The following is a 48057-nucleotide window of genomic DNA, read 5'->3' as shown; positions in this document are numbered from 1 at the left end:
GCTGAACGTGCGCCAGACCGAGGCCCTGGCCCGGCGCTCGGCCGAGGGTCCGAAGACGGCCAAGGCGAAACCGGCCGCGCCCGGCGCCGCCAACGCCGACCTGGCCGCCCTGGAGCAGGATTTGTCCGACGCCCTGGGCCTGAAGGTCAGCCTGACCTACCGCGGCGGCAAGGGCGATCTGACCATCCGCTATGACGCGCTGGAGCAGTTGGACGATCTGTTCCGCCGCCTGATGCGGCCCTAGCGTCGATGATCCTCCCCCATGTCAATGGGGGAGGGGGACCGCGAAGCGGTGGAGGGGGCGACCCCAGCACTGGCGCTTGATCCCGCCCCCTCCACCATGCTGCGCATGGTTCCCCTCCCCCGCTAAGGGCGGGGGAGGATCTCCGATATGGCGTCTGCCCCATTCTCGCCCTTGCATCAGGGGGCGTCTGGCCTTTTAAGCGCGCGAAACCGCCTCCCCGCGTTCGCCCAAGGATACCGCCATGTCGAAAGCCTCGCCCAAGAAGGTCGTCCTCGCCTATTCCGGCGGGCTGGACACCTCGATCATCCTGAAATGGCTGCAGACCGAATACGGCGCCGAGGTCATCACCTTCACCGCCGACCTGGGTCAGGGCGAGGAGCTGGGACCGGCGCGCGAGAAGGCGCTGAAACTGGGCATCAAGCCCGAGAACATCTTCATCGACGACCTGCGCGAAGAGTTCGTGCGGGACTATGTCTTCCCGATGTTCCGCGCCAATGCGGTCTATGAGGGCCAGTATCTGCTGGGCACCTCGATCGCCCGGCCGCTGATCGCCAAGCGCCAGATCGAGATCGCGCGCGCCATGGGCGCCGACGCCGTCTGTCACGGGGCCACCGGCAAGGGCAATGACCAGGTGCGGTTCGAACTGGGCTATTACGCGCTGGAGCCGGACATCCGGGTGATCGCGCCGTGGCGGGAATGGGAGTTCCGTTCACGTGAAGCCCTGCTGGACTTCGCCGAAAAGCACCAGATCCCGATCTCCAAGGACAAGCGCGGCGAGGCGCCGTTCAGCGTCGACGCCAACCTTCTGCACTCCTCGTCCGAGGGCAAGGTGCTGGAGGACCCGGCCGTCGAGGCGCCCGAGTTCGTGCATCAGCGGACGATTTCGCCCGAGGACGCGCCGGATCAGGCCACGGTCATCGAGATCGGCTTTGAAAAGGGCGACCCCGTCTCCATCGACGGCCAGCGCCTGTCGCCCGCCGCCCTGCTGGCCGAACTGAACCGCCTGGGTCACGACAACGGCGTCGGCCGCCTGGACCTGGTCGAGAACCGCTTCGTCGGCATGAAATCGCGCGGCGTCTATGAAACGCCCGGCGGGACCATCCTGTTGGCGGCGCACCGGGGCATGGAGTCCATCACCCTGGATGGCGGCGCCATGCATCTGAAGGATGAGCTGGCGGTCAAATACGCCCATCTGATCTACAACGGCTTCTGGTTCAGCCCTGAGCGCGAGATGCTGCAAGCGGCCATCGACCACAGCCAGCAGCGGGTCAACGGGACCGTGCGGGTCAAGCTGTACAAGGGCAATGCGACCGTGATCGGCCGCGAAAGCCCCGACAGCCTGTACGACCAGGACCTGGTGACCTTCGAGGAGGGCGTCCAGGCCTATGACCATCGCGACGCCGAGGGCTTCATCAAGCTGAACGCCCTGCGCCTGCGTGTGCTGGCGCGGCGCGACGCGCGCTCGGCAAGCTGATAGTCTGTCGGTTCGTTCAAGGAGTTCTCATGCGTCGTTTGATCCTGACCGCCGCCCTCGCCGTCCTGGCCGCGCCCGCCCTGGCGCAGGAGACGCCGGCTCCGGCTGCGCCCGCCGCGCCAGAAGCCGCCGCACCCGAGGCCAAGTCGGCCGAAGAGTTGGCCATCGAGACCGAGGCCGCCGCGTTCAGCGCCGCCATGAGGACCATGCAGGACGAACTGGTGAAGACCACGACGCCGCAAGAGGCCGACGCCGTCGTCGCCAAATACCAGCCCCAGGCCGACGCTTTGGCCGACCGGATGAGCGTCTTCCTGCTGGCGCACGCCGACCGGCCGGAAAACGCCGCCAAACGAGAAGAGCTGCTGACCGAGGCGGCGCGCGGCGTGCGGTTCGTGCGCGAACTACCCGCCTTCATTCGCAGCGCCGTCGATCAGGCCGTGGCGCGCGGCAACGCCATCGCCGCCGCCGAGGCGGCGAGCCAGGCCGCCCCCGCCGAACCGGCCCCCGCGCCCGAACCTGCGCCCGAACCGGCTCCCGCCGCCCCCTCGGCCTGAGCCGCCTTACCGCGATTTCACTTGTCGGAACGACGGGTTCGACGGACGGTGCTTGCGTGTTCGCAGAACCGGAGGCTGTTCGATGATCCGCGCCCTGTCCCTGGCCGCCGCCCTGGCCGTGCTGCCGGTCTCGTCCGCCGTGGCCGCCGAGGCCAAGACCCCGGCCGAAACCGCCGTCGAGAGCGCGGCCAAGACCTTTGAGACGCGGATGAAGGCCTTCGGCGAACGGGCCGAGACCATCGCCGAGGACGTGAGCCTGACCGAGGCCCAGCGCGAGGCCCGGATCAAGACCCTTTGGGCCGAATACGCGCCCGACGTGGCCGCCTTCACCGCCACGATCAGCGAACAGGCGGGCGCCGTCGCCGCCTCGGCCCTGGCCGCGATCGACATCGAGGCCCTGGTCGACGAGGCGATGCAGGACATCGACATCGATGACGAGATCGTCGACGCCCTGGCGGATGTGGATAGCGACGTCGACGCCGCCTCGGCCCTGGCCGAAACGGGCGCGGCCATGGCCGCCAACGGCGCCTGGGCGCAGAACGACCCGGAGCAGATGGTGACCTACGGCCTGGTCGCCCAATACGCCCTGGACCAGGCCGCGCGCGCGCCGGACGCGGACGCCGCCGACGCCGAGGACTGATCCCGGCCGCCGAGGTCATGCGACGAACGACGTGGACGGCCCGCGCCCCTGCGCCTAGGCTGTGGTCGGCCGGATCGGTTCACGGGGACGTGTTTCCGCTCGGCTGGTGCTGATTGCGCCGCGATTATAAAGACTTGTCGTCAAATGGAACCGAGACCCCCGGTCGCCGTTCCACATGAAACGTCCGTTTCTGGCCCTGGCCGTACAGGAGACCTCCATGTCGCCCTTCGTCCGCCCCGCGCTCGTCCTGGCCCTGGCCGCCACGGCCCTGGGCGCCTGCGTCACCGCCACCCCCTATCAGCCCGCCGGGCAGGGCGGCCGCTACGGCTATTCCGAACAGCGGATGGAGCGGGACCGTTATCGCGTGAATTTCGCCGGCAATTCGGTGACCTCGCGCGAGCAGGTCGAGATGTCGCTGTTGCTGCGCGCCGCCGAACTGACGACCCAGGGCGGCTATGACTGGTTCTCGACCACCAACCGCGCGACCGAACGCGACACCCGCTACACCCTGAGCCACGATCCCATCTCGGGCCGCTATGGCCGGGGCTGGAGTCCCTATTGGCGTTTCTATCGCGGCGGGGTTTGGACGGCGGCCAATCCGTTCTGGGATCGTGACGTCGATATCCAGCGCATCGACCGCTACGAGGCCTCGGCCGAGATCGTCATGGGGCGCGGCGCCAAACCCGCGGGCGACCCGGACGCCTTCGATGCGCGCGAAGTGATCGAAAACCTGGCTGGCCGCGTCCCCCGCGCCACGAGCTGAGACCTGCAAATCCTCCCCCATGACAATGGGGGAGGGGGACCGCGAAGCGGTGGAGGGGGCGACCCCAGACACCAGCCATGGCCCTCGCCCCCTCCACCATCCTTCGGATGGTCCCCCTCCCCCGCTTCGCTGGGGAGGATTGTTGGTCAGCCGAGGCGAGGCGTCTTCATGCGGCGTTTGTTGACGTGGCTGTCGGGGGCGTTGCCCATGTCTTCGGGCAGTTCGCCCTTGAAATAAAAACGTTGCCACGCCTCTTTCGCCGCATCGGGATCGCCCCCGGCCAGGCGTTTGTTGAAATCGGTGCGCTGGCGGTTCCAGGCCTCGAACTGGCCGTGCATGACCGGGTTCGATTCCAGCGACCGTATGACGGGCTGCATCTGCTCGACCTTCTTGTGCTCGACCGGCAGGATGAAACAAAAAGGTTCGCCCTTTTCGAAACGAATTCGTCCCGGCCGGGTGAAGATCCAGTTCATGGTGAAGGGGAAGGGCAGCCAGTCGGTCTCGACCAGGCCGACCAGGGGCTGGATGCCGTCCTTCACGTGGTTGGGCGAGCCGGAGACCATCAGGTCCCAGCCCGGCGGCGTGCGGAACAGATACTGCGGGTGCATGGTCAGCACCCCGCGCGAGAAATGCGAGACCACGAAGGCCTTCAGGTCCGGCACCGGCCGGTCGGGCTTGATGGTGATGTCCTCCTGGCGCTCGCCGCCGGTCCATTCGGCGGTGAAGGCGTAGGGACACAGGATCTCCCAGCCGGTGGTGTTGGCCATGTTCAGCGGCAGGCAGCGATAGGGGTGCCGGCTGGCGAAGGCGTCCATCCAGTTGCGCGACTGTCGCCCCGGCGCCAGGTCCGGCGGCTGGGACGTCATCGGATAGCATTCCATTTCCAACGGGGCGCTCCGGGCGGTATCGACGGTCATCTTTCCTAGCGTCCGCCGCCCGCACCCGTCAAAGACCGCGATGACCGACTTCGCCCCGCCCTATGACCGTGACCGCCTTCTGGCCTGGATGGCCGAGCGCGGCATCGCCCAGACGACCCGCGACCATCCGGCCGTGTTCCGGGTCGAGGAGGGGTTGGAGCTGAAGGCCGCCATGCCCGGCGCCCACACCAAGAACCTGTTCCTGAAGGACAAGAAGGGCCGGTTGTGGCTGATCTCGGCCCGTCAGGACACGGTGATCGACCTGAAGGCGGCGCCGGGGGTCATCGGCTCGGATCGGCTGTCGTTCGGCAACGAGACCCTGATGTGGGAGACCCTGGGCGTGCGGCCCGGCTCGGTGACGGCCCTGGGCCTGATCAACGATACGGAACGGCGCGTCGGCTTCGTGCTGGACCGGCGGCTGTGGGCGGCGGACATCGTCAACTTCCATCCCCTGACCAACACCGCGACCACGGCGCTGGACCAGGCGGCCCTGCGCGCCTTTCTGGCCGCGATCGGGCGCGAGCCGCGGGTGATCGACTTCGCCGCCGATCCGGCTTGAGAAGCGAGGCGGACGCGACCATTTAGGCTTTGCCGCGTTAACGCCCGACAGGAGCCTTCATGACCTTCGCCGACCCGACCCGCCCGCACGAAGACCTGATCAAGGAAGGCTCGGACGCCGGCTTCATGGCCGATGTGGTCGAGGCCTCCAAGACCCAGCCGGTCATCGTCGACTTCTGGGCCACCTGGTGCGGACCCTGCCGCCAACTGACCCCGGCGCTGGAAAAGGCCGTGCGCGCGGCGCAAGGGGCGGTCAAACTGGTCAAGATCGACATCGACAAGAACCCCGCCTACGCCCAGCAACTGCGGGTCCAGTCGATCCCGACGGTCTACGCCTTCGTCGACGGCAAGCCGGTGGACGGCTTTCAGGGCGCGGTGCCGGACAGCCAGCTCAAGGCCTTCATCGACAAGCTGACGGGCGGGGCGGGCGTCAATTCCGACGTCGAGCAACTGTTGTCGCTGGGCGAGGAATCGCTGGCGCTCAACGACTTCGGCGGCGCGGCCCAGGCCTTCGCCCACGTCCTGTCGATCGAGCCGGACAATGAAAAGGCCGTCGCCGGCATGGCGCGGGTCTATCTGGCGGGCGGCGACGTCGATCAGGCGCGCCAGACCATCGCCATGGCGCCGGAAGACTCCAAGGAGCCGATGGTCCAGAGCGTGCGCGCCCAACTGGCCCTGTCGTCCTCGGCGCCCGCCGACGGCTCGGCCGCGCTGGAGGCCAGGGTCAAGGCCGATCCCAACGACCACCAGGCCCGGTTCGACCTGGCCCAGGCCCAGGCCGCCTCGGGCGATCTGAAGGCGGCGGCGGACGGTCTGCTGACGATCATCGCCGCCGACCGCGACTGGAACGACCAGGCCGCGCGCAAGCAACTGCTGACCGTGTTCGAGGCCGCCGGGCCGATGAGCGACCTGGCCAGGGACGGCCGCCGCCGTCTGTCCTCCATCCTGTTCGCATAAGGAAAGGCGCTTGCCCCAGGGCTATGTGAAGGCGTCGGATCTGCCGCAGGTCATACCGGTCTTTCCGCTGGCCGGGGCCATCGTGCTGCCTCGGGGGCAGTTGCCGCTGAACATCTTCGAGCCGCGCTATCTGAACATGGTCGACGACGCCATGGCGGGCGACCGGATCATCGGCATGATCCAGCCGATGGGCGCGTCTCGGACCACGCCCGCCCTGTCGCCGGTGGGCTGCGCCGGGCGGATCACCAGTTTCGCCGAGACCTCCGACGGGCGCTATCTGATCACCCTGACCGGGATCAGCCGGTTCCGCGTCGCGTCCGAACTGCCCAGCGCGGCGCCCTATCGCCAGGTGCGCGCCCTGTTCCAGACGTTCGAGGCGGACCTGGCGGCGGCGGCCGACGATGGGACCTTCGAGCGACGCCCCTTCCTGGACGCCCTGAAGGCCTATCTGGAGCACCGCGCGCTGGAGATCGACTGGGAGACGGCGGAAGGCGCGCCCAGCGAGGCGTTGATCAACAGCCTGTCCATGGCCCTGCCGTTCGAGGCGGCCGAGAAACAGGCCCTGCTGGAGGCCGCCGTCGTCGAGGACCGCGCCCAGGTCCTGACCACCCTGTTGCGCATCGACGCGGCGGGATCGGACGAGGACGCCCGGCTGCAATGACCGGGACCGAGCGGCGCGTCCTGAGTGGCGCGCCGGGCGCCGGGCCGCTATGACAGGCGCATGAGCGACGCCTTCAACACCCCGGCCACCGTCGATCCGCGCCTTTTGGAGATGCTGGTCTGTCCGGTCACGCGCGGGCGGCTGACCTGGGACCGGACGACGAACGAGCTGATCTCCAAGGGGGCCAAACTGGCCTATCCGATCCGCGAAGGCGTGCCGATCATGCTGCCCGAAGAGGCGCGGACGCTGGACTGACATCCCTGATCCTCCCTCGCGCAGCGGGGGAGGATCTGATCCGTCAAACAGCCTCGCCCTTCAGCAGTTTCGGCAGGTCCCCCGTGGCGCCGCCGGCCTCGTGCATGAAGGCGCGGCGCAGGGGGGCGATGCGGTTGACCGCCGCCATGCCCAGGTCGCGCGCCAGCCGCACCGGCGCCAGGTCGTTGGAGAACAGCCGCACGAAGGCGTCGAATCCCGCCGCCAGGGTCACATTGTCGAACCGGCGCCAGCGGGCGTAGCGGTCCAGCACCGTCTCTGACCCGATGTCCTCGCCGTTGCGGGCGGCCTGGATCAGCACCTCGGCCAGCGCGGCCGCGTCCTTCAGCCCCAGGTTCAGCCCCTGGCCCGCGACCGGATGCACCCCATGGGCGGCGTCGCCGATCAGGGCGGTGCGGTGCGCGGTCAGCCGCTCGGCCAGCGACAGCGACAGCGGATAGACGAAGCGCGGCCCCTCGACCGTCACCGCGCCCAGGAATTCGCCGAACCGGCGCATCAGATGGGCGTGGAAGGCCTCGTCCGACGCCGCCTTCAGGGCCTCGGCCCGGCGCGTGGTCTCGGTCCAGACCAGGCTGGCGCGCTGATCGGTCAGCGGCAGGATGGCGAAGGGACCCGAGGGCAGGAAATATTCGTGGGCGACATTGCCGTGGTCATGCTCCAGCCGGACGGTGGCGACCACGCCCGACTGGCCATAGCCCCAACCCAGGGCCTCGATCCCGGCCGAGGCCCGCACGCGCGACCCGCGTCCCTCGGCCCCCACGACCAGGGCGCCGCGCAGCCGGGTTCCGTCGCCCAGGATGACGGTGGCCTGGCCCGGATCGGTCTCGACGGCGGCGACGGCGGCGGGCGCGCGCACCTCCAGCCCCGCGCGCGCCACGGCCTCGGCCAGGGCGGTGCGGATGCGGCGGTTCTCGACCATATAGCCCAGGGGTTCGCCGCCGACGCCGTCGGCGATCTCATCGGCGTCGAAGCGCAGGAAGGCCGGGGACGGGGCGGGGGTCGCGGCGCCGGGGCGGCGGCCGTCGGTGACCAGGATGCGGTCCATGCGGCAGGCGTGGGACCGCATGGCCGCGCCCACGCCGATGGCGTCCAGCATGCGGAAGGTGGCGAAGGCGATGGCGGTGGAGCGGCCGTCGAAACTGGGCGCCAGTTGGGCGTCGAACGGCTGGGGGTCGACCATCACCACCTTCAGCCCGCCCTGGGCGGCGGCCAGGCCGAAACTGGCCCCCGCCAGTCCGGCGCCGGCGATGATGATGTCGTATCGGTCGGTGGCGCTCATGGCCCTTCTTCGCGCTGTCGGGGACGTGCGTAAAGCGGCCATTGGTCGCGGGCTTAGGGCTTAGGGCTTAAGTCTTAGTCGGATGACAGGACCGGGACCGTCATTTTCCCTAAGCCCTAAGCCCTAAGCCCTCCTCGTTTCCGTGGTGAACAACCCCTTAACCCTGTGCGGGTGAGGATGGCGGCGAGTTTCGTCCGTTTCGGAGACGCCGCCTCCATGTCCGCCGCCCTCGTCCTCGGCCGTCAGGCCTGGCTCAGCGCCCGCATCCTGTGGGGCGCGCCGATCGTGGTGCGGTTCCGGGGCATGCTTCAGGTCCTGCTGGCGGCCCTGTTGCTGGCGGCCATGGCCTCGTGGAATCCGGCCGATCCCAGCCTGAACGCCGCCTCGACCCAGGCGCCGACCAACTGGCTGGGCGGCTCGGGCGCCGTCTTCGCCGACATCGCCATGCAGTCGCTGGGCCTGACCGCCTGGATCGCCGCGGTGCTGGCGGGGGCCTTCGGCCTGGCCTCGGCCCTGGGCGACGCGCTTCAGCAACGGTTGAAGCCGACGCCGCTGAAGGCGTTGACGGCCGCGCTCGGCGTGCTGATCCTGGCCGCCGCCCTGTCGTCGCCGACGGCGCCCGCCGCCTGGCCCCTGGCCACGGGCCTAGGCGGAATCTGGGGCGATGCGGTGATCGGCCTGACCGGCGGCGGCGTCGAGCGCCTGGGCCTGCCCGGCGGGCGCTGGATCGTCGGCGCCCTGTTCGGCCTGCTCGGCCTGTGGGCCATCGGCTGGGTGGTGGGCCTGCGGGTCTCGGACCTGTCGGACGCCGCCGGTTGGACCCGCTCGCTGCGCGCCCCGCCCGCCGAGCCGCCCGCGCCGCGCCCCCAGAAGGCCGCCGCCGTCGCCCGCCGTCCCCGGCCCGAGCCGGAACCCGAGACCTTCGACGCCGCTGACGACAGCGACGACGCCCCGCCGTGGGAGCCGACGCCGGTCGCGCCGCCGTCCGCCTCGGCCCGGCGCGGACCCGCCGAGGTCGAACCCAGGGTGGCCGCCGCCAAGGCGCCCAAGCCGCGCAAGATCGACGATCGCCAGGTCACCTTCGACTTCGGCGGCCAGGGCGGCTTCGACCTGCCGTCGCTGGGCATTCTGGCCAAGCCCCAGGCCCGCGCCGCCGCCGTCGACGAAACGGCCCTGAAACAGAACGCCAAGATGCTGGAGGGCGTGCTTCAGGAGTTCGGCGTGCGCGGCGTGATCGACCAGATCCGCCCCGGCCCGGTGGTGACCCTGTACGAACTGGTGCCCGCGCCGGGCGTGAAGCACGGCCGGGTCGTGGCCCTGGCCGACGACATCGCCCGCTCGATGAGCGCCCGCGCCTGCCGCATCAGCGTGGTCCAGGGCCGCAACGCCATCGGCATCGAGCTGCCGAACTCCAAGCGCGAGACCGTCTATCTGCGCGACCTTCTGGCCTCGGGCGAATACGACAAGCCGGCGCACCTGTTGCCGCTGGCCCTGGGCGAGACCATCGGCGGCGAACCCTATGTCGCCGACCTGGCGCGGATGCCGCACCTGCTGATCGCGGGCACCACCGGCTCGGGCAAGTCGGTGGGGGTCAACGCCATGATCCTGTCGATCCTGTACAAGCTGACGCCGGAACAGTGCCGCTTCATCATGATCGACCCCAAGATGCTGGAGCTGTCGGTCTATGACGGCATTCCGCACCTGCTCAGCCCCGTCGTCACCGACCCGAAAAAGGCGGTCGTGGCCCTGAAATGGACGGTGCGCGAGATGGAGGACCGCTATCGCCGGATGTCCAAGCTGGGGGTGCGCAACATCGCCAGCTACAACGAGCGCGCGCGCGAGGCGCAGGCGAAGGGCGAGCATTTCGAACGCACGGTCCAGACCGGGTTCGACGAGTCGGGGCGTCCGGTCTACGAGTCCGAGAAGATCCGGCCCGAACCCATGCCCTATCTGGTCGTGGTGATGGACGAGATGGCCGATCTTATGCTGGTCGCCGGCAAGGACGTCGAGGGCGCGGTCCAGCGCCTGGCCCAGATGGCGCGGGCGGCGGGCATCCACCTGATCATGGCCACCCAGCGACCCTCGGTCGACGTCATCACCGGCACCATCAAGGCCAATTTCCCGACCCGGATCAGCTTCCAGGTCACCTCCAAGATCGACAGCCGCACCATCCTGGGCGAACAGGGCGGCGAGCAGCTTCTGGGCCAGGGCGACATGCTCTACATGGCCGGCGGCGGCCGCATCACCCGCCTGCACGGGCCGTTCGTGACCGACCAGGAGGTCGAACAGGTCTGCGCCCATCTGCGCGCCCAAGGTTCGCCCGACTATCTGGACGCCATCACCGACAGCGACGACGAAGACGACGGCGGCGAAGGCGATTTCAGCGGCGAGGGCGGGTCAGGCGACGACCTCTACGACCGCGCCGTGGCCGTGGTCACCCGCGACCGCAAGGCCTCGACCAGCTATATCCAACGCCGCCTTCAGATCGGCTACAACCGCGCCGCCAGCCTGATCGAACGGATGGAGAAGGAAGGCCTGGTCACCCCCGCCAACCACGCGGGCAAGCGCGAAATTTTGGCGGGACCGCCGCCGGTGGTGTGAGTCAGACCCCTCTCCCATCGGGAGAGGGAGGGTGTGTTTCAGCACCGCCCCACGGTTCGCGGCGCTCTTCCCATGACGCGATAGATGGGGGCGATGCGGTCGTCGGCGACGGGGACCAGGCCGACGTGGACCTGGCTGCCGACCGAGTCCGGCTCCAGCGAGGCGGCGATCACCGAGGACAGGGGCTGGTTCATCGGAACCCAGATCCAGCCTTCGCCGACGGCCACGTCGCGCGCCTCCAGCCGCACCTCCAGGGCGCCGGTCAGGGTCGAGGCCTCGCGGGTGGCGCGGGTGATCGGCTGGGTGCGGGTGACGTCGAAGGCCTGGACGGCCGCCGTCTGGGACGCGGCCGGGCACAGTCTCGCCCCCTTCAGGCGCAGGGCGTCGACGGCCGACCGGGCCTGGGGCGCCAGCAGATAGCCGCGCGGGCGCGGGCGGGTCTCGGTGACCCGCAACTGGCGGGAATCCAGCAGGTCGATGGTCTCGTGGCTGGGTTCGCCGGTCTCGGGGTCCATCAGGTCCAGCACGCCGGGCAGGACCGGCGGCTCATAGGCGACGGGGATCGGGCCGCGCGCGCGGGCCAGATCGCGCCGCGCCTGGGCCGCCGCGCGACGCAGGGCGCGGCCGTTCTGGGCGGCGGTCTCGACCACGGCGGCGGCGGCCAGATAGTGGCTGGCGACCCGGCGTCGCCAGGCGTCACGCTCTCCGGCCGAGCGCGATTCCAGCAGGAAGGACACCGCCCCGGTCAGGCCGTAGTAGTTGCGCGAAATGCCCGGCGCCGTGCCGCCGGTGGGGATGGGACCGGTCTGGGGCATGCCGCTGAGATAGACGGCCGAACTCAGACCCGCCGCCGCCAGCCGCGCCTCCATGGCCGGCAGATAGGTCTGGCGCGCCAGGGCCGTGTCGCGGGCCGGAACGCCCGGATGGGTGGCGTCCAATATGGTCTGGTCGGCGGCGGCCAGCCGGTTGAAGCGGCGCAAGGGACCGGCGGCGCCGTATTCATGGGCGTCGACCACGGCGTCCGGCGCCAGGATCGCCATGGCCCGCTGCAGACCCTGGGTCTCGGGCTGGGCGGCCAGCAGATGGTCGCGGTTCAGGTCGTAGTCCAGGCCGTTGCGACGCTGGAAGGCGGCGGCGCCGTCGGGGTTCACGCGCGGCACGACCACCACGGTGACGCGGTCCAACAGGGGCGCCAGCTCGCCGTCGGCCAGGGCCGAGGCCAGGGCCAGCATGGCCTCGCCCCCGGCCGGTTCATTGCCGTGCTGCTGGCCCACCAGCCAGACGACGGGGCGGTTCAGCCGGGCGACGGCGGCGGGGTCTTGCAGCCCCTCCTTGGTGAAGATCAGCCAGGGGATGTCGCGGTCCTGGGCCGTGCGCCCCAGGGACCCCAGGAAGACGCCGGGAACGCGCGCCTTGATGGCGGCCAGATGGGCCAGCATCTCGTCCTGGCTGGTGAAGGTCGTGCGGCCCGGCGCCAGGCCCGGCGCGTCCATGACCATGGGCACGTCGGGTAGTCGGGCCAGCACGGCGGGGGGCTGGCGATAGGCCTGGGGCCGTTCGGCGGACGGCGGGGCGACGTCCGGCGTCTGGGCCGGCGAGGGGGCGGGCAGACCCGCCGTCATCAGGCCGACGGCCGTCCAGATCCACAGTCCGCGCATGGTCGCTCCCCAGAAAACACCTGTATCCACGTTGGTAGGGCGCCGTTCCGTCGCGCGCCACCGGGGCGGCGGCGGGAAATTCGCGGTCCCTGATGATGAACGACGCTTCATCGCGCCGCCGGAATATGGTCAGGCTGGCGTCACGCCCTCGCCCAGCCTAGGGACCACAAGATCCGCTCCGATCCGTCGTTCCCACGGGAGACCCTGATGACCCTGACCCGCCGCGCCCTCGCCTTCGGCCTGCCTGTGATCGCGGGACTGGCGGCCGCGCCCGCCCTGGCTCAGTCCGGTCCCTCGTCCGGCCTGTCGGCCGAGGATCAGGCCGTGCTGGCGCGCGCCCAGGCCTATCTGCAGGGCCTGACCTCGGCCCAGGGCGACTTCGTCGAGACGGGACCGGGCGGTCAGACGCGGCGCGGCCGGTTCTGGCTGCAACGCCCCGGCAAGATGCGGTTCGAATACACCGACCCGGCGGGTCTGCTGGTGGTGTCGGACGGCTCGAACGTCAAACGCTACGACCCGCGCCTGAACGTGTTCCGCCAGGTGCCGCTGTCGGCCACGCCGCTGTCGACCTTCCTGGCCCGCACGGTGCGGCTGGACCAGGGGGTGCGCATCGACCGGGTCACGCGGATGCAGTCCGGCGCCTTCGCCATCACCGCGCGCGACGCCCGCAATCCCAACGAAGGCTCGGTCATCCTGGCCTTCGCGGGCAGCCCGCTGCGGCTTCAGGAATGGACCATCACCGACGCGCAAGGCGCGCGCACGCGGACCCAATTGACCTCGCTGAACCCCGCCCCGGGCCTGGCCGCCAGCCTGTTCCAACTGCGCGATCCGACGCGTCGCCCCGGCCGGGATTGACCCCTAGGTCCGTGTTCCGTCGAGCACAGGCCAGAATCCGACTCGCGACGGTTGACGTTTTTCGTCAGACGTGACACTTTGAACACAGGACGGCGGCGGCCGTCCGACCGCTACGGATTCATCCCCCTCCCGGCGGCGAGAAAGAACACCTTGAGCGCCCGGCCTCACCGCCGGGCGCTTTTTTCATGCCCGTTTTTTGGGCCGTGCTAGAGGCGGGGCATGACCCTCAGAATAGCCACCTGGAACATCAACTCCGTGCGCCTGCGCATCGATCAGGTCGCCCGCTTCGTCGCCGAGCGGAAGCCCGACGTGCTGATGCTGCAGGAGATCAAATGCACGACGGACCAGTTCCCGCGCCAGGCCTTCATCGACATGGGCCTGCCCCATCTGAACGTGCGGGGGCAGAAGGGCTGGCACGGGGTGGCCACCGCCTCGCGCCTGCCGATCGAGGACATGCCGACGCTGGACGTCTGCCGCGAGGGCCACGCCCGCTGCGCCTCGGTCGTGGTGGCGGGGGTGGAGATGCAGAATTTCTACATCCCGGCGGGCGGCGACGTGGCCGACCGGGCGCTGAACCCCAAATTCGATCACAAGATGGACTTTTATGAACGGCTGACCGCCGAGATGGCGCGTCGCGACAAACAGCGGCCGCTGGTTCTGGCGGGCGATTTCAACATCGCGCCGGGCGAGAACGACGTCTGGAACCACCGCTACATGTCCAAGATCGTCAGCCACACGCCGATCGAGGTCGAGACCCTGAACCGGCTTCAGGACACGGGCGGTTTCGCCGACGTGCTGCGCGACCGCTTCCCCGAACCGCACAAGCTGGCCTCGTGGTGGAGCTATCGCGCCCAGGATTTCCGCAAGTCGAACCGGGGCCTGCGGCTGGACCACATCTGGACCTCGCCGGGCCTGACGCCGGCGGTGGTCAGGGACACGGCGCGCATTCACGACGACGTGCGCGAATGGGACCGCCCCAGCGACCACGCCCCGGTGACGGTGGACCTGGATCTCTAGGTCAGCAGGCAATGGCGCGGATGTGTCCGGCCTGGGCGTAGTTCAGGAGCGGCCGGTCTCGGGTGATCAGGGTCCATCCATGGATGCGCGCGGTGGCCGCCAGGATGCGGTCGGCGGGGTCCCTCAGCGCTTCGGCTTGCGGCAGAAAGGAGGCCCCGACCAGGATGTCTGGACCCAGGGGCGCCGCCGTCAGACCCGCCGCCAGCAACTCCTCGAACCAGCGTAAGGGGTCGATCGACAGAGCGTAGCGGCCCCTGGCGACCAATTGCCCCACTTCCCAGGCGGTGATGGGCGACAGGTGAATCGCCTGGCCGTTCGCCTCGGCCTCAAGCACGGCTTTGGCGGCCTGGGACCGCAAGGCGATGTCCGGCGTCGAGGTCCACAGGGCCGCGCAGGTGTCGAGAAGCAGCGGACCGCTCATTGACGTTCCGCGTCCCAGATCTCGCCGGTCGGTTCGGTCACGTCGACGCCCGGAGGAATGGTCACCGTTCCGGCCAGTCGGGCGTGAATCCGTTCGAGGATATTGGGCCGGGCGGGCTGATCCGCCCCGTCTTGCCGTGCCATGCGGCGGACGCGGCGAAAGACCAGGCGCTCGCCGCCGATATCGACGCGTTCCGTCTGGAATCCGGCTTCGAGCCACGCCCTGGTCATGACGTTGTTGGACGGATTGTTGCTCCACCACGCCGGATACTGTTTCGACGCCGGAAGCGGCGCGCCCAGCACCCGCTCGATCTCGGCGAAGGTCATCGGCACCTCGGCCGTCTGGCGATCAGCCAGGTAGCGCGTCAGCGGATCGTATTTGCCCATGGCGTAGCCCTCATGTGTCGAAAGCACATGAACACTACTTAGTGTGTTTTAGTGTGTCAACTACGGCTGCAGCCGATAGCCGCCCGCGTCGGTCAGCAGCAGGCGGGCCTGGCCCGGCTCCGGCTCGATCTTTTGGCGCAGGCGATAGATGTGGGTCTCCAGCGTGTGGGTGGTGACCCCGGCGTTATAGCCCCAGACCTCGGTCAACAGCTCTTCGCGCGACACCGCCTTGGTCCCGGCGCGATAGAGGTATTTCAGGATGTTGGTCTCTTTTTCCGTCAGCCGGATCTTCTTGCCCTTGGAGTCCAACAGCACCTTGGCGGCGGGGCGGAACTCATAGGGACCGATGGCGAAGACCGCGTCTTCCGACTGTTCGTGGCTGCGCAGATGGGCGCGGATGCGGGCCAAGAGCACGGCGAAGCGGAAGGGCTTGGTCACATAGTCGTTGGCGCCCGAATCGAGACCCAGCACGGTGTCGGTCTCGGACCCCTGGGCCGTCAGCATGATGATCGGGACCGACAGGCCGCCCTGGCGCAGCATCTTGCACGCCTCGCGCCCGTCCATGTCGGGCAGGTCGACGTCCAGCAGGATCAGGTCGGCGCGGACCTCGCGCGCCTGGCGCACGCCGTCGCCGGCGGTCGAGGCCTGGACCGTGCGGAACTCTTCGTGCAGGGCCAGTTGCTCGGCCAGGGCTTCGCGCAGGTCGTCGTCGTCGTCGATGATGAGCAGGGTCTTGGGCGTGGGCATGGGGCAGAGAATGGCGACCCGCGCCGCCGACGCAAGGCGGAAGGGCGAGAATTCGGCCTTTATGCCGTCTCGGGCGGCGGGTTTCGTGCGCCGAACAGCGCCGCGCCCAGCCGCACATGGGTCGCGCCCTGGGCCACGGCGGCGGGGTAGTCGCCGCTCATCCCCATCGACAGGACGCCCAGGCCGAGGCGGGCGGCCAGATCGCGCAGCCGGGCGAAATGCGGGACCGGGTCCTCGTCGGCGGGCGGAATGCACATCAGGCCCTCGACCGTCAGGTCGTGAGCGCGGGCCAGGTCCAGCAGGGCCGGGACCGCGTCGGGGGCGGCGCCGGCCTTTTGCGGCTCCAGCCCGGTGTTGACCTGGATCAGACAACGGGGGCGGCGGCCGGCCTGGTCGGCGGCGCGGGCCAGGGCCTGGACCAGGCGCGGCCGGTCCAGGGTCTCGATCACGTCGAACAGCCGGACGGCGTCCAGGGCCTTGTTGGTCTGGAGCGGGCCGATCAGACGCAGCTCCAGGCCCGTCTGGCCGCGGCCGGACCAGCGCGCTTGCGCCTCCTGCACCCGGTTCTCGCCGAAGACGCGCTGACCGGCGGCCAGGGCGGCGTCGACGGCCTGGGGCGGCTGGGTCTTGACGACGGCGGTCAGGGTCACGGTCTCGGGTGCGCGGCTCGCCGCTTCGCAGGCCTGGACGATCGCGGCGCGGGCGGCCGCCAGGCGGTCGGCGACGGACGCGACGGCGGACACGGCGGTGGACGGGGCGGGCGCGGCGGGCGATGAGACGGTCATGACGGCGGATGATCTCGGCGAGAACGCGCGGCGGCTGTGGCGCCAGGCCCAGGCTCTAAACCTGCGCGCGGCGGCTGTCAGCCCGGCGGCGCGGCGGCTGCCGCCCCTGCTGTTCTTCACCGATCCCGAGCGGACGCCCCGACCGTGGGAGACGGCGGCGCGGCTGCCCGCCGGGGCGGGGGTGGTGTTCCGGGGTTTCGGGCGAGCCGACGCGGCCGAGACCGCGCAACGATTGAGGGCCGTGACGCGCGTCGGCGGGATTCGACTGTTGATCGGGGCGGACGCGGACCTGGCCCAGGCGGTCGGCGCCGACGGCGTGCATTTGCCGGAACGACGGGCGAGCGAGGCGGCGCGGTTGCGGGCGGCGCGCCCCGACTGGCTGATCACGGCGGCGATCCATGAGGCGGCGGCGGGTTTTCCGGTCGAGGGGCTGGACGCCCTGGCCGCCTCGCCGGTGTTTCCGACGCTCAGCGCCTCGGCCCGGCCGGTGCTGGGGCTGGAGGGGTTGGCGCGGGTGACGGCCCTGGGCCTGCCGACCTACGCCCTGGGCGGGATCGACGCCGAGACGGCGACGCGGCTGACGGACAGCGGCGTTTGCGGGATCGCAGCGGCGGGGGCGGTGCGGGAGGCTTTCTGATCCTTCCCCACTGCGTGGGGGAAGATCGGACCTCAGAATTTAAAGATCGATTCCAGACGCACGCGCGGCTGGGCGCGGCCATCGGTTTCGGGGGCGCGGGCCGGATCGACGCGCGGCGAGGCCAGGCCCGCCGAGGCGCCCAGGCGCAGGCGCGGGCTGAGACGGTAATAGGCCCCGGCCTCGACATCGCCCCAGTCGGCTTCGCGGCCGACCGGCTGACTGAGGTTGAAGTCCAGGCCCCAGCGGCCGCCGTCGATCCAGCGCAGGCTGCGGCGCTGGCCGGGGGCGGCGGGGACCGGGGCGGACTGGGCGCGCTGGGCGTCGGTCAGGCTGAGGCTCGAGGCGGTCGAGCGCGACTGCGCCGAGGCGGCGTCGGCGAGACCGAAGACCCCCGCCAGAACCAGCGCTGCTGCGATGCCGCCGAAACGCATTTCCAGTCCCTAAGGGCCGTCTTGGAGCGACGGCCGCCTTGTTCATCGGCGATTAGACACCGCGCGCCGAGCCGGTCAATCAGCCAGGGCCGCATGGACGGCGATTCCCGCGACTCTGGGCCGCGCCTGTGGCGCAAGCGTCACGGGAAAAGGCCCATATCGGGACTCGCCCAGGGCGAGAGTCGGGCGGGCGCGGCCAGGATCGGGCGAGAAGGCGGCGGTTCGCCTTGTCATCGCCCCTTTTCACCGTGTTATAGAGCCTCCCTGCGGCGCTTCGGCGGCGCGGCGCCGTCCGTCGGACGGTCCCCGCCCTGGCGCAGTTTCGAACGGAGACGGCTCTGATGGTTCCCTTCAACCGCGCGGCCAGCGGCGCCGCCCTGGTTCTGATCGCCTCCAGCCTGGCCCTGGCCGGCTGCGGCGGCGGCCCTCGCCTGCCCTTCACGGGCGGCGGCGCCAAGCCGACGGCGGCCCAGACGGGCATCGGCGTCAACGCCTATCTGTGGCGCGCGACCCTGGACACCCTCAGCTTCATGCCGCTGCTGACGGCCGATCCGTGGGGCGGCGTGGTCAATTACGACTGGTACGTGAACCCCCAGACCCCGAACGAGCGCTTCAAGGCGACCGTCTTCATCCTGGACACCCGCCTGCGCGCCGACGCCCTGAACGTGTCGGTGACCAAGGAGGTCAAGGACGCCTCGGGCGCCTGGGTTTCGGCTCCGGTCGCGGCCCAGACCGAGACCGATCTGGAGAACGCCATCCTGACCAAGGCGCGCCAGCTCAACCTCGCCAACGCGAACTGACGACCCCTCTCATGCTCCCGCCTCTTCGGGCCTGATCCCTGAGGCTTGCTTCAGGATACAGACCCGTGGCCCGCTACGAGCCTAAGACCGCCGAACCCCGCCAGCAGGCCCGCTGGGCGGCCGCCGACGCCTTCACGACCCCGAGCGGCGAGACCGGGCGGCCGAAATACTATGTGCTGGAGATGTTTCCCTATCCGTCGGGCAACATCCACATGGGCCACGCCCGCAACTATGTGATGGGCGACGTGGTGGCCCGGTTCAAACGGGCGCGCGGCTATGACGTGCTGCATCCGATGGGCTGGGACGCCTTCGGCATGCCGGCCGAGAACGCGGCCATGGAGCGGGGCGTGCACCCCGGCGACTGGACCTGGTCCAACATCGCGGCCATGCGCGAGCAGTTGAAGCTGCTGGGCCTGTCGCTGGACTGGTCCAGGGAGTTCGCGACCTGCGACCCGGCCTATTACGGCAAGCAGCAGGCCTGGTTCCTGGCGCTGTATCGGAGCGGCCTGGTCTATCGCAAGGACGGGGTGGTCAACTGGGACCCGGCCGAAAACACCGTGCTGGCCAATGAGCAGGTGATCGACGGGCGCGGCTGGCGCTCGGGCGCGGTGGTCGAGAAGCGCAAGCTGAACCAGTGGTTCCTGCGCATCACCGACTATGCCGACGAACTGATCGACGGCCTGGCGACCCTGGACCGCTGGCCCGAGAAGGTCCGGCTGATGCAGGAGAATTGGATCGGCCGGTCCAAGGGCCTGCAGATGACCTGGGCCTGGGCCGGAGAGGCGCCCGACGCGGCGCCGAACGGGCTGGAGATCTACACCACCCGGCCCGACACCCTGTTCGGGGCGTCCTTCATGGGCGTCGCGCCCGACCACCCCATCGCCAAGCAATTGGCCGACGCCGACCCGGCCGTGGCCGCCTTCGTCGCCGAGTGCCGCAAGGGCGGGTCCAGCCAGGCCGAGATCGAACAGGCCGAAAAGATCGGCTGGAACACCGGGCTGAAGGTCGTTCATCCGTTCGACGGCCGCGAGGTCGAGGTGTGGATCGCCAACTTCATCCTGTCGGAATACGGCACCGGCGCCATCTTCGCCTGCCCGGCCCACGACCAGCGCGACCTGGACTTCGCCCGCAAATACGGCCTGCCGGTGATCCCGGTGGTGCGGCCCGACGGGGCCGGCGACGATTTCGACGTGGCCGACGAGGCCTATGTGGGACCGGGGACGATCTTCCACTCGGGCTTCCTGGACGGACTGGACATCGAGGCGGCCAAGGCCGCGGCGGTCGCCCGTGTCGAGGCGGCCGGCCAGGGCCGGGGCGCGACCATCTACCGCCTGCGCGACTGGGGCGTGTCGCGCCAACGCTATTGGGGTTGCCCGATCCCGATCATCCATTGTCCGAACTGCGGCCCGGTCGAGGTTCCGGTCGACCAGCTTCCGGTCGAACTGCCCCAGGACGTGACCTTCGACGTGCCCGGCAATCCGCTGGACCGGCATCCGACCTGGAAGCACGTGGCCTGCCCGTCGTGCGGGGGCCAGGCCGTGCGCGAGACCGACACCCTGGACACCTTCGTGGACTCCAGTTGGTATTTCGCCCGCTTCACCGATCCGACGGCGGCCGAGCCGATCAACAAGGCGGCGGCCGACCGCTGGCTGCCGGTGGACCAGTATATCGGCGGGGTCGAGCACGCCGTGCTGCACCTGCTGTACGCCCGTTTCATCAGCCGGGCCTTGTCGGATGCGGGGCTGATGGACGTGCGCGAGCCGTTCGCGGGCCTGTTCACCCAAGGCATGGTGGTGCACGAGACCTATCGCCGGGCCGACGGCGCCTGGGTCGAGCCGACCGACGTCGAGATCACCACGACGGACGGCAAGCGGACGGCCCGTCAACTGTCGACCGGCCAGGCCCTGGTCATCGGCGACATCGAAAAGATGTCCAAATCCAAGAAGAACGTGGTGGCTCCGCAGGAGATCGTCGACAGCCACGGCGTCGACGCGGGCCGTCTGTTCGTGCTGTCCGACAGCCCGCCAGAGCGGGACGTGCAGTGGACCTCGGGCGGGGTCGAGGGCGCCGGGCGGTTCGTCCAGCGCGCCTGGGCCGAGTTCGACGGCTTCGACGCCGCCAGGCCCGGCGATCCCGAACAGAACGCCTCGCTGCGCCGCGAGACGCACAAGACGATCAAGGCCGTGACCGAGGGGGTCGAAACCTTCCGCTTCAACTCGGCCATCGCCAAGCTCTACGCCTTCCTGGGCGTGCTGAAGGCCCATGGCGAGGCGGGCGGCGAGACCAAGGCCGAGGCCCTGTCGGCCTTCGCCCGGCTGATCGCGCCCTTCACCCCGCACCTGGCGGAAGAGGGCTGGACCCGCCTGGGCCTGGCCGGAATGGCGCTGGACGCGCCGTGGCCCGAGTATGATCCGGCCCTGGCGGCCGACGACGAGGTGATCCTGCCGATCCAGGTGGGCGGCAAGCGGCGCGGCGAGATCGCCATGCCGCGCGGCGCCGACACCGCCGCCGTCGAGGCCGCGGCCCTCGCCAATCCGGCGGTTCAGGCCTACCTTGCCGCCAACGGACAGTCGGTTCGCAAGGTGATCGTGGTGCCCGATCGGATCGTCAATCTGGTGGTCGGCTGATGCGCGCGGCGGCCATGCTGCTGACGGCGGCCCTCGGGCTTGCCCCGGTCCTGGCGGGCTGCGGCTTCACGCCCCTGTATGCGCAAGGCGCGGCCGGGACCGAGGCCTCGCGCATCGCCGTCAACACGCCGGACGACCGGCTGGGCTATCGCCTGCGCGAACAGTTGGAGGACGCCCTGGCCGTGAACCGGTCGGCCGCGCCGCTGCGGACTCTGGACGTCCAGGTCGAGAGCGCGCGTCGTCCGCTGGGCCGCCGCATCGACGACACGGCCACCCGCTATGAACTGACCGTGCGCGCGACCTGGACCCTGACCCCCGCGGCCGGAGGCGACGCCGCGACCGGGGTGGAGACGGCCACCGTCACCTATGGCGCCGCCGACCAGCCCTTCGCCGCCATCGCCGCCCAGCAGGACGGCGAGGACCGCGCCGCCGCCGACCTGGCGCGCCTGCTGCGGCTCGACATCCTGAGGGCGCTGTCTCAATGATCCTCCACCTTGATCCTCCCCTGCGCAGCGGGGGAGGGGGACCATGCGCAGCATGGTGGAGGGGGCGAGTTCAAGCGCCGGTGTCTGGGGTCGCCCCCTCCACCGCTTCGCGGTCCCCCTCCCCCGTGAAGGACGGGGGAGGATCTGGGGGGAGGATCAAATGAACCTCTCCAAGCGGCCAGAGATCGATCGCTTCCTGAAGTCGCCCGATCCTTCCGTGCGGGCGGTGCTGATCCACGGCAAGGACCGCTCGGGCGTGGCCGAACGCGCCGAGATCCTGTGCAAGACGGTCACGCCGGACCTGAACGACCCCTTCAACGTCACGCTTCTGACCGACAGCGACGTCGACGGCGACGAGGCGCGGCTGGAAGAGGCGCTGACCGCCCTGTCGATGATCGGCGGGCGGCGGCTGGTTCGGGTGCGGCTGGGCGCCGACAAGGCGTCCATCGACAAGATGCTGGCCGGGGCGCTGAAGACCCATGCCGAGGGCGGCTTCAACCCCGACGCCATGCTGGTGATCGAGGCGGGAGGCCTGGGCCGCGACTCGGCCCTGCGCAAGGCGGCCGAGACGGCGGCGGGGGCGGCCGGGATCGTCTGCTACGAGGACGAGATCGGCGACATGGCGCGAATGACGCGCGAGGCCCTGGCCGCCGACAAGGTGGGGCTGACGTCCGACGCCCTGGAACGGTTCACGGCCCGCCTGCCCAAGGAGCGCGGCCTGATGCGCCAGGAGATCGAGCGGCTGGCGCTGTACATCGGTCCCGGTTCGGGCCGCACCATCGACGCCGACGAACTGGACAAACATCTGGGGGTCGAGCCGGACGCCTCGTTGCAGGACGCGGCGCTGCAGGCCTTCGGCGGCCGTCCGGCCCCGGCCCAGGCCGGTCTGCGCCGGGCGCTGGCCGAGGGCGAATCCCCGGTCATGGCGGTGCGCCAGGCGGCGCTGCACCTGGGCCGGCTGCGGCGGATCAATGTGCTGCAAGCCTCGGGCGCGGGGGCCAAGGAGGCGGCCAAGGCGGCCGGGGTGTTCTGGAAACAGGAGGCCGAGATGCTGCGCCAGGCGCGCAACTGGAGCCTGCCCGCCCTGGACGAGACCCTGGACAGCGTCAACGCCGCCGACGTGGCGACCAAGACCACCGGCTCGCCCGACCATCTGATCGCCGAACGCCTGTTGCTGGAGATCGCCGGACGGGCGCGGCGACTGGGGCTGTGAACGCCCTTCTCCCCTTGGGGGAGAAGGTGTCATGCGGGGCATGACGGATGAGGGGTAAGCCCGCCTCATCCTGACTGTCAGCCGATCAGCGTGCCTGACGCAGCCCCCTCATCCGAGCCGCGCTGCGGCCCACCTTCTCCCCCAAGGGGAGAAGGGTGATAGACCTAGCGCCGCCGCAAACTGCCCAGGACGCCGCGCAGCAGTTCGCGGGTCAGGGTCGATCCGGCGGTGCGCAGGACCGACTTGGTCATGGCCTCCACCGGGGTTTCGCGGGTGCGGCGGCGCGGAGCGGCCTGTTCGCGGTCGTAGCGGGCCTGCTCCCGGGCCTGTTCCCTGACCTGCTCCTTGGCGCGGGTCTCGGCTTCCTTTTCCGCCGCCTTGGCCGCGACGGCGTCGGCCTTGGCGCGGGCCTCGGCCAGTTTGGCGTCGGCGGCGGCGCGATCGGCCTCACCGCGGCGGGCGTTCAGCACCTCCTGGGCCGACTCGCGGTCGATCGGGGTGTCATAGACGCCGCGCACGGGACTGGCGGCCATCACCTGGGCGCGTTCGGCGTCGGTGGCCGGACCCAGGCGCGAATCCGGCGGACGGATGCGGGTGCGGGCGACGACGGTGGGCGCGCCCTTTTCGTCCAGCACCGAGACCACGGCCTCGCCGACGCCCAGGGCCTGGATGGCCTCGGCCGTGTCGAAGGCGGGATTGGCGCGGAAGCTTTCGGACGCCGCCTTCAGGCCGCGCTGTTCGGCCGGGGTGTAGGCGCGCAGGGCGTGCTGGATGCGATTGCCCAACTGGGCCAGGACGGTGTCGGGAATGTCGGCCGGGTTCTGAGTGATGAAAAAGACGCCGACGCCCTTGGACCGGATCAGGCGCACGACCTGTTCGACCTTCTCCAACAGGGCCTTGGGCGCGTCGCGGAACAACAGGTGCGCCTCGTCGAAGAAGAAGACCACGCGCGGCTTCTCCGGGTCGCCGACCTCGGGCAGTTGCTCGAACAGTTCGGACATCAGCCACAGCAGGAAGGCCGCATAGACGCGCGGGCTGGACATCAACCGGTCGGCGGCCAGCACATTGACCTGGCCGCGGCCGTCCAGGCCGGTGCGCATCATGTCCTCCAGCCGCAGGGCCGGTTCGCCGAACAGGGCCGCGCCGCCCTGTTGCTCCATCTGCAACAGGGACCGCTGGATGGCGGCGATGGAGACGGGGGCGACATTGCCCACCTCGCGGCCGATGCGCTCGGCGTTCTCGCCGACATAGGCCAGAAGGCTGCGCAGATCGTCCAGGTCCAGCAGCAGCAGCCCCTCCTGGTCGGCGACGTGGAAGGCGACCGACAGCACGCCCTCCTGCACCTCGTTCAGGTCCAGCATCCGGCCCAGCAGCAGGGGACCGATCTCGCTGACCGTGGTGCGGATCGGGTGGCCCTTGATCCCGTACAGGTCCCAGAAGACGACGGGCGCGGCCTTGGGCGTCAGGGTCAGGCCCATTTCGGCGGCGCGGGCCAACAGCTTCTCATTGGGCGATCCCGGCTGGCTGATGCCCGACAGGTCGCCTTTCACATCGGCGCAGAAGACCGGAACCCCGGCGTCCGAAAAGCCCTGGGCCATGATCTGAAGCGTCACCGTCTTGCCCGTGCCGGTGGCTCCGGCGACCACGCCGTGACGGTTGGCGCGGTCGAACCGCAGGACCTGGGGCTGGGCGCCGTCCTCTTTCAACGATTGACCCAGGAAGAGGCCGGGCAGGGCGTCGGTCATGGAAGTCTCCTTGAAGGAGGCAGGACTAGCGTATTCGCGGCGACGCTGGAACCGGCGGCGTCAGGCCGTGCGGCGCCGCTGGACCATCCAGCCGCCGCCGGCCAGCAACAGGGCGCCGAACAGGATCATGGCCCATTCCGACAGGGTCGGAACCGCAAGGGGCGCGCCGGGCGCGAAGCTCACCGCCCCCGGCCCGTTGAAGCGGTAGGCATAGGTGCTCGGCCCGCCGCCGAGGGTGGTGAGAACCAGGGTGTAGGCGCCCGGGGCCAGCGCCGCCGTGTTGTTGTCGTCGATGCTGAAAATGCAGTTCGTCGCCGGTGCGGCGGGAACGAATGGACCGTCCAGGATCGCCATGGAGGCGTCTCCCGACGTGAACAGATCCGTCACCTGATAGTTGCCGCCGACCGTCACGGTCAGGGTCTGGAGTTCGTAAAGACCCGGAACGGCGTGGGGGGAGCACCCATTGTGATAGTGATCGGACATCGTCGGGTCCGCGCCGTTCAGCACATAGTTGACGTCGGAAATCACCTGCGCCCGCGCTTGGCCGGCGGCGAAGACTGCGAGCGCCGCCATCGCGCCGATGCCGAATGCCTTCATCGCCAACCTCCGAAATTTAAGATCGAATATCATGGGTTTGGTGAAAAGCAACGGTTTAGCCGCCGTGACGCGCGGCGGCCAACGACCCAAGCATATCCTTTGAATTGCGCGACGGATGGGTCCGTCCCGAACCGATGGTCATTGACGCCCGCGCGGACCCGCCCGACAACCAGGGCATGAGACCCGCCATCGCCGTCCCGACCTCGACCGTCGCCCGCAACGCCCTGGTGCTGATCGCCGCCGTCGCCGGCGGCGCGGCCCTGTATTGGCTCAGGGACATCCTGACCCCCCTGGCCATGGCCATCTTCCTGATGATCATGATCGACGGGGTGAAGCGATCGATCGAGAAACGCACCCGGCTGAGCACGCGCTGGGCCGGAGCTGCGGCCCTTTTGGTGGTGCTGGCCGGTTTCATCGGTTCGATCTGGATCATCGTCGACGGGGCGGCGAGCTTCTTCACCGACGCTTCAGGGGTCAGCGCCAACATCGGGCCGCGGCTGGACCAGATCATCGCCGACGTCTCGCGCTTCTTCGGCCTGACCACGGTCCCCACGGCGCGCGACCTGGTCGCCGGTCTGGACCTGAGGGACTATCTGACCCAGTTGGCGGTTCAGGCCCAGGGCACGGCCTCGGGCGCCTTCTTCGTCATGGTCTATCTGGGCTTCCTCCTGGCCTCGCAACTCGGCTTCCGGCGCAAGCTGGTCGGCATGTTCCCCCAGCGCGAGGTGCGCTCGGAGGCCATGGAGGTGTTCGAGCGGGTGCGCGGCGGGGTCGAGGGCTATCTGTGGGTCCAGACCGTGACCGGGGCCATGATCTGTCTGGCCGCCTGGATCCTGATGCGGGCGGTGGGGCTTCAGAACGCCGAGTTCTGGACCTTCGTCATCTTCATCGTCGGCTTCATTCCGGTGCTGGGCGGCGCCGTGGCGGGCTGTGCGCCGCCGCTGTTCGCCCTGGTCCAGTTCGACACCTATTGGCCGGCGGTGATCCTGCTGGTGGGCCTGCAGACCATCCTGTTCATCAGCGGCAATCTGATCCAGCCGCGGATGCAGGGCGACAACCAGAACATCGACCCGGTGGTGGTGCTGCTGTCCCTGGCCCTGTGGGGCAAGATGTGGGGCGTGGTGGGCATGTTCCTGTCGACGCCGCTGGCGGTGATGGCCATGGCGATCCTGGCCGAATTCAAGGGATCGCGCTGGATGGCCATCCTGTTGTCGGGCGACGGCGCCCCCTATGCCGACGAGGAGTCCAAGACGGCGTCCAAGGGGCGCGGCGCCGTGTCGCGGGGCGGATCGGCCGCAAAGCCGCCCCCCGCCGCTTGAAGGTCACGATCGGGCGCCTATCTTGATCTCAGACGACGGGGTCTTCCCTCCCCCTCAAGCCCCGCCGTTCAGCGAACGCCGTCTCCTCCCTCCCCTCCCGGAGACGGTTCGCCAGGCCGCCGAGCGCCCCGCGCCCGGCGGCCTTGTCGTCTGTGGGCCGTGCGAACGCCGGTCAGGACGCTTTTCGGCCTTCCCCGAAACGCCTTGCTGGCCTAGTCAGCGGGTGCGGCACGTTCCGCCGCGTCAGCCGACCTTGCCATCATGACCGCCGCCGATTCGCGCTCCGCTTCCGCCCAGACCGTCGATCTGGATACGTTGAGGGCCGCAATGGCGCGCAGGCTGGGGGTCAAGGCGCTGGACGAGCGCCAGGGCCTGTTCGCGGCTCAGGCGCATGAGGACTACGCCGCCGACGAGACGCCGGATCTGGATGGCGAGGGCCTGGCCGCCCTGTTGGCCGAGGCTTGGCGCGCGGCCGAGGCCCGCGTCTGCGGCGCGCCCGCCGAGATCTCGGTGCGTCCGCTCCAGGTCGAGGGCCGCCGCGCCGCCTATGACCTGGTGCAGATCATCCAAGACGACTGCCCCTTCCTGGTCGACAGCGTGATGGGCGAACTGGCCGAGGCCGGAGTGTCGGTGCGCGCCCTGTTCCACCCGGTCACGCCCGAGACCGGCGGACTGGAATCGGTCATCCTGGTGGTCATTGACCCCCTGTCCCAGGAACGCCGTGACGCCCTGGCCGAGGCCCTGGCGGCCACCCTGGCCGACGTCCGCGCCGCCGTGAGCGACCACGCCGCCATGGCCGAGCTGATGAAGCGGTCGGTGGCCGAGCTGGAGGCCACGGCGCCCAAGACCGACCCGGAGCTGGTGCGCGAGCACGTGGAGTTCCTGCGCTGGCTGAAGGCCGATCATTTCGTCTTCCTGGGGGCGCGCGACTACGACTATCCGCGCAAGTCCGACGGCGCCTATGAGGCCGAGGCCCCGCTGAGCCTGGCCAGCGAGGGCCTGGGCGTGCTGCGCGACCCGAACCGCACCGTGCTGCGCCGCGCCTCGGAGCCGGCGGTGCTGACCAAACAGATCAAGCGCCAACTGGACCTGGGCGATCCGGTCACCGTGGCCAAGGCCAACGCCCGTTCGCGCGTCCATCGCCGGGCCTATATGGATTACGTCGGGGTCAAGCGGTACGGCGCCGACGGCAAGCCCTCGGGCGAGACCCGCTTCGTCGGCCTGTTCACGGCCGAGGCCTATGACAAGGCCGCCTCGGAGATGCCGCTGGTCCGCCGCAAGGTGAAGAACGCCCTGACCCGCGCGGGCAAGGCGCCGGGCAGCCACAATGAGAAGCGGCTGAAGAACATCCTGGAGAACTATCCCCGGGACGAGCTGTTCCAGATCACCGAGGACGAGCTGCTGGACATCGCCCTGGGCGTCCTGCACCTCTACGACCGGCCGCGCATCCGCATCTTCACCCGCCAGGACCCGTTCGACCGCTTCGTTTCGGTCCTGGCCTATGTGCCGCGCGAACGGTTCGACGCCTCGGTGCGCGAACGCATCGGCCAGATCCTGGCCAAGGCCTACGGCGGGCGTCTGTCGGCCTGGTATCCGCAGTTGTCGGACCAGCCGCTGGTGCGCATCCACTACATCATCGGCGTCGAGCCTGGGAAACACCTGAACCCCGATCTGGCGACGTTGGAGGCCGAGGTGGCCGAGGCCGGGCGCGGCTGGGTCGACCGGTTCGAGAGCGCCCTGCGCGACGCCGAGATCGACGAGAGCGCCGTCGGCCCGACCAGCGCCAAATGGGCCGAGGCCTTTGGGGCCGGCTATCGCGACCGCTATGACGCCGCCGAGGCCGTGCGCGACCTGGAGGCCGTCGATCGGCTGAACGCCACCGGCGAGCGGGACGGCGGCGAGCCGGTGGCCGTGCGCGCCTTCCGCACCGCCGCCGACAACGCCCTGCAACTGCGCTTCAAACTGTATCGCCGGGGCGCGGCCGTGCCGCTGTCGGACGTGCTGCCGATCCTGGCCGACATGGGGCTGAAGACGCTGGAGGAGTGGGGCCACGCCATCCGTCCGGCCGGCGATCCCGAGATCCACGTCCACGAATTCCTGCTGGAGGACCCGCGCGGCGAGAGCCTGGTCTTCGACGACGTGCGGGGACCGTTCGAGGCGGCCTTCGGCGCCGTCTGGGACGGCCGCACCGAGAGCGACGGCTTCAACCGCCTGGTCCTGGAGTTGGGCGTCGACTGGCGTCAGGCCGCCCTGGTGCGCACCCTGGCCCGCTATCGCCAGCAGACCGGCCTGGACCCCAGCCAGGCGGTGCAGGAAGAGGCGCTGCGCGAATATCCCGACATGGCGCGGTTGTTGCTGAACCTGTTCGCGGCCCGTTTCGACCCGGACGGTTCGGCGTCGGGACGCGAAAAGGCCGTGGCCGCCCTGGTCGAAAAGGGCCTGGCCCTGTTGCAGGACGTCAAGTCGCTGGACCACGACCGGGTGCTGCGCCGGCTGATGCTGCTGATCCAGGCGGTCATGCGCACCAACTTCTATCAGACGGCGGCCGACGGCGGCTTCAAGCCGCATATCTCGATCAAGATCGCCTCGCGCGAGCTGGTCGACCTGCCCCTGCCCAAGCCCTATCGCGAGATCTTCGTCTGGGCGCCGCACATCGAGGGCGTGCACCTGCGCTTCGGCCCGGTGGCGCGGGGCGGCCTGCGCTGGTCGGATCGCCGTGACGACTTCCGCACCGAGGTGCTGGGCCTGGTCAAGGCGCAGCAGGTCAAGAACGCCGTCATCGTGCCCGTCGGCTCCAAGGGCGGCTTCTATCCCAAGCAACTGCCGCGCACGACCGACCGCGACGCCATCCAGGCCGAGGGCATCCGCGCCTATCGCACCTTCCTGTCGGGCCTTTTGGACATCACCGACAACATCGGCGCCGACGGCAAGGTGATCGCGCCCCAGCGCGTGGTGCGCTGGGAAGGCGACGACCCCTATCTGGTCGTGGCCGCCGACAAGGGCACGGCGACCTTCTCGGACATCGCCAACGGCATTTCGGCCGACTACGGCTTCTGGCTGGACGACGCCTTCGCGTCGGGCGGCTCGGTCGGCTACGACCACAAGGTCATGGGCATCACCGCCCGCGGGGCGTGGGAGGCGGTCAAGCGCCACTTCCGCGAGATGGGCAAGGACATCCAGACCGAGCCGTTCACCGTGGTCGGCGTCGGCGACATGTCGGGCGACGTGTTCGGCAACGGCATGCTGCTGTCGAAGGCGATCAAGCTGGTCGCCGCCTTCGACCACCGCGACATCTTCATCGATCCCAATCCCGATCCGGCGTCGAGCTGGGTCGAACGGGACCGGATGTTCAAACTGCCGCGCTCGTCCTGGCAGGACTATGACGTCTCCAAGATCTCCAAGGGCGGCGGCGTCTTCTCGCGCGGCGCCAAGTCGATCGCCCTCAGCCCCGAGATCAAGGCGGCGCTGGACATCTCGGAGGACGCCCTGGACCCGGCGGCCCTGATGAAGGCCATTCTGAAGGCCCCGGCCGAGCTGCTCTACCTGGGCGGCATCGGCACCTATGTGAAGGCTCCGCACGAGACCGACGCCCAGGCCGGCGACAAGGCCAATGACGCCGTTCGCGTCGACGGGCCGGAACTGCGGGTCAAGGTGGTCGGCGAGGGCGCCAACCTGGGCTTGACCCAGGCGGGCCGGATCGCGTTCGCCCAGGCGGGCGGGCGCATCAACACCGACGCCATCGACAATTCGGCCGGGGTCGACAGCTCCGACCACGAGGTCAACATCAAGATCCTGACCGGGGCGGCCATCGCCTCGGGCGCGCTGAAACAGGCCGACCGCAACGCCCTGCTGGCCTCGATGACCGACGAGGTGGGCCTGAAGGTCCTGGTTCACAACTACGACCAGACCCTGGCCCTGACCCTGCAACAGTCAGAGGGCGCGGCCGCCCTGGACGCCCAGCAGCGGTTCATGCAGTGGCTGGGCGCCAAGGGCAAACTGGACCGCAAGGTCGAGGGCCTGCCCGACGATCTGAAACTGGCCGAGATGAAGGCCTCGGGCGCCGTGCTGAGCCGGCCGGAACTGGCGGTGCTGACCGCCTATTCCAAGCTGGAGCTGTTCGACGAGATCGTCGGCTCGACCGCGCCGGACGATCCCTTCTTCCACAAGACCCTGGTGCGCTACTTCCCTGGGCCGTTGGCCAAGTTCGACGCCGACATGGAGCGGCACCGGCTGAAGCGCGAGATCATCTCGACCATCCTGTCGAACGAGATCGTCAACATGTGCGGGGCGACCTTCCCGGAACGCCTGCGCCTCTCGGCCCAGGTCGAGACCGGGCCGATGACCGTGGCCTTCGAAGCCGCGCGCCAGATCTTCCGCCTGGACGAGGCCTGGGACCAGGTGTCGGCGCTGGACCTGAAGATCCCGGCCGAGGCCCAGACGGCCCTGTACCGCGAGATCTCGACCGTGCTGCGCCGCCAGACCTATTGGCTGTCCAAGCGGGCGGCGCGCGAGGGGGCGACGGTCGACGGCCTGATCGCCGCCTATCGGCCGGTCGCCGACGCCCTGCGCGGGGCGGGCGCCGGGGTGCTGAGCCGGTTTGAACAGGCGCGTCTGGACGAGCGCATCGACGCCTTCCGCAGCCTGGGCGCCGCCGACGGCATGGCGCGCGACTTCGCCATGCTGCGGCCCATGGTGGCCACCGCCGACATCGGCGACCTGGCGCGCGAGACCGGCTGGGCCGAACCGGCCATGGCCACGCTGTACCATCAGGTCGGGGCGGCCTTCGACTTCGACCGGCTGCGCGCCGCCGCCGGCAAGACGCCGTCGGGCGACCATTTCGACCGCCTGGCCGTGCGTCGCCTGATCGAGGACCTGATGGCCGAACAGGTCGTGCTGACCCGCGCGGTGGCCCAGTCGACCACCGCCGCCGCCGGAGCCAGCGAGAAGAAGGCCGAGGCCGCCGTCGACGCCTGGATCGGGCCGCGCCAGGCCGTGGTCGAGGGCGTGCGCGCCTCGGTCGATGAGATCGAGGCCTCGGGCGCGGGCTGGACCTTCGCCAAGCTGACCATCGCCAACGGAGCCATCCGTTCGGTCATGGCCGCGCTGTAGGGATCGGGCCGGGGGAGGGCGCCGTGCCGAGAAAATTCCTCGTCGTCGTCGACGACAGCCCGGAACTGGACGCGGCCCTGCGTTACGCCAGCCGCCGGGCGCGCTCGACCGGCGGGCGGGTGGCCTTGCTCCGGGTCATTCCGCGCGGCTCGGACGAGCACTGGTCCGGCGTGCGCGAGGAGATCGAGCGCGAACAGAGGGAAGAGGCCGAGGCCTTGCTGGCTCGTCTGGGCGAGGAGGCGGCCGAACGCTCGGGCGCCCAGCCGCTGTTCCTGATCGAGGAGGGCGAGGCGCCCGAGGCGATCCGCAAGGTCGTGGGTGAGGACCCGGAGATCAAGATCCTGGTCCTGGCCGCCGGAAGCGGCGCGCGCGGTCCCGGTCCCCTGGTCACGGCGGTGCTGAAACAGGGCGCAGCCTTCGCCGGCAGGAAGCTGCCGGTGACCATCGTGCCGGGCGAACTGACCGAGGCGGACATCGAGGATCTGGCTTGATGTCGGGCCGTTTCGCAGCGGCGCCAACGCTCGCCGCGCGGCGGCTCGCGGCTTGAGCGCAATGGAGTTCGTGGGCTTGAACCTGCGGGCACGGAGGCGCATCTGAGCCTCATGTTCATCCAGACCGAAGCCACGCCCAATCCGAACGTGCTGAAATTCCTGCCCGGCCGCGTCGTGTCGATGGACGGGCCGTTGGATTTCCCGAGCGCGGCCGAGGCCGAGATCTCGCCCCTGGCGCGGGCGCTGTTCGCCGTCGACGGGGTGGCGGGCGTCTTTTTCGGCGCCGACGCGATCTCGGTGACGCGCCTGGCCGAAGGGCCGTCGTGGAGCGAGATGAAGGCGCCGGTCCTGGCCGCCGTGATGGACCATTTCGCCTCGGGCGCGCCCCTGGTCACGAGCCGGGCCGTCGACGCCGAGACCGAGGCGGGCGAGGACGACGAGGTCGTGGCCGAGATCAAGGCCCTGCTGGACAGCCGCGTGCGCCCGGCCGTGGCCCAGGACGGCGGCGACATCCTGTTCGACCGGTTCGAGGCGGAGACGGGAACCCTGTACTTGCGGATGCGCGGCGCCTGCGCCGGCTGTCCCTCGTCCTCGGCCACGCTGAAGGCGGGGGTGGAGCAGATGATGCGCCACTACGTCCCCGAGGTGGAACGGGTCGAGCAGGTCATTTAAGCGCCCTGACGCTCGCGACGCGGCCGCTCTTTGCTTGATTTCCAACCCTGCCGCTCGGCGCCGGAACGTCTCGGCTTGTGAGGGCGGACTGAAACGAATTCGTTCTCGCGCGCGGCGGCGGGGGGGCGCCATGATGCGCCCATGGTCCGTTTCTCTTCCGACGACGACGTCCGCAAGCTGGGCGAGGCCCTGGCGGCGCTCAGGCGCGACATGGGTCTGAGCCAGGCCGAGGCCGGTGCGCGCGTCGGCATGACCAGCCAGGGCTGGGGCCTGTATGAATCCGGCCGCCGTTCGGGCCTGTTCCGGCCCGACGTCCAGCGCCGCCTGACCGGGGCGCTGGAGACCACGCCGGAGGCCCTGATGCTGCGGCTGCGGCCGGATGCGGCGCCCGCCGCATCGCCCGTTCAGGGCGTCGAGGCGGGGACGCGGGCCTTTCGTCCGGCGCCGGCGTCCGGTGAGGTGCGGATGATGCAATTGACGTCCGACGACATGGCGCCGTGGGCGGGCGCGGGCGTGACCGTGGCCTATCGGCCGGGCCAGACGCCGCGTCCGGGCCAGGGCTGCGTCCTGCGGCTGACGGACGGCCGACTGATGGTGCGCCTGTTCGAGACCGAAGACGCCGATGGTCTTCACGTCCGCATGGCGAACGGCGGGAAACACTCTGTGGCGCGCACCGATCTCATTGAAATTTCAGCCGTCGTGGGGCGACTGGAGGATCAGTGAAACATAATCATTGCCAACGATTTCGTTTCATGAAACGGTCTCGTCGCGACTGGACGAGGAACGACGATGGCCCGGAACACGCCGAGAAACGCCGACGCCGTGGATCGCGCGGTCGGACGGCGCATCGCCGCACGCCGGACGGCCCTGGGCCGGTCGCAGTCGGCCCTGGCGCTGGACCTGGGGATCAGCTTCCAACAGCTTCAGAAATACGAGGCGGGGTTGAACCGCGTCTCGGCGTCGCGGCTGCATCATATCGCCCTGTTGCTGGCCGTGCCGGTGGCCGAGCTGTTTCCGAAGCCGGGCCGCGAAGACCCGCCATACGTCGAACCGTCACCGAGGCTGAGCCGAGAGGGGCGGGCGTTGTTGGCGGCCTTCGAGCGCATTCCGGCCGCGCCGGTGCGACGGGCCGTGGCGCGCATCGTGGCGGCCTTGGCCATGTGAGGGCGGGCCATATGAGGATGGCGCGCGCGGCGGCGGCCCGCCCGGACGGAGGCGGCCGATGAGGGTGCTGGTTCTCGACACCGCCCTGGGCGCCTGTCAGGCGGGCCTGTTCGACGGCGAGACGGCCCTGGCCGTGCTGGAGCGCCCGATGGAGCAAGGCGGCATGGAGCGGATCGCCGGCCTGACCCGCGAGTTGATGCAGGCGGCGGGGACCGGGTTCGACGCCATCGACCGCATCGGGGTGACGGCCGGTCCCGGCTCCTTCACCGGCCTGAGGGTCGGGCTGGCCTTCGCCCAGGGCCTGGGCGCGGCCCTGGGGCGGCCGGTGATCGGCCTGTCCAGCCTGGACGGCCTGGCGGCGTCGACCGCGTCGGACGGCGCGGTCATGGCCGTGATCGACGCCCGGCGCGGCCAGGTCTACGCCCGCGTGTTCCGCGACGGTTCGCCCCTAGATGCGCCCGAGGCCCTGGATCTGGACCAAGCCCGCGCCCGCGCCCAGGCCCTGGGACCGGGGCTGCGTCTGGTCGGGTCGGGCGCACCCCTGGCGGCCGAGGGGCTGGAGCGGGCGGAGATCGTCGCCCTGGCCGCCCCGTCGCTGACGGCCCTGGCCCGCCTGACCCGCATGGCCGACCCGGAGACGGCGCCGCCTCGGCCGCTGTATCTGCGCGCGCCCGACGCCAAGCCGTCGACGCGGCGGCCCGGCGCGCCCCGGACGGCGGCGTGACCCGGCCCGAAAGCGTGGCCGCGATCTCGGCCGAAACCCTGGCGGACCTGCACGCCGCAGCCTTCGCGGCGCCGTGGACGGCGGGGACCTTCGCCGAGCTGTTGGTCCAGCCCGGCGTCTTCGCCGAGACGGCGGACGACGGCTTCATCCTGATCCGGGTCGTGGCCGACGAGGCCGAGATCTTGACCCTGGCCGTGCGGCCCGAGGCGCGCCGTCGGGGCCTGGGGGCGCGTCTGGCCGCCGCCGCCGCCGCCCGCGCCGCCGCCCTGGGCGCCGAGCGCCTGTTCCTGGAGGTCGCCCAGGACAATGCGGCGGCCAGGGGCCTTTACGCCCGAAGCGGCTTCGTCGAGGTGGGGCGGCGGCGGGGTTATTACGCCCGGCCGGGCGCGACGGCGGTCGATGCGCTGACGCTGGCGCTTAACTTGTCGGCATGACTTCCCACGACGGGAGGCGCACCCTATCTTCGACCGCCATGGACCGGATCGAGAAACTCTGCGCCGAGCGCGGCATGCGCATGACCGAACAGCGGCGGGTGATCGCCCGCGTGCTGTCCGCCGCCGAGGACCACCCCGACGTGGAGGAGCTGTATCGGCGCGCGTCGGGCATCGACCCGCACATCTCGATCGCCACCGTCTATCGCACCGTGCGCCTGTTTGAAGAGGCGGGCGTGGTCGAGAAGCACGACTTCGGCGACGGCCGCAGCCGCTATGAAGAGGCGGGCGACGACCATCACGACCACCTGATCGACACCCGCACCGGTGAAGTGATCGAATTCTTCGACGCCGAGATCGAGAAGCTGAAGGACGAGATCGCCAACCGGCTGGGCTTCAAACTGATCGGCCACAAGCTGGAGCTTTACGGCGTGCCGATCGACGGCGCCGAACCGGCCGCGCGCGAGGGCCTGATCTTCAAGCGCCACGGCGCGCGCGACGACGAAGCCTGAGCGCCGCCCGCCCCAGTCCGCGCCTTGCGGAGGGCGCCGTCGGCGACCATAAGCGGCCGATGACCGATACGCTGGAAAAGCCCCAGGTCGAACCGGCCCCAAAGCGCCTGTTCATCAAGACCTACGGCTGTCAGATGAATGTCTATGACTCGGAGCGCATGGCCGACGTGCTGCGCCCGCTGGGCTATGCGCCGACTGAGACGGCCGAGGACGCGGACTTCGTCATCCTGAACACCTGCCACATCCGCGAGAAGGCGGCCGAGAAGGTCTATTCCGAACTCGGCAAGATGCGCGAGCTGAAGGACGCCAAGAAGGGCGCCATGACCATCGCCGTGGCCGGCTGCGTGGCCCAGGCCGAAGGCGAGGAGATCATGCGCCGCCAGCCCGCGGTCGATCTGGTGGTCGGACCCCAGGCCTATCACCAACTGCCCGAGCTTTTGACCCGCACCGCCCGCGCGCGGGGCGAGCGGATCGGCGCCGATTTTGCGCCGGTCGACAAGTTCGACGCCTTGCCTGCCGCGCGCGGCGGCGAGGGCGTGACCGCCTTTCTGACGGTGCAGGAGGGTTGCGACAAATTCTGCACCTTCTGCGTCGTGCCCTATACGCGCGGGGCCGAATGGTCGCGTCCGACGGCGGCGGTTCTGGCCGAGGCCCGCGCCCTGGCCGACCGCGGCGTGCGCGAGGTCACCCTGCTGGGTCAGAACGTCAACGCCTATGACGGCGAGGGGCCGGACGGAAAGCCCTCGACCCTGGCGCGGCTGGCCTACGCCCTGGCCGAGATCCCCGGCCTGGACCGCATCCGCTACACCACCAGCCACCCCAACGACATGTCGGACGAGCTGATCGCCGCCCACGGCGATCTGGACGCCCTGATGCCCTATCTGCACCTGCCGGTGCAGTCGGGTTCGGATCGCATCCTGCGGCTGATGAACCGCAAGCACGGACGCCAGAAATATTTCGACCTGATCGATCGTATCCGCAGCCGCCGGCCGGACATGGCGATGTCGGGCGACTTCATCGTCGGCTTCCCCGGCGAGACGGATCGGGATTTCGAGGACACGCTGGATCTCGTTCGGAAGGTCCGATACGCCAGCGCCTTCTCCTTCATGTATTCGCCGCGTCCGGGCACTCCGGCGGCGGGCATGGCGGCGCAGGTTCCGGCCGAGGTGATGAAGGTGCGGCTGCAAGCCTTGCAGCAACTGTTGATCGAACAGCAGGTCGCCTTCAACGAAAGCCAGGCGGGCAGAACCCTGCCGGTGTTGTTTGAAAGGGTCGGGCGACACCGCAGCCAGGCCATCGGCCGCTCGCCCTATCTGCAATCGGTGCACGTCGAGGATGCGCGCGATCTGATCGGAAAGATCGCGCCGGTGACGATCGTCAGCGGCCAGCAGAACAGCCTGACCGGCGTGCTGGCCGCGTCCGCCGGGACCGTCGCCTGATGGCCCGGGACACCGACTTCATCCCGCTGAACGTCGTCGAGCTGGCCGCCGTGATCGGCCCGACCAGCCGCCACATCGCCCTGGTCGAAGACGCCTTCAAGGTGCTGATCGAACAGCCCGGCGCCGGGGTTTCGGTCAATGGTTCGGCGCGTGATCGGGCGCAGGCGCGGCGGGTGATCGAGGATTTGGCCTCGCGCGCGGCCATGGGCGCCGAGGTGACCGAGGCCGATGTGCGCGCGGCCGTGGGCGCCGTCATGGGCCGGGCCATGCCCTCGACGCGCGGCGGGCCGGAGCCGACGGCGGGAACGGGTTCGGTGGCGCTGCCGGTCGGACGGCGCGGGGCCATCGTGCCCAAGACCGCCGCCCAGGCCCGCTATCTGGACACCCTGTCGCGCTGCGAGCTGAGCTTCGGCGTCGGCCCAGCGGGCACGGGCAAGACCTTCCTGGCCGCCGCCTACGGCGCCTCGCTGTTGAAGCGGGGCCAGGTCGACCGACTGGTCGTCACCCGCCCGGCGGTCGAGGCGGGTGAGAAGCTGGGCTTTCTGCCCGGCGATCTGAACGAGAAGGTCGATCCCTATCTGGCCCCGATCTGGCAGGCGCTGGACGACATCCTGGGTCCCGACGAGGTGCGCCGCCGCCGCGACAAGGGCGAGATCGAGGCCGCCCCCATCGCCTTCATGCGCGGCCGCACCCTGAGCAACGCCTTCATCATCGTCGACGAGGCCCAGAACACCTCACGTTTGCAGATGAAGATGGTGCTGACCCGGATCGGCGAAGGCTCGCGCATGGTGGTGACCGGCGACCCGTCCCAGGTCGATCTGCTGAACCCGCGCGACTCGGGCCTGGTCCACGCCCTACGCATCCTGGACGGGGTCAAGGGCGTCGGGGTCGAGACCTTCAAGGCCGAGGATGTGGTGCGCCACGCCATGGTCGAACGGATCGTGCGCGCCTATGACGCCGATGCGGCCAGGCGTCGGCCCGCGCCCGATCTGGAAGACGCGGACTGACGCCGGTGATCTCGGTCGAGATCGAGGACGAAGCCTGGACGGCGGCCGCGGCCGACGCCGAGGCGCGGGTCGTGGCGGCGGCCCAGGCCGCGCTGGACGGCGTGGACGGCGAGGTCGTGGTGTTGCTGACCGACGATGCGACGGTGCGGGATCTGAACGCCCGCTTCCGCGCCAAGGACCGGCCGACCAACGTGCTGTCGTTTCCGGCGCCCGAGACGGCGCGGCCGCATCTGGGCGACTTGGTCCTGGCCCTGGGCGTCTGCGTCGCCGAGGCGGCCGAGCAGGGCAAGACGGTCGGTGATCACCTGAGCCATCTGGTGGTGCACGGAGTGCTGCACCTGTTGGGCCACGACCACGAAGACGAGATCGAGGCCGAGGCGATGGAGGCGCGCGAGCGCGTCATGCTGGCGACGCTGGGCGTGGCCGATCCCTATGCGGGGCAGCGATGAACGGACGGATCGACACGGTGCTGGTGCATCGCGGGGCGCGCATCGGCCTGGCCCTGGCGGCGGGGGCGGGCGCGGCCCTGGCGCATACGCCGTTCGGTTTTCTGCCGGGGATGCTGGGCTATCCGCTGTTGATGCTGCTGGCCGAGCGGTCGGGAACGGTGCGCGGCGCCGTCTGGATGGGCTGGCTGGCGGGCTTCGCCTATTTCCTGATCGGCTGCTGGTGGGTGGCCGAGGCCTTTCTGGTCAATCCGGCCCAGGCCTGGATGGCGCCGTTCGCGGCCAGTCTGCTGCCCATGGGGCTGGGGCTGTTCTGGGCGGCGGCGACGGGGCTGTATCGCCGCTTGGCGCCGTCGGGCGCGGTGCGCGTGCTGGTCTTCGCGGCCGCCTTCGGCCTGTTGGAATGGCTGCGCGGCCATGTGCTGACCGGCTTTCCGTGGAATCCGGCGGGCGCGGGCTGGAAGGCCGGATCGGCGGCGTCGCAGTTCGCGGCCGTCGCCGGGGTCTATGGCCTGGGCGTGGTGACGGTGGCCGCCGTCTCGGCCCTGGGACCCCTGGCCGTGGCGGGCGAGCGGCGCGGTCGGATCGCGGCGGCGGGGCTGGGCGCCGTGACGCTGCTGGTCCTGATCGTGGGCGGCGCGGCGCGTCTGGCCCAGGCCAAGGTTGATTTCGCCGACACCACGGTGCGCATCGTCCAGGCCGACATCGACCAGGACTACAAATGGTCGCCGGACGCCTATCGCTCAATCGTTGACCGCTACATCAATCTGACGGCCCAGCCGGCGGCGCGGCGGCCGGACATCGTGGTCTGGCCTGAGGGCGCCCTGCCGGCCACGGCGGCGGATGTCTTCGGCGACGGCTCGCCCGACGCGGCGGCCCTGGCGCGGGTGCTGCAGCCGGGCCAGAGCCTGATCATGGGTCTGAGCCGGGGCCAGGCGGATGCGACGGCCGAGGGCGGGGCGCGCTATTTCAACAGCCTGTTCGTGCTGACCGACGAGGGCGGGCCGGGTCTGAGGATCGCCGCCGTCTATGACAAATACCGGCTGGTGCCGTTCGGCGAATACCTGCCGCTGGGACCGGTGATGAGCGCGCTGGGCGTGCGCAGCCTGGTGCATGTGCCCGCCGACTTCAGCCCCGGCGCTCGGCCCGCGCCGATCACGGTTCCCGGCGTCGGCCGGGTGCAGCCGCTGATCTGTTACGAGGGCCTGTATCCGGGGTTCACGCCCGCCGGGCGCGGACGGCCGGAATGGATCGTCAACATCTCCAACGACGCCTGGTTCGGCGCCACCTCCGGCCCGATCCAGCATCTGAACCTGGCCAGCTATCGCGCCATCGAGACCGGCCTGCCGATCGTGCGGTCGACGCCGACGGGGGTGTCGGCCCTGATCGATCCCTGGGGTCGGGTGATCGAGGGTCACAGGCTGGGTTCGGGCGAAAGCGGGGTCATCGACGCGCGCCTGCCCCGCCCGACGTCGGCGACCCTGTACGGCCGCTTCGGCGACGGTCTTTTCTGGCTGCTGATTCTCTCTGGATTCTCGGTCCTGGCGCCGTGGCGAAGGGCGACCTCTTGGTTGAAATCAAGCCTGGATTCCTCCGGGGATCGACAAGCTTAGCCATAAATGGGCAATTACCGTCCCAACCCGGCAAATTCCCGTGACAGGGCCGTTTTTCGGGCGCATTTCGGACTCACATCGCGTTTTTCTAGCAGGACGGAACGACGATCATGCCCAGAGGCGGGGAAGACGGCCCCCATCCGGTCGACCGCCATGTCGGCCGCCGAGTTTGCGAAAAGCGGATCGGCTTGGGGTATAACCAGAGCGATCTAGGCCGGGCTTTGGGCCTGACCTTTCAGCAGATCCAGAAGTACGAGAAGGGCGCCAATCGCATCTCGGCGTCCAAGCTTTGGGACATCGCTCGGTTCTTCAAGGTCGACATCGGCTATTTCTTCGAGGGCCTGGCGCTTCAGCCCGGCGTGGGCGAGGGCGACGCCCCGGCCTTCGACCATGATTTCCCGGCGACGCGCTACACCATAGAGATCTCCCGCCTGGCCCCGGCCCTGCCGGCGCGCAAGCAGAAGCTGGTGCTGGAGATGGTGCGGGAAATGGCCGGCGTGCAAGGCGGCGAAGACTAGGCCCGACCGGCGGCCCTCGCCGCCGGATGCGCCGCCTCTCCTTCGACGGTCTGGGCCGTCGTGCGCACACCCTTGCTCCGGCGTTTTGACTCCAGGCGGGGCTAGTTCTCGCCGCCTCCACGCCGCCGTCCGAATGTCGGCGCCCGTTCTTTCTGCTGCGCCCAATAGGCGGCGCCGTCATCCGGCTTGAACATGGTGCGCGGCGTGCCGTCGCGCGCCACCACCGCGAAGGTGTTGGTCGAGGCCTGATAGATCAGGGTGTCGCCATTGGGCCGTTTCACCGTCTCGGCGTCGCGCGGCGGCCGCGTGGTGAAGGCCTGGACCCGGGCCAGATAGTCCTCGGCCGAGCGGGCGCCGAAGGCCGCGCCGTTGCGGCGATACAGGCGCTCGATCTTGGCGTCGACCGTCTCGCGGCGGTTGGCCGTGACGGCGGGTTTGGCTTCGGCGGCGGTCTCGACGGGCGCGGCCTCGGCCGGGGCGTCGGTCGCCATGACGCCCTGGACCCCCGGAGCAGCCGCGCGATCGCGCGTCTCGACCGCCGAAGACCGCTCGCAGCCCGCCAGGGCCAGGGCCGCGACGGCGGCCGTCGTCATCATGAGCCTGATGGTCATTGCACCCTCCTGTTTCGTCCCACCGAAGGCATCTAGGCACAGGAACGATGTTCTTGCAATGTTCCAAATCGCACGCCGCCTCGACGCTGGCGTCCCCGGCCGCTAAACCGTCGCCATGAGCACGGGCGCGTTGAACGGCCGCAAGGTCTTGCTGATCGTGGGCGGCGGCATCGCCGCCTATAAGGCGCTGGAGCTGACGCGCCTGATCAAGAAGGCGGGGGGCCAGGTCCGTGCGGTGCTGACGGCGGGCGGGGCGGCCTTCGCGACGCCCCTGTCGCTGGCGGCCCTGACCGGCTTTCCGGTGCGCGAGGGCCTGTTCACCCCCGACGACGAGACGGCCATGGGCCATATCGAACTGTCGCGCTGGGCCGATCTGGTGGTGGTCGCGCCGGCGACGGCGGGGCTGATCGCCAAGGCGGCCAACGGCATGGCCGACGATCTGGCCTCGACCACCCTGCTGGCCACCGACAAGCCGGTGCTGTTCGCCCCGGCCATGAATGTGCGCATGTGGCTGCACCCGGCGGTCAGGGCCAATGTCGCCCGGCTGGACGGATTCGAGGGCGGAACCGGCGTGCACTGGGTCGGGCCGGACGAGGGCGAGATGGCCTGCGGCGAATTCGGGCCGGGCCGGATGGCCGAGCCGCCCGCCATCGTCGAGGCGATCGAAAGCCTGCTGACGGGCGTGGCCGATCAACCATTGACCGGACGGCGCGCGGTGGTCACCGCCGGGCCGACCTTCGAGGCCGTCGACCCTGTGCGCGGGCTGACCAACCGGTCCAGCGGCAAACAGGGCTACGCCGTCGCCGGCGCCCTGGCGGCCCTGGGTGCGGACGTGACCCTGGTGTCCGGTCCCACGGCCCTGAGCGCGCCGCCGGGCGTGACGCGTGTCGATGTCGAGAGCGCCCTGGACATGCAGGCGGCGGTCAAGGCCGCCCTGCCCGCCGACATCGCCGTGCTGACCGCCGCCGTGGCCGACTGGCGCGTGGACGGCGTCGCCTCGGGCAAGATCAAGAAGGCGCCGGGCGGGCCGCCGACGCTGAGGCTGATCGAGAACCCCGACATCCTGGCGGGCCTGTCCAAGCCCGGCCCGGAGCGCCCGGTCCTGGTGATCGGCTTCGCGGCCGAGACCGAGGACCTGATCGCCAACGCCCGGGCCAAGCTGTCGCGCAAGGGCTGCGACTGGATCGTGGCCAATGACGTGTCCGACGACGTCTTCGGCGCCGAGGGCAACGCCGTCACCCTGATCACGCCCCAGGGCGAGGACGCCTGGCCGCGCCAGTCCAAGACCGCCGTGGCCCGCGCCTTGGCCGCCCGCATCGCCGACCACTTCAAGGACCGCTCATGACCACCCTGCGCATTCAGCGCCTGCCGCATTCCGAAGGGCTGGCCTTGCCCGCCTATGAGACGGCGGGATCGGCGGGCATGGACCTGCGCGCGGCGGTGGCCGAGGATGCGCCGGTGACCCTGGCGCCCGGCGCGCGGGGCCTGATCCCCACCGGGCTGAAGATCGCGCTGGAGCCGGGGTTCGAGGCCCAGGTGCGGCCGCGCTCGGGCCTGGCGCTGAAACACGGGATCACCTGTCTGAACACGCCCGGCACCATCGACAGCGACTATCGCGGCGAGGTGGGGGTGATCCTGGTCAATCTGGGCCAGGAGCCGTTCGTGATCCGGCGCGGCGAACGCATCGCCCAGATGGTCATCGCCCGCCACGAACAGGCGCGGATCGCCGAGGTCGAGAGCCTGGACGAAACGGCGCGCGGCGCGGGCGGCTTCGGCTCCACTGGGCGCTGAGGCAGCCTTTTCGGCGTTTTGGCGTTAACCCTCCTCAACGGCCAAGCTTTGGCCGCCATGAAGGAGGTCGACGTGGAAGCGTTCTTCGATCAAATCGGCGCCCTGTTGGGCGGGATGTTCAACCTGACCCAGGCCGGGTTCGACGGCGTCAATCAGGTGATGGGTCTGCTGATCGCGGCGATCGCGGCCCTGACCATGCCGTCGTGGAGCCGGCTGTGGGCCACGGCCCTGGGCGCGGCCCTGGTGCATCATCTGATCAATGCGGTGCGGCCGATGCTGGACGGCGGCGCCTTCGCCCTGCCGCCCTTGCTGACGTTGAGCTTCTGGATGGTGACCCTGGCGCTGTTCCTGGGCTACGCCGTGGTGATCGCGGTCTTCTTCTTCATCAAGAGCCTGCTGACCGGCGGGGCTAAGCGCAGCGCGGCGCATTGATCTGGGCCTAATGCTCGCGACGCGGCCGCTCGCTGCTTGAGGCCGTTCTCGCTCCGTCATCCTCGGGTCAAGCCCGAGGATGACGGTCAGCGATGGACATCAGGCTTGCCGGAACCCGAGCACGTCCTGCATGTCGTAAAGGCCCGGGCGGCGGTTGCGGACCCAGGCGGCGGCGGCCACGGCGCCCTTGGCGAACAACGCCCTGTCGATGGCCGAATGGCTGAGGGTCAGGACCTCGTCCTCGGAGGCGAACATCACCGTATGCTCGCCCACGACGCCCCCGGCGCGCAGGGAGGCGAAGCCGATCGCGCCCGTCTGGCGCGGTTCGCCGACGCCGTCATAGGGCGCGCTGCGCACATCGGCCAGTTCGACGCCGCGCCCGTTGGCGGCGGCCTCGCCCAGCATCAGGGCCGTGCCCGAAGGGGCGTCGACCTTGCGCCGATGATGGGTCTCCAGCACCTCGATGTCCCAGTCGCGGGCGTCGAGCCTGAGGGCCGCGTGCTCGACCAGGCCGATCAGGATGTTGACGCCCAATGAGAAATTGCCGCTGCGGACGATGGCGACCTTTTCGGCGGCGGTCTGGATCTCGGCGTCCTGTTCGGGCGTGAAGCCGGTCGAGCCGATGACCAGGGCCGGGCCGCCGCGCTCGGCCGCCTGGCGGGCCAGGGCCACCGAGGCCTCGGCGGTCGAAAAGTCGATGACCACGTCGCACAGCGACAGGTCGGGCGTCTCGCCCCAGTCGAACCGGGCGGCCACCATGACGTCGTCGCGGGCGTCCAGCACCTGGGACACGGCCCGGCCCATGCGGCCGCGCGCGCCCGAGATGCCGACGTGGAAAAGATCGCTCACGCCGTACCCGCCTTGTCCTGATCGGCGCCGAGGATGTCGGCCCAGAAGCGTTTGGCCTTGCCGGTGAAGCTGGTGTTGCGCGGCGTCTGGGTCTCGCCCAGGCTGGCGGCCAGCTCGGCCAGAAGTTCTTTTTGACGGGCGGTCAGGTCGGTCGGCGTCTCGACGAACAGTTCGACCACCAGGTCGCCGCGCTGGCGGCCGTTCAGATGGGGCATGCCCTTGCCCTTGATGCGCACGGTCTTGCCGGTCTGGGCGCCGGCGGGCACCTCGACGGCGGCCTTGCACTTGCCGTCGCAGGCCTCGGAGGTCAGGCAGGGGGCGTCGACGCCCCCGCCCAGGGCCGCGGTGGTCATCGGCACGGGCACGGTGACCAGCAGGTCCAGATTGTCGCGCTCGAACAGCTCATGCTGTTTCACGGACAGGAAGACATAGAGGTCGCCGCGCGGGCCGCCGCGCTGGCCGGCGTCGCCCTCGCCCGACAGGCGGATGCGCGAGCCGTCGTCGACCCCGGCGGGGATCTTCAGGCTGAGCTTGCGGGTCTTGCGCACCTGGCCGTGGCCGTGACAGGTCGTGCAGACATCGGCGGCGGCGATGCGCTGGCCGGCCCCGCCGCAGTGGGGGCAGGTGCGCTCCATCTGGAAGAAGCCGTTGGCTTGGCGAACGCGGCCGGCGCCGTTGCAGGTGCCGCAGGTCTGGGGCTTGGCGCCCTTCTTGGCGCCCGAGCCGTCGCAGCTTTCGCAGGTCGCGGTCGAGGGCACGGCGATCTCGACGTCGGCCCCGCGATAGGCCTGTTCCAGGGTGATCTCCAGGTCGTGACGCAGGTCCGAACCGCGCCGCGGGCCGCTGTCCTGGCGTCCGCCGCCCGCCCGGCCGCCGAACACGTCGCCGAAAGCGTCACCGAAGACCTGGGAGAAGATGTCGTTGATGTCGTGAAAGCCCGCGCCCCCGGCGCCGAACGGATTGCCGCCGCCGCCCGCCCCGCCGTTGACGCCCGCATGGCCGAACCGGTCATAGGCGGCGCGCTTCTGGTCGTCGGACAGGACGCCGTAGGCCTCGGACAGCTCCTTGAACTTGGCCATGGACTCTTCCGAGCCGCCATTACGGTCGGGGTGATGCTGCATGGCCAGCTTGCGGTAGGCGGCCTTCAGGCCCGCCGCGTCGATGGTGCGCTCGACGCCCAGGATCTCGTAATAATCACGCATCGCCATTCGGCGTTGATCCTCTTACTCGGCCCCTCGAGGCGTCTCTTGCCGGACGCCGCCCGAAAGACTTTCGACCCGACCGAGACATGGGGACCGGGGCGCATGATGCAATATCCTCCCCGATAGCATGGCTATTGGGGAGGCGGGGTGGAGGGGCTGTCAGACCGCGCTTGGTCCAAAGGCCCCTGCACCGCTTCGCGGTCCCCCTCCCCATCGCTAGCGATGGGGAGGAAAGGCGGACGTCAGGCGTCCTTCTTGTCGTCGTCGCCCGAGACTTCCTCGAACTCGGCGTCGACCACGCCGTCGTCGGCGGGCTGCTCGGCCGAGGCCTCGCCGCCCTGTTGGGCCGCGTACATGGCCTCGCCCAGCTTCATCGAGGCCTGGGCCAGGGTGGTGGTCTTGGCGCGGATGGCTTCGGCGTCGGCGCCGTCCTTGGCCGACTTCAGGTCCGTGACGGCCGCCTCGATGGCCGACTTCTCCTCGGCCGAGACCTTGTCGCCGTGTTCGGCCAGGGCCTTTTCGGTCGAGTGGATCAGGCCGTCGGCGGCGTTCTGGGCCTCGACCAGCTCCTTGCGCTCCTTGTCGGCCGCGGCGTTGGCCTGGGCCTCCTTGACCATCTTGTCGATGTCGGCGTCCGACAGGCCGCCGTTGGCCTGGATGCGGATCGACTGCTCCTTGTTGGTCGCCTTGTCCTTGGCGGTGACGTGGACGATGCCGTTGGCGTCGATGTCGAAGGCGACCTCGATCTGGGGCATGCCGCGCGGGGCCGGGGGGATGCCCATCAGGTCGAACTGACCCAGGATCTTGTTGTCGGCCGCCATCGGGCGCTCGCCCTGGAAGACCCGGATCGTCACGGCCGACTGGTTGTCGTCGGCGGTCGAGAAGGTCTGGCTCTTCTTGGTCGGGATGGTGGTGTTGCGCTCGATCAGGGGCGTGAAGACGCCGCCCAGGGTCTCGATGCCCAGGGTCAGGGGCGTCACGTCCAGAAGCAGAACGTCCTTGACGTCGCCTTGCAGCACGCCCGCCTGGACCGCGGCGCCCAGGGCCACGACTTCGTCGGGGTTGACGCCGGTGTGCGGCTCCTTGCCGAAGAAGGCCTTCACCGCCTCCTGGACCTTGGGCATGCGGGTCATGCCGCCGACCAGGACGACCTCGTCGATGTCCGAGGCCTTCAGACCGGCGTCGGCCAGGGCCTTCTTGCACGGCTCGATGGTGCGCTGGACCAGGTCCTCGACCAGGGATTCCAGCTTGGCGCGCGTCAGCTTGATGTTCAGGTGCAGCGGACCCGAGGCGTTCATGGTGATGAAGGGCAGGTTCACCTCGTACTGGGTGGTGAACGACAGTTCCTTCTTGGCCTTTTCGGCCTCTTCCTTCAGGCGCTGCAGGGCCAGCTTGTCCTGGCGCAGGTCGACGCCCTGCTCCTTCTTGAACTCGTCGGCCAGATAGTCGACCAGACGCAGGTCGAAGTCCTCGCCGCCCAGGAAGGTGTCGCCGTTGGTCGACTTCACCTCGAACACGCCGTCGCCGATCTCCAGGATCGAGACGTCGAAGGTGCCGCCGCCCAGGTCATAGACGGCGATCTTCTGGCCTTCGTTCTTCTCCAGGCCGTAGGCCAGGGCGGCCGCCGTCGGCTCGTTGATGATGCGCAGCACTTCCAGGCCGGCGATCTTGCCGGCGTCCTTGGTGGCCTGGCGCTGGCTGTCGTTGAAATAGGCCGGGACGGTGATGACCGCCTGGGTCACCTTTTCACCGAGGTAGGCCTCGGCGGCCTCCTTCATCTTGGTCAGGATGAAGGCCGAGATCTGCTGGGGCGAATAGTCCTTGCCGTGGGCGCGCACCCAGGCGTCGCCGTTCGGGCCCTTGACGATGTCATAGGGCACCATGCCCTTGTCCTTGGCCACGACGGGATCGTCGTAGTTGCGGCCGATCAGGCGCTTGATGGCGAAGAAGGTGTTGGCGGGATTGGTCACCGCCTGGCGCTTGGCGGGCTGGCCCACCAAGGTCTCGCCGCCGTCCTGGATCGCCACCACCGACGGGGTGGTGCGGTTTCCTTCGGCGTTCTCGATGACCTTGGGATTCTTGCCGTCCATGACGGCGACGCACGAGTTGGTCGTGCCGAGGTCGATGCCGATGATCTTGGCCATGGGCGTTCTGTTTCTCTCTTCGTATCGGCGGGCGATGCGGCGGCCTTCGACGAAGCGCCGCGCGTGACCGCCCCCAGGGGTTAAGTCGGTGGATCGGCCTGACCGGCCGGGTTGGCCCCGATATGGGAAAGTCCGCAGACCTCGCAAGGGCTTTCGTCGTGGAACCTCGGAATCCTCGTCAGGCCGCGTCAGGTGCATCGGCGCCGAAAGTGCGGCATAACAACGTCATCGCTTCTCCACATCGGGGGAAGCCGTTTG

47 protein-coding genes and 1 pseudogene are annotated in these 48057 nt (G+C 69.9%); 34 read left to right on the top strand and 14 right to left on the bottom strand.

Features of this window, described 5'->3' with window-relative positions:
• The 5 genes and pseudogenes from V7D63_RS08375 to V7D63_RS08355 all read left to right on the top strand — a co-directional run.
• Positions 1 to 244: pseudogene (locus V7D63_RS08375) on the top strand (ParB/RepB/Spo0J family partition protein); the annotation flags it as partial.
• A gap of 241 nt (positions 245 to 485) precedes the next feature.
• Positions 486 to 1718: an argininosuccinate synthase gene (locus V7D63_RS08370; protein WP_333591809.1), complete on the top strand. Its 1233-nt coding sequence runs from the start codon at positions 486 to 488 to the stop codon at positions 1716 to 1718.
• Positions 1719 to 1747: 29 nt separating this feature from the next.
• Entirely contained in the window at positions 1748 to 2272 is a 525-nt protein-coding gene (locus V7D63_RS08365; protein ID WP_333591808.1) for a hypothetical protein, read from the top strand.
• An 82-nt stretch (positions 2273 to 2354) separates the two neighbouring features.
• Positions 2355 to 2912, top strand: coding sequence for a hypothetical protein (locus V7D63_RS08360; RefSeq protein WP_333591807.1), 558 nt, complete (start codon positions 2355 to 2357; stop codon positions 2910 to 2912).
• Positions 2913 to 3087: 175 nt separating this feature from the next.
• Positions 3088 to 3675 (top strand): CC0125/CC1285 family lipoprotein, encoded by a 588-nt coding sequence (locus V7D63_RS08355; protein ID WP_442882130.1) that lies wholly within the window; start codon positions 3088 to 3090, stop codon positions 3673 to 3675.
• A gap of 146 nt (positions 3676 to 3821) precedes the next feature.
• Here the strand turns inward: V7D63_RS08355 and V7D63_RS08350 are convergent, their stop codons facing one another.
• Positions 3822 to 4562: a DUF6065 family protein gene (locus V7D63_RS08350; protein ID WP_333591814.1), complete on the bottom strand. Its 741-nt coding sequence runs from the start codon at positions 4560 to 4562 to the stop codon at positions 3822 to 3824.
• A 70-nt stretch (positions 4563 to 4632) separates the two neighbouring features.
• Between V7D63_RS08350 and V7D63_RS08345 the strand changes: the two genes are divergently transcribed.
• Genes V7D63_RS08345 through V7D63_RS08330 form a run of 4 tightly spaced genes read left to right on the top strand, consistent with a single transcriptional unit; the run spans position 4633 to position 7023 of the window.
• Positions 4633 to 5151 carry a prolyl-tRNA synthetase associated domain-containing protein gene (locus tag V7D63_RS08345; protein ID WP_333591806.1) on the top strand — a complete coding sequence of 173 codons (519 nt, stop codon included), beginning with the start codon at positions 4633 to 4635 and terminating at the stop codon, positions 5149 to 5151.
• Positions 5152 to 5210: 59 nt separating this feature from the next.
• Positions 5211 to 6107 carry a thioredoxin gene (gene trxA / locus V7D63_RS08340; protein WP_333591805.1) on the top strand — a complete coding sequence of 299 codons (897 nt, stop codon included), beginning with the start codon at positions 5211 to 5213 and terminating at the stop codon, positions 6105 to 6107.
• A gap of 10 nt (positions 6108 to 6117) precedes the next feature.
• Positions 6118 to 6768 carry an LON peptidase substrate-binding domain-containing protein gene (locus V7D63_RS08335; protein ID WP_333591804.1) on the top strand — a complete coding sequence of 217 codons (651 nt, stop codon included), beginning with the start codon at positions 6118 to 6120 and terminating at the stop codon, positions 6766 to 6768.
• Between the two features lie 60 nt (positions 6769 to 6828).
• Positions 6829 to 7023, top strand: a complete 195-nt coding sequence (locus V7D63_RS08330) for a Trm112 family protein (RefSeq protein ID WP_333591803.1) — start codon at positions 6829 to 6831, stop codon at positions 7021 to 7023.
• Between the two features lie 43 nt (positions 7024 to 7066).
• Here V7D63_RS08330 and V7D63_RS08325 read toward each other — a convergent pair whose 3' ends face one another.
• Complete coding sequence (locus V7D63_RS08325) at positions 7067 to 8320, bottom strand: UbiH/UbiF/VisC/COQ6 family ubiquinone biosynthesis hydroxylase (protein WP_333591802.1); 1254 nt, start codon at positions 8318 to 8320, stop codon at positions 7067 to 7069.
• Positions 8321 to 8536: 216 nt separating this feature from the next.
• Between V7D63_RS08325 and V7D63_RS08320 the strand changes: the two genes are divergently transcribed.
• A complete protein-coding gene (locus V7D63_RS08320; RefSeq protein WP_333591801.1) occupies positions 8537 to 10921 on the top strand; it encodes an FtsK/SpoIIIE family DNA translocase in 2385 nt (794 codons plus the stop codon).
• A gap of 38 nt (positions 10922 to 10959) precedes the next feature.
• Here V7D63_RS08320 and V7D63_RS08315 read toward each other — a convergent pair whose 3' ends face one another.
• The gene (locus V7D63_RS08315; RefSeq protein ID WP_333591800.1) at positions 10960 to 12579 is read right to left on the bottom strand and encodes a M14 family zinc carboxypeptidase; all 1620 of its coding nucleotides are present in this window, start codon (positions 12577 to 12579) and stop codon (positions 10960 to 10962) included.
• Between the two features lie 207 nt (positions 12580 to 12786).
• Between V7D63_RS08315 and V7D63_RS08310 the strand changes: the two genes are divergently transcribed.
• The gene (locus tag V7D63_RS08310) at positions 12787 to 13434 is read left to right on the top strand and encodes a LolA family protein (RefSeq protein ID WP_333591799.1); all 648 of its coding nucleotides are present in this window, start codon (positions 12787 to 12789) and stop codon (positions 13432 to 13434) included.
• Between the two features lie 219 nt (positions 13435 to 13653).
• The gene (locus V7D63_RS08305; protein ID WP_333591798.1) at positions 13654 to 14451 is read left to right on the top strand and encodes an exodeoxyribonuclease III; all 798 of its coding nucleotides are present in this window, start codon (positions 13654 to 13656) and stop codon (positions 14449 to 14451) included.
• A gap of 1 nt (position 14452) precedes the next feature.
• On the opposite strand, the gene V7D63_RS08300 is transcribed toward V7D63_RS08305, so the two are convergent.
• Genes V7D63_RS08300 through V7D63_RS08285 form a run of 4 tightly spaced genes read right to left on the bottom strand, consistent with a single transcriptional unit; the run spans position 14453 to position 16790 of the window.
• Entirely contained in the window at positions 14453 to 14872 is a 420-nt protein-coding gene (locus V7D63_RS08300) for a type II toxin-antitoxin system VapC family toxin (protein ID WP_333591797.1), read from the bottom strand.
• Complete coding sequence (locus V7D63_RS08295) at positions 14869 to 15285, bottom strand: DUF7662 domain-containing protein (RefSeq protein ID WP_333591796.1); 417 nt, start codon at positions 15283 to 15285, stop codon at positions 14869 to 14871. The genes V7D63_RS08300 and V7D63_RS08295 overlap by 4 nt, the downstream gene beginning before the upstream one ends.
• Positions 15286 to 15318: 33 nt before the next feature.
• Positions 15319 to 16005: a response regulator transcription factor gene (locus tag V7D63_RS08290; RefSeq protein ID WP_333591795.1), complete on the bottom strand. Its 687-nt coding sequence runs from the start codon at positions 16003 to 16005 to the stop codon at positions 15319 to 15321.
• A 59-nt stretch (positions 16006 to 16064) separates the two neighbouring features.
• A complete protein-coding gene (locus tag V7D63_RS08285) occupies positions 16065 to 16790 on the bottom strand; it encodes a YggS family pyridoxal phosphate-dependent enzyme (RefSeq protein WP_333591794.1) in 726 nt (241 codons plus the stop codon).
• Between V7D63_RS08285 and V7D63_RS08280 the strand changes: the two genes are divergently transcribed.
• Positions 16789 to 17427 (top strand): thiamine phosphate synthase, encoded by a 639-nt coding sequence (locus V7D63_RS08280; protein WP_333591793.1) that lies wholly within the window; start codon positions 16789 to 16791, stop codon positions 17425 to 17427. The genes V7D63_RS08285 and V7D63_RS08280 overlap by 2 nt on opposite strands.
• A 32-nt stretch (positions 17428 to 17459) precedes the next feature.
• Here the strand turns inward: V7D63_RS08280 and V7D63_RS08275 are convergent, their stop codons facing one another.
• Complete coding sequence (locus V7D63_RS08275) at positions 17460 to 17858, bottom strand: NtrZ family periplasmic regulatory protein (RefSeq protein WP_333591792.1); 399 nt, start codon at positions 17856 to 17858, stop codon at positions 17460 to 17462.
• A gap of 341 nt (positions 17859 to 18199) precedes the next feature.
• Between V7D63_RS08275 and V7D63_RS08270 the strand changes: the two genes are divergently transcribed.
• From V7D63_RS08270 to holA, 4 genes are all read left to right on the top strand, one after another.
• Positions 18200 to 18658: a DUF3576 domain-containing protein gene (locus V7D63_RS08270; protein ID WP_333591791.1), complete on the top strand. Its 459-nt coding sequence runs from the start codon at positions 18200 to 18202 to the stop codon at positions 18656 to 18658.
• Between the two features lie 65 nt (positions 18659 to 18723).
• The gene (gene leuS, locus V7D63_RS08265) at positions 18724 to 21285 is read left to right on the top strand and encodes a leucine--tRNA ligase (protein ID WP_333591790.1); all 2562 of its coding nucleotides are present in this window, start codon (positions 18724 to 18726) and stop codon (positions 21283 to 21285) included.
• Positions 21285 to 21770, top strand: a complete 486-nt coding sequence (lptE, locus tag V7D63_RS08260; protein WP_333591789.1) for an LPS assembly lipoprotein LptE — start codon at positions 21285 to 21287, stop codon at positions 21768 to 21770. Before leuS ends, lptE begins: the two co-directional genes overlap by 1 nt.
• Before the next feature lie 160 nt (positions 21771 to 21930).
• The gene (gene holA / locus V7D63_RS08255; protein WP_333591788.1) at positions 21931 to 22983 is read left to right on the top strand and encodes a DNA polymerase III subunit delta; all 1053 of its coding nucleotides are present in this window, start codon (positions 21931 to 21933) and stop codon (positions 22981 to 22983) included.
• A gap of 164 nt (positions 22984 to 23147) precedes the next feature.
• Here the strand turns inward: holA and V7D63_RS08250 are convergent, their stop codons facing one another.
• Complete coding sequence (locus V7D63_RS08250) at positions 23148 to 24728, bottom strand: helicase HerA-like domain-containing protein (RefSeq protein ID WP_333591787.1); 1581 nt, start codon at positions 24726 to 24728, stop codon at positions 23148 to 23150.
• 60 nt (positions 24729 to 24788) lie between these two features.
• The gene (locus V7D63_RS08245; RefSeq protein WP_333591786.1) at positions 24789 to 25325 is read right to left on the bottom strand and encodes an IPTL-CTERM sorting domain-containing protein; all 537 of its coding nucleotides are present in this window, start codon (positions 25323 to 25325) and stop codon (positions 24789 to 24791) included.
• Between the two features lie 134 nt (positions 25326 to 25459).
• Here V7D63_RS08245 and V7D63_RS08240 point away from each other — a divergent pair, with 134 nt between their 5' ends.
• The 14 genes from V7D63_RS08240 (at position 25460) to V7D63_RS08175 (ending at position 40770) form a co-directional block, all read left to right on the top strand.
• Positions 25460 to 26644 carry an AI-2E family transporter gene (locus tag V7D63_RS08240; RefSeq protein WP_442882129.1) on the top strand — a complete coding sequence of 395 codons (1185 nt, stop codon included), beginning with the start codon at positions 25460 to 25462 and terminating at the stop codon, positions 26642 to 26644.
• 261 nt (positions 26645 to 26905) lie between these two features.
• On the top strand, positions 26906 to 31753 hold the full coding sequence (locus V7D63_RS08235) for an NAD-glutamate dehydrogenase (protein ID WP_442882128.1): 4848 nt from the start codon (positions 26906 to 26908) through the stop codon (positions 31751 to 31753).
• A 23-nt stretch (positions 31754 to 31776) separates the two neighbouring features.
• Positions 31777 to 32244, top strand: coding sequence for a universal stress protein (locus tag V7D63_RS08230; protein ID WP_333591785.1), 468 nt, complete (start codon positions 31777 to 31779; stop codon positions 32242 to 32244).
• A gap of 111 nt (positions 32245 to 32355) precedes the next feature.
• On the top strand, positions 32356 to 32916 hold the full coding sequence (locus tag V7D63_RS08225) for a NifU family protein (RefSeq protein ID WP_333591784.1): 561 nt from the start codon (positions 32356 to 32358) through the stop codon (positions 32914 to 32916).
• Between the two features lie 141 nt (positions 32917 to 33057).
• On the top strand, positions 33058 to 33639 hold the full coding sequence (locus tag V7D63_RS08220; protein WP_333591783.1) for a helix-turn-helix domain-containing protein: 582 nt from the start codon (positions 33058 to 33060) through the stop codon (positions 33637 to 33639).
• Positions 33640 to 33705: 66 nt separating this feature from the next.
• Positions 33706 to 34080: a helix-turn-helix domain-containing protein gene (locus V7D63_RS08215; protein ID WP_333591782.1), complete on the top strand. Its 375-nt coding sequence runs from the start codon at positions 33706 to 33708 to the stop codon at positions 34078 to 34080.
• A 58-nt stretch (positions 34081 to 34138) separates the two neighbouring features.
• Positions 34139 to 34804 (top strand): tRNA (adenosine(37)-N6)-threonylcarbamoyltransferase complex dimerization subunit type 1 TsaB, encoded by a 666-nt coding sequence (gene tsaB, locus V7D63_RS08210; protein WP_333591781.1) that lies wholly within the window; start codon positions 34139 to 34141, stop codon positions 34802 to 34804.
• Positions 34801 to 35238, top strand: coding sequence for a GNAT family N-acetyltransferase (locus V7D63_RS08205; RefSeq protein WP_333591780.1), 438 nt, complete (start codon positions 34801 to 34803; stop codon positions 35236 to 35238). The genes tsaB and V7D63_RS08205 overlap by 4 nt, the downstream gene beginning before the upstream one ends.
• Entirely contained in the window at positions 35235 to 35747 is a 513-nt protein-coding gene (locus V7D63_RS08200) for a Fur family transcriptional regulator (protein ID WP_442882127.1), read from the top strand. The genes V7D63_RS08205 and V7D63_RS08200 overlap by 4 nt, the downstream gene beginning before the upstream one ends.
• Before the next feature lie 59 nt (positions 35748 to 35806).
• A complete protein-coding gene (miaB, locus tag V7D63_RS08195) occupies positions 35807 to 37186 on the top strand; it encodes a tRNA (N6-isopentenyl adenosine(37)-C2)-methylthiotransferase MiaB (protein ID WP_333591779.1) in 1380 nt (459 codons plus the stop codon).
• A complete protein-coding gene (locus V7D63_RS08190; protein WP_333591778.1) occupies positions 37186 to 38193 on the top strand; it encodes a PhoH family protein in 1008 nt (335 codons plus the stop codon). Before miaB ends, V7D63_RS08190 begins: the two co-directional genes overlap by 1 nt.
• Before the next feature lie 5 nt (positions 38194 to 38198).
• The gene (gene ybeY, locus V7D63_RS08185) at positions 38199 to 38642 is read left to right on the top strand and encodes an rRNA maturation RNase YbeY (protein ID WP_333591777.1); all 444 of its coding nucleotides are present in this window, start codon (positions 38199 to 38201) and stop codon (positions 38640 to 38642) included.
• Positions 38639 to 40252: an apolipoprotein N-acyltransferase gene (gene lnt, locus V7D63_RS08180; protein ID WP_333591776.1), complete on the top strand. Its 1614-nt coding sequence runs from the start codon at positions 38639 to 38641 to the stop codon at positions 40250 to 40252. The genes ybeY and lnt overlap by 4 nt, the downstream gene beginning before the upstream one ends.
• A 110-nt stretch (positions 40253 to 40362) precedes the next feature.
• Positions 40363 to 40770 (top strand): helix-turn-helix domain-containing protein, encoded by a 408-nt coding sequence (locus tag V7D63_RS08175; protein ID WP_333591775.1) that lies wholly within the window; start codon positions 40363 to 40365, stop codon positions 40768 to 40770.
• 101 nt (positions 40771 to 40871) lie between these two features.
• Here the strand turns inward: V7D63_RS08175 and V7D63_RS08170 are convergent, their stop codons facing one another.
• Positions 40872 to 41381 (bottom strand): S-type pyocin family protein, encoded by a 510-nt coding sequence (locus tag V7D63_RS08170; protein WP_333591774.1) that lies wholly within the window; start codon positions 41379 to 41381, stop codon positions 40872 to 40874.
• Between the two features lie 115 nt (positions 41382 to 41496).
• On the opposite strand from V7D63_RS08170, the gene coaBC reads away from it, so the two are divergent.
• From coaBC to V7D63_RS08155, 3 genes are all read left to right on the top strand, one after another.
• Positions 41497 to 42726 (top strand): bifunctional phosphopantothenoylcysteine decarboxylase/phosphopantothenate--cysteine ligase CoaBC, encoded by a 1230-nt coding sequence (gene coaBC / locus V7D63_RS08165; RefSeq protein WP_333591773.1) that lies wholly within the window; start codon positions 41497 to 41499, stop codon positions 42724 to 42726.
• Positions 42723 to 43172 (top strand): dUTP diphosphatase, encoded by a 450-nt coding sequence (gene dut, locus V7D63_RS08160; protein WP_333591772.1) that lies wholly within the window; start codon positions 42723 to 42725, stop codon positions 43170 to 43172. The genes coaBC and dut overlap by 4 nt, the downstream gene beginning before the upstream one ends.
• A 72-nt stretch (positions 43173 to 43244) precedes the next feature.
• Positions 43245 to 43604, top strand: coding sequence for a hypothetical protein (locus V7D63_RS08155; RefSeq protein WP_333591771.1), 360 nt, complete (start codon positions 43245 to 43247; stop codon positions 43602 to 43604).
• Between the two features lie 99 nt (positions 43605 to 43703).
• Here the strand turns inward: V7D63_RS08155 and dapB are convergent, their stop codons facing one another.
• From dapB to dnaK, 3 genes are all read right to left on the bottom strand, one after another.
• A complete protein-coding gene (dapB, locus tag V7D63_RS08150; RefSeq protein ID WP_333591770.1) occupies positions 43704 to 44453 on the bottom strand; it encodes a 4-hydroxy-tetrahydrodipicolinate reductase in 750 nt (249 codons plus the stop codon).
• Positions 44450 to 45655 carry a molecular chaperone DnaJ gene (gene dnaJ / locus V7D63_RS08145; RefSeq protein WP_333591810.1) on the bottom strand — a complete coding sequence of 402 codons (1206 nt, stop codon included), beginning with the start codon at positions 45653 to 45655 and terminating at the stop codon, positions 44450 to 44452. The genes dapB and dnaJ overlap by 4 nt, the downstream gene beginning before the upstream one ends.
• A gap of 242 nt (positions 45656 to 45897) precedes the next feature.
• A complete protein-coding gene (gene dnaK, locus V7D63_RS08140; protein ID WP_333591769.1) occupies positions 45898 to 47799 on the bottom strand; it encodes a molecular chaperone DnaK in 1902 nt (633 codons plus the stop codon).
• Positions 47800 to 48057 lie beyond the last annotated feature (258 nt).

The organism is Brevundimonas sp. (assembly GCF_036732845.1).
Lineage (GTDB): Bacteria > Pseudomonadota > Alphaproteobacteria > Caulobacterales > Caulobacteraceae > Brevundimonas.
Note: the sequence above shows the minus strand (reverse complement) of the source record. Positions and strands in the feature narration are given on the sequence as shown.

Excerpts from the sequence above, each read along its gene's own strand:
- V7D63_RS08250 (WP_333591787.1), bottom strand. The coding sequence starts at position 24,728 with ATGACCGACGCCCTGCCCGGCCTCTTCCTGGGTCAATCGTTGAAAGAG.
- miaB (WP_333591779.1), top strand. The coding sequence starts at position 35,807 with ATGACCGATACGCTGGAAAAGCCCCAGGTCGAACCGGCCCCAAAGCGC.
- V7D63_RS08245 (WP_333591786.1), bottom strand. The coding sequence starts at position 25,325 with ATGAAGGCATTCGGCATCGGCGCGATGGCGGCGCTCGCAGTCTTCGCC.
- V7D63_RS08270 (WP_333591791.1), top strand. The coding sequence starts at position 18,200 with ATGGTTCCCTTCAACCGCGCGGCCAGCGGCGCCGCCCTGGTTCTGATC.
- V7D63_RS08170 (WP_333591774.1), bottom strand. The coding sequence starts at position 41,381 with ATGACCATCAGGCTCATGATGACGACGGCCGCCGTCGCGGCCCTGGCC.
- dnaK (WP_333591769.1), bottom strand. The coding sequence starts at position 47,799 with ATGGCCAAGATCATCGGCATCGACCTCGGCACGACCAACTCGTGCGTC.
- V7D63_RS08215 (WP_333591782.1), top strand. The coding sequence starts at position 33,706 with ATGGCCCGGAACACGCCGAGAAACGCCGACGCCGTGGATCGCGCGGTC.
- V7D63_RS08275 (WP_333591792.1), bottom strand. The coding sequence starts at position 17,858 with ATGCGTTTCGGCGGCATCGCAGCAGCGCTGGTTCTGGCGGGGGTCTTC.
- V7D63_RS08320 (WP_333591801.1), top strand. The coding sequence starts at position 8,537 with ATGTCCGCCGCCCTCGTCCTCGGCCGTCAGGCCTGGCTCAGCGCCCGC.
- V7D63_RS08330 (WP_333591803.1), top strand. The coding sequence starts at position 6,829 with ATGAGCGACGCCTTCAACACCCCGGCCACCGTCGATCCGCGCCTTTTG.
- V7D63_RS08315 (WP_333591800.1), bottom strand. The coding sequence starts at position 12,579 with ATGCGCGGACTGTGGATCTGGACGGCCGTCGGCCTGATGACGGCGGGT.
- dut (WP_333591772.1), top strand. The coding sequence starts at position 42,723 with ATGACCACCCTGCGCATTCAGCGCCTGCCGCATTCCGAAGGGCTGGCC.
- V7D63_RS08355 (WP_442882130.1), top strand. The coding sequence starts at position 3,088 with ATGAAACGTCCGTTTCTGGCCCTGGCCGTACAGGAGACCTCCATGTCG.
- V7D63_RS08290 (WP_333591795.1), bottom strand. The coding sequence starts at position 16,005 with ATGCCCACGCCCAAGACCCTGCTCATCATCGACGACGACGACGACCTG.
- V7D63_RS08370 (WP_333591809.1), top strand. The coding sequence starts at position 486 with ATGTCGAAAGCCTCGCCCAAGAAGGTCGTCCTCGCCTATTCCGGCGGG.
- trxA (WP_333591805.1), top strand. The coding sequence starts at position 5,211 with ATGACCTTCGCCGACCCGACCCGCCCGCACGAAGACCTGATCAAGGAA.
- lptE (WP_333591789.1), top strand. The coding sequence starts at position 21,285 with ATGCGCGCGGCGGCCATGCTGCTGACGGCGGCCCTCGGGCTTGCCCCG.
- V7D63_RS08240 (WP_442882129.1), top strand. The coding sequence starts at position 25,460 with ATGGTCATTGACGCCCGCGCGGACCCGCCCGACAACCAGGGCATGAGA.
- V7D63_RS08285 (WP_333591794.1), bottom strand. The coding sequence starts at position 16,790 with ATGACCGTCTCATCGCCCGCCGCGCCCGCCCCGTCCACCGCCGTGTCC.
- V7D63_RS08175 (WP_333591775.1), top strand. The coding sequence starts at position 40,363 with ATGCCCAGAGGCGGGGAAGACGGCCCCCATCCGGTCGACCGCCATGTC.
- V7D63_RS08310 (WP_333591799.1), top strand. The coding sequence starts at position 12,787 with ATGACCCTGACCCGCCGCGCCCTCGCCTTCGGCCTGCCTGTGATCGCG.
- V7D63_RS08300 (WP_333591797.1), bottom strand. The coding sequence starts at position 14,872 with ATGAGCGGTCCGCTGCTTCTCGACACCTGCGCGGCCCTGTGGACCTCG.
- tsaB (WP_333591781.1), top strand. The coding sequence starts at position 34,139 with ATGAGGGTGCTGGTTCTCGACACCGCCCTGGGCGCCTGTCAGGCGGGC.
- V7D63_RS08235 (WP_442882128.1), top strand. The coding sequence starts at position 26,906 with ATGACCGCCGCCGATTCGCGCTCCGCTTCCGCCCAGACCGTCGATCTG.
- V7D63_RS08325 (WP_333591802.1), bottom strand. The coding sequence starts at position 8,320 with ATGAGCGCCACCGACCGATACGACATCATCATCGCCGGCGCCGGACTG.
- lnt (WP_333591776.1), top strand. The coding sequence starts at position 38,639 with ATGAACGGACGGATCGACACGGTGCTGGTGCATCGCGGGGCGCGCATC.
- V7D63_RS08345 (WP_333591806.1), top strand. The coding sequence starts at position 4,633 with ATGACCGACTTCGCCCCGCCCTATGACCGTGACCGCCTTCTGGCCTGG.
- V7D63_RS08365 (WP_333591808.1), top strand. The coding sequence starts at position 1,748 with ATGCGTCGTTTGATCCTGACCGCCGCCCTCGCCGTCCTGGCCGCGCCC.
- V7D63_RS08305 (WP_333591798.1), top strand. The coding sequence starts at position 13,654 with ATGACCCTCAGAATAGCCACCTGGAACATCAACTCCGTGCGCCTGCGC.
- coaBC (WP_333591773.1), top strand. The coding sequence starts at position 41,497 with ATGAGCACGGGCGCGTTGAACGGCCGCAAGGTCTTGCTGATCGTGGGC.
- V7D63_RS08280 (WP_333591793.1), top strand. The coding sequence starts at position 16,789 with ATGACGGCGGATGATCTCGGCGAGAACGCGCGGCGGCTGTGGCGCCAG.
- V7D63_RS08360 (WP_333591807.1), top strand. The coding sequence starts at position 2,355 with ATGATCCGCGCCCTGTCCCTGGCCGCCGCCCTGGCCGTGCTGCCGGTC.
- V7D63_RS08200 (WP_442882127.1), top strand. The coding sequence starts at position 35,235 with ATGACTTCCCACGACGGGAGGCGCACCCTATCTTCGACCGCCATGGAC.
- V7D63_RS08190 (WP_333591778.1), top strand. The coding sequence starts at position 37,186 with ATGGCCCGGGACACCGACTTCATCCCGCTGAACGTCGTCGAGCTGGCC.
- V7D63_RS08225 (WP_333591784.1), top strand. The coding sequence starts at position 32,356 with ATGTTCATCCAGACCGAAGCCACGCCCAATCCGAACGTGCTGAAATTC.
- holA (WP_333591788.1), top strand. The coding sequence starts at position 21,931 with ATGAACCTCTCCAAGCGGCCAGAGATCGATCGCTTCCTGAAGTCGCCC.
- V7D63_RS08220 (WP_333591783.1), top strand. The coding sequence starts at position 33,058 with ATGGTCCGTTTCTCTTCCGACGACGACGTCCGCAAGCTGGGCGAGGCC.
- dnaJ (WP_333591810.1), bottom strand. The coding sequence starts at position 45,655 with ATGCGTGATTATTACGAGATCCTGGGCGTCGAGCGCACCATCGACGCG.